The sequence below is a fragment of the uncultured Algibacter sp. genome (assembly GCF_947490405.1).
Classification (GTDB): Bacteria; Bacteroidota; Bacteroidia; order Flavobacteriales; family Flavobacteriaceae; genus Algibacter_B.
This window is the reverse complement of record NZ_CANLGU010000007.1, coordinates 57,672-115,342: the sequence shown is the minus strand read 5'-3', so window position 1 is coordinate 115,342 and position 57,671 is coordinate 57,672. Positions and strand designations below refer to the sequence as shown.

At 31.5% G+C, this 57,671-nt stretch carries 60 protein-coding genes and 1 tRNA gene (1 of these 61 only partly in view); 44 read left to right on the top strand and 17 right to left on the bottom strand.

The window, feature by feature from the left end; translation table 11 throughout:
• The first annotated feature begins 209 nt into the window (after positions 1-209).
• Positions 210-854 (top strand): orotate phosphoribosyltransferase, encoded by a 645-nt coding sequence (pyrE, locus tag Q0772_RS14515; protein ID WP_298346281.1) that lies wholly within the window; start codon positions 210-212, stop codon positions 852-854.
• Positions 855-879: 25 nt separating this feature from the next.
• Positions 880-1,275: an SRPBCC family protein gene (locus tag Q0772_RS14510; RefSeq protein WP_298346278.1), complete on the top strand. Its 396-nt coding sequence runs from the start codon at positions 880-882 to the stop codon at positions 1,273-1,275.
• Here Q0772_RS14510 and Q0772_RS14505 read toward each other — a convergent pair.
• On the bottom strand, positions 1,272-2,003 hold the full coding sequence (locus Q0772_RS14505; RefSeq protein WP_298346276.1) for a biotin--[acetyl-CoA-carboxylase] ligase: 732 nt from the start codon (positions 2,001-2,003) through the stop codon (positions 1,272-1,274). The genes Q0772_RS14510 and Q0772_RS14505 overlap by 4 nt on opposite strands.
• 94 nt (positions 2,004-2,097) lie before the next feature.
• Between Q0772_RS14505 and rsfS the strand changes: the two genes are divergently transcribed.
• The 6 genes from rsfS (at position 2,098) to Q0772_RS14475 (ending at position 6,901) form a co-directional block, all read left to right on the top strand.
• Entirely contained in the window at positions 2,098-2,469 is a 372-nt protein-coding gene (gene rsfS / locus Q0772_RS14500; protein WP_298346274.1) for a ribosome silencing factor, read from the top strand.
• Between the two features lie 8 nt (positions 2,470-2,477).
• Positions 2,478-4,442: an ATP-dependent zinc metalloprotease FtsH gene (gene ftsH / locus Q0772_RS14495; protein ID WP_298346272.1), complete on the top strand. Its 1,965-nt coding sequence runs from the start codon at positions 2,478-2,480 to the stop codon at positions 4,440-4,442.
• Positions 4,443-4,563: 121 nt separating this feature from the next.
• Positions 4,564-5,172, top strand: coding sequence for an LUD domain-containing protein (locus Q0772_RS14490; protein WP_298346270.1), 609 nt, complete (start codon positions 4,564-4,566; stop codon positions 5,170-5,172).
• Position 5,173: 1 nt separating this feature from the next.
• Positions 5,174-5,995, top strand: a complete 822-nt coding sequence (locus Q0772_RS14485) for a phosphatidate cytidylyltransferase (RefSeq protein ID WP_298346268.1) — start codon at positions 5,174-5,176, stop codon at positions 5,993-5,995.
• Positions 5,985-6,635, top strand: a complete 651-nt coding sequence (locus Q0772_RS14480) for a phosphatidylserine decarboxylase family protein (RefSeq protein ID WP_298346266.1) — start codon at positions 5,985-5,987, stop codon at positions 6,633-6,635. Before Q0772_RS14485 ends, Q0772_RS14480 begins: the two co-directional genes overlap by 11 nt.
• Positions 6,635-6,901, top strand: coding sequence for an acyl-CoA-binding protein (locus Q0772_RS14475; RefSeq protein ID WP_298346264.1), 267 nt, complete (start codon positions 6,635-6,637; stop codon positions 6,899-6,901). The genes Q0772_RS14480 and Q0772_RS14475 overlap by 1 nt, the downstream gene beginning before the upstream one ends.
• A gap of 13 nt (positions 6,902-6,914) precedes the next feature.
• On the opposite strand, the gene Q0772_RS14470 is transcribed toward Q0772_RS14475, so the two are convergent.
• Entirely contained in the window at positions 6,915-9,548 is a 2,634-nt protein-coding gene (locus Q0772_RS14470) for a valine--tRNA ligase (RefSeq protein ID WP_298346262.1), read from the bottom strand.
• A 305-nt stretch (positions 9,549-9,853) separates the two neighbouring features.
• On the opposite strand from Q0772_RS14470, the gene Q0772_RS14465 reads away from it, so the two are divergent.
• Positions 9,854-10,270 carry a DUF1573 domain-containing protein gene (locus Q0772_RS14465; protein WP_298346260.1) on the top strand — a complete coding sequence of 139 codons (417 nt, stop codon included), beginning with the start codon at positions 9,854-9,856 and terminating at the stop codon, positions 10,268-10,270.
• A 54-nt stretch (positions 10,271-10,324) separates the two neighbouring features.
• On the opposite strand, the gene Q0772_RS14460 is transcribed toward Q0772_RS14465, so the two are convergent.
• The gene (locus Q0772_RS14460) at positions 10,325-11,611 is read right to left on the bottom strand and encodes an aspartyl protease family protein (protein ID WP_298346258.1); all 1,287 of its coding nucleotides are present in this window, start codon (positions 11,609-11,611) and stop codon (positions 10,325-10,327) included.
• A 162-nt stretch (positions 11,612-11,773) separates the two neighbouring features.
• On the opposite strand from Q0772_RS14460, the gene Q0772_RS14455 reads away from it, so the two are divergent.
• The 4 genes from Q0772_RS14455 to Q0772_RS14440 all read left to right on the top strand — a co-directional run bounded on the left by Q0772_RS14455 (position 11,774) and on the right by Q0772_RS14440 (position 15,375).
• Positions 11,774-12,964: a pyridoxal phosphate-dependent aminotransferase gene (locus Q0772_RS14455; protein WP_298346256.1), complete on the top strand. Its 1,191-nt coding sequence runs from the start codon at positions 11,774-11,776 to the stop codon at positions 12,962-12,964.
• Positions 12,964-13,977 (top strand): UDP-N-acetylmuramate dehydrogenase, encoded by a 1,014-nt coding sequence (murB, locus tag Q0772_RS14450; protein WP_298346254.1) that lies wholly within the window; start codon positions 12,964-12,966, stop codon positions 13,975-13,977. Before Q0772_RS14455 ends, murB begins: the two co-directional genes overlap by 1 nt.
• A 67-nt stretch (positions 13,978-14,044) precedes the next feature.
• Positions 14,045-14,578, top strand: a complete 534-nt coding sequence (locus Q0772_RS14445; RefSeq protein WP_298346252.1) for an RNA polymerase sigma factor — start codon at positions 14,045-14,047, stop codon at positions 14,576-14,578.
• 8 nt (positions 14,579-14,586) lie between these two features.
• Positions 14,587-15,375, top strand: coding sequence for an anti-sigma factor (locus Q0772_RS14440; RefSeq protein ID WP_298346251.1), 789 nt, complete (start codon positions 14,587-14,589; stop codon positions 15,373-15,375).
• A 74-nt stretch (positions 15,376-15,449) separates the two neighbouring features.
• Here Q0772_RS14440 and aqpZ read toward each other — a convergent pair whose 3' ends face one another.
• Positions 15,450-16,136 (bottom strand): aquaporin Z, encoded by a 687-nt coding sequence (gene aqpZ, locus Q0772_RS14435; RefSeq protein ID WP_298346248.1) that lies wholly within the window; start codon positions 16,134-16,136, stop codon positions 15,450-15,452.
• A 143-nt stretch (positions 16,137-16,279) separates the two neighbouring features.
• On the opposite strand from aqpZ, the gene Q0772_RS14430 reads away from it, so the two are divergent.
• The 7 genes from Q0772_RS14430 to Q0772_RS14400 all read left to right on the top strand — a co-directional run bounded on the left by Q0772_RS14430 (position 16,280) and on the right by Q0772_RS14400 (position 23,739).
• The gene (locus Q0772_RS14430; protein WP_298346246.1) at positions 16,280-16,483 is read left to right on the top strand and encodes a membrane or secreted protein; all 204 of its coding nucleotides are present in this window, start codon (positions 16,280-16,282) and stop codon (positions 16,481-16,483) included.
• Between the two features lie 7 nt (positions 16,484-16,490).
• Positions 16,491-17,603, top strand: a complete 1,113-nt coding sequence (locus Q0772_RS14425) for a glycosyltransferase (protein ID WP_298346244.1) — start codon at positions 16,491-16,493, stop codon at positions 17,601-17,603.
• Positions 17,594-18,139: a sigma-70 family RNA polymerase sigma factor gene (locus Q0772_RS14420; RefSeq protein WP_298346242.1), complete on the top strand. Its 546-nt coding sequence runs from the start codon at positions 17,594-17,596 to the stop codon at positions 18,137-18,139. The genes Q0772_RS14425 and Q0772_RS14420 overlap by 10 nt, the downstream gene beginning before the upstream one ends.
• A complete protein-coding gene (locus Q0772_RS14415; RefSeq protein ID WP_298346240.1) occupies positions 18,140-19,354 on the top strand; it encodes a divalent metal cation transporter in 1,215 nt (404 codons plus the stop codon). It abuts the gene before it with no gap.
• 219 nt (positions 19,355-19,573) lie between these two features.
• Positions 19,574-20,452 carry a lipoyl synthase gene (gene lipA, locus Q0772_RS14410; RefSeq protein WP_298346238.1) on the top strand — a complete coding sequence of 293 codons (879 nt, stop codon included), beginning with the start codon at positions 19,574-19,576 and terminating at the stop codon, positions 20,450-20,452.
• Between the two features lies 1 nt (position 20,453).
• Entirely contained in the window at positions 20,454-21,470 is a 1,017-nt protein-coding gene (gap, locus tag Q0772_RS14405; protein WP_298346236.1) for a type I glyceraldehyde-3-phosphate dehydrogenase, read from the top strand.
• A gap of 28 nt (positions 21,471-21,498) precedes the next feature.
• Entirely contained in the window at positions 21,499-23,739 is a 2,241-nt protein-coding gene (locus Q0772_RS14400) for an ATP-binding protein (RefSeq protein ID WP_298346234.1), read from the top strand.
• Here the strand turns inward: Q0772_RS14400 and lpxK are convergent.
• Positions 23,729-24,727: a tetraacyldisaccharide 4'-kinase gene (gene lpxK, locus Q0772_RS14395; protein WP_298346232.1), complete on the bottom strand. Its 999-nt coding sequence runs from the start codon at positions 24,725-24,727 to the stop codon at positions 23,729-23,731. The two genes, Q0772_RS14400 and lpxK, sit on opposite strands and share 11 nt — an antisense overlap.
• A gap of 147 nt (positions 24,728-24,874) precedes the next feature.
• On the opposite strand from lpxK, the gene Q0772_RS14390 reads away from it, so the two are divergent.
• The 11 genes from Q0772_RS14390 (at position 24,875) to Q0772_RS14340 (ending at position 35,571) form a co-directional block, all read left to right on the top strand.
• Positions 24,875-25,969: a Nif3-like dinuclear metal center hexameric protein gene (locus Q0772_RS14390; RefSeq protein WP_298346230.1), complete on the top strand. Its 1,095-nt coding sequence runs from the start codon at positions 24,875-24,877 to the stop codon at positions 25,967-25,969.
• 3 nt (positions 25,970-25,972) lie between these two features.
• Complete coding sequence (locus Q0772_RS14385; RefSeq protein ID WP_298346228.1) at positions 25,973-26,752, top strand: C4-type zinc ribbon domain-containing protein; 780 nt, start codon at positions 25,973-25,975, stop codon at positions 26,750-26,752.
• Positions 26,753-26,993: 241 nt separating this feature from the next.
• Positions 26,994-27,656, top strand: coding sequence for a peptide-methionine (S)-S-oxide reductase MsrA (msrA, locus tag Q0772_RS14380; RefSeq protein WP_298346226.1), 663 nt, complete (start codon positions 26,994-26,996; stop codon positions 27,654-27,656).
• A gap of 272 nt (positions 27,657-27,928) precedes the next feature.
• Complete coding sequence (locus Q0772_RS14375; RefSeq protein ID WP_298346224.1) at positions 27,929-28,216, top strand: hypothetical protein; 288 nt, start codon at positions 27,929-27,931, stop codon at positions 28,214-28,216.
• Between the two features lie 341 nt (positions 28,217-28,557).
• Positions 28,558-29,136 carry a hypothetical protein gene (locus tag Q0772_RS14370; protein WP_298346223.1) on the top strand — a complete coding sequence of 193 codons (579 nt, stop codon included), beginning with the start codon at positions 28,558-28,560 and terminating at the stop codon, positions 29,134-29,136.
• 394 nt (positions 29,137-29,530) lie between these two features.
• On the top strand, positions 29,531-30,166 hold the full coding sequence (locus Q0772_RS14365) for a hypothetical protein (protein WP_298346222.1): 636 nt from the start codon (positions 29,531-29,533) through the stop codon (positions 30,164-30,166).
• Between the two features lie 189 nt (positions 30,167-30,355).
• Positions 30,356-31,390 (top strand): helix-turn-helix domain-containing protein, encoded by a 1,035-nt coding sequence (locus Q0772_RS14360; RefSeq protein WP_298346221.1) that lies wholly within the window; start codon positions 30,356-30,358, stop codon positions 31,388-31,390.
• Positions 31,391-31,488: 98 nt separating this feature from the next.
• A complete protein-coding gene (locus Q0772_RS14355; RefSeq protein WP_298346220.1) occupies positions 31,489-33,627 on the top strand; it encodes a serine hydrolase in 2,139 nt (712 codons plus the stop codon).
• Between the two features lie 48 nt (positions 33,628-33,675).
• Positions 33,676-34,092, top strand: coding sequence for a nuclear transport factor 2 family protein (locus Q0772_RS14350; protein WP_298346219.1), 417 nt, complete (start codon positions 33,676-33,678; stop codon positions 34,090-34,092).
• On the top strand, positions 34,092-35,120 hold the full coding sequence (locus Q0772_RS14345) for a serine hydrolase domain-containing protein (protein WP_298346218.1): 1,029 nt from the start codon (positions 34,092-34,094) through the stop codon (positions 35,118-35,120). Before Q0772_RS14350 ends, Q0772_RS14345 begins: the two co-directional genes overlap by 1 nt.
• Before the next feature lie 4 nt (positions 35,121-35,124).
• Complete coding sequence (locus Q0772_RS14340) at positions 35,125-35,571, top strand: nuclear transport factor 2 family protein (RefSeq protein ID WP_298346217.1); 447 nt, start codon at positions 35,125-35,127, stop codon at positions 35,569-35,571.
• A gap of 422 nt (positions 35,572-35,993) precedes the next feature.
• On the opposite strand, the gene Q0772_RS14335 is transcribed toward Q0772_RS14340, so the two are convergent.
• Entirely contained in the window at positions 35,994-36,794 is an 801-nt protein-coding gene (locus Q0772_RS14335) for a class I SAM-dependent methyltransferase (RefSeq protein WP_298346216.1), read from the bottom strand.
• 33 nt (positions 36,795-36,827) lie between these two features.
• Here Q0772_RS14335 and Q0772_RS14330 point away from each other — a divergent pair, with 33 nt between their 5' ends.
• A complete protein-coding gene (locus Q0772_RS14330) occupies positions 36,828-37,475 on the top strand; it encodes a hypothetical protein (RefSeq protein ID WP_298346215.1) in 648 nt (215 codons plus the stop codon).
• 153 nt (positions 37,476-37,628) lie between these two features.
• Here Q0772_RS14330 and Q0772_RS14325 read toward each other — a convergent pair whose 3' ends face one another.
• Positions 37,629-38,048, bottom strand: coding sequence for a (4Fe-4S)-binding protein (locus Q0772_RS14325; protein ID WP_298346214.1), 420 nt, complete (start codon positions 38,046-38,048; stop codon positions 37,629-37,631).
• Between the two features lie 117 nt (positions 38,049-38,165).
• On the opposite strand from Q0772_RS14325, the gene kynU reads away from it, so the two are divergent.
• From kynU to Q0772_RS14285, 8 genes are all read left to right on the top strand, one after another.
• The gene (gene kynU, locus Q0772_RS14320) at positions 38,166-39,437 is read left to right on the top strand and encodes a kynureninase (RefSeq protein WP_298346213.1); all 1,272 of its coding nucleotides are present in this window, start codon (positions 38,166-38,168) and stop codon (positions 39,435-39,437) included.
• A complete protein-coding gene (locus Q0772_RS14315) occupies positions 39,430-39,780 on the top strand; it encodes a hypothetical protein (protein WP_298346212.1) in 351 nt (116 codons plus the stop codon). The genes kynU and Q0772_RS14315 overlap by 8 nt, the downstream gene beginning before the upstream one ends.
• Positions 39,781-39,815: 35 nt before the next feature.
• On the top strand, positions 39,816-41,216 hold the full coding sequence (locus tag Q0772_RS14310) for an NAD(P)/FAD-dependent oxidoreductase (protein ID WP_298346211.1): 1,401 nt from the start codon (positions 39,816-39,818) through the stop codon (positions 41,214-41,216).
• Between the two features lie 24 nt (positions 41,217-41,240).
• Positions 41,241-42,023 (top strand): SDR family oxidoreductase, encoded by a 783-nt coding sequence (locus Q0772_RS14305; RefSeq protein ID WP_298346209.1) that lies wholly within the window; start codon positions 41,241-41,243, stop codon positions 42,021-42,023.
• A gap of 158 nt (positions 42,024-42,181) precedes the next feature.
• Positions 42,182-42,718 carry a 3-hydroxyanthranilate 3,4-dioxygenase gene (locus Q0772_RS14300; RefSeq protein ID WP_298346207.1) on the top strand — a complete coding sequence of 179 codons (537 nt, stop codon included), beginning with the start codon at positions 42,182-42,184 and terminating at the stop codon, positions 42,716-42,718.
• Between the two features lie 67 nt (positions 42,719-42,785).
• Positions 42,786-43,868 (top strand): amidohydrolase family protein, encoded by a 1,083-nt coding sequence (locus Q0772_RS14295; RefSeq protein WP_298346205.1) that lies wholly within the window; start codon positions 42,786-42,788, stop codon positions 43,866-43,868.
• 55 nt (positions 43,869-43,923) lie between these two features.
• Positions 43,924-44,148, top strand: coding sequence for a hypothetical protein (locus Q0772_RS14290; RefSeq protein WP_298346203.1), 225 nt, complete (start codon positions 43,924-43,926; stop codon positions 44,146-44,148).
• A gap of 19 nt (positions 44,149-44,167) precedes the next feature.
• Positions 44,168-44,815 (top strand): O-methyltransferase, encoded by a 648-nt coding sequence (locus Q0772_RS14285; protein ID WP_298346201.1) that lies wholly within the window; start codon positions 44,168-44,170, stop codon positions 44,813-44,815.
• 13 nt (positions 44,816-44,828) lie between these two features.
• Here Q0772_RS14285 and Q0772_RS14280 read toward each other — a convergent pair whose 3' ends face one another.
• From Q0772_RS14280 to Q0772_RS14250, 7 genes are all read right to left on the bottom strand, one after another.
• Positions 44,829-47,093, bottom strand: a complete 2,265-nt coding sequence (locus Q0772_RS14280) for a response regulator (RefSeq protein ID WP_298346199.1) — start codon at positions 47,091-47,093, stop codon at positions 44,829-44,831.
• 128 nt (positions 47,094-47,221) lie between these two features.
• Complete coding sequence (locus Q0772_RS14275) at positions 47,222-47,509, bottom strand: twin-arginine translocase TatA/TatE family subunit (RefSeq protein ID WP_298346197.1); 288 nt, start codon at positions 47,507-47,509, stop codon at positions 47,222-47,224.
• Between the two features lie 96 nt (positions 47,510-47,605).
• Positions 47,606-49,864, bottom strand: a complete 2,259-nt coding sequence (locus tag Q0772_RS14270) for a M1 family metallopeptidase (protein ID WP_298346195.1) — start codon at positions 49,862-49,864, stop codon at positions 47,606-47,608.
• A 108-nt stretch (positions 49,865-49,972) separates the two neighbouring features.
• Positions 49,973-50,482: a DUF6702 family protein gene (locus tag Q0772_RS14265; RefSeq protein WP_298346193.1), complete on the bottom strand. Its 510-nt coding sequence runs from the start codon at positions 50,480-50,482 to the stop codon at positions 49,973-49,975.
• A 57-nt stretch (positions 50,483-50,539) separates the two neighbouring features.
• Positions 50,540-51,340: a hypothetical protein gene (locus tag Q0772_RS14260; protein ID WP_298346191.1), complete on the bottom strand. Its 801-nt coding sequence runs from the start codon at positions 51,338-51,340 to the stop codon at positions 50,540-50,542.
• A complete protein-coding gene (locus tag Q0772_RS14255; protein WP_298346189.1) occupies positions 51,327-52,139 on the bottom strand; it encodes a carboxypeptidase-like regulatory domain-containing protein in 813 nt (270 codons plus the stop codon). The genes Q0772_RS14260 and Q0772_RS14255 overlap by 14 nt, the downstream gene beginning before the upstream one ends.
• Positions 52,140-52,236: 97 nt before the next feature.
• Positions 52,237-53,031 carry a carboxypeptidase-like regulatory domain-containing protein gene (locus tag Q0772_RS14250; RefSeq protein WP_298346187.1) on the bottom strand — a complete coding sequence of 265 codons (795 nt, stop codon included), beginning with the start codon at positions 53,029-53,031 and terminating at the stop codon, positions 52,237-52,239.
• A gap of 102 nt (positions 53,032-53,133) precedes the next feature.
• Between Q0772_RS14250 and pepE the strand changes: the two genes are divergently transcribed.
• Positions 53,134-53,841 (top strand): dipeptidase PepE, encoded by a 708-nt coding sequence (gene pepE, locus Q0772_RS14245; RefSeq protein WP_298346185.1) that lies wholly within the window; start codon positions 53,134-53,136, stop codon positions 53,839-53,841.
• Positions 53,842-54,016: 175 nt separating this feature from the next.
• On the opposite strand, the gene Q0772_RS14240 is transcribed toward pepE, so the two are convergent.
• Both Q0772_RS14240 and Q0772_RS14235 read right to left on the bottom strand, forming a co-directional pair.
• A tRNA-Gly gene (locus Q0772_RS14240) sits at positions 54,017-54,089 on the bottom strand.
• Positions 54,090-54,140: 51 nt separating this feature from the next.
• Positions 54,141-54,566 carry a GNAT family N-acetyltransferase gene (locus Q0772_RS14235; RefSeq protein ID WP_298346183.1) on the bottom strand — a complete coding sequence of 142 codons (426 nt, stop codon included), beginning with the start codon at positions 54,564-54,566 and terminating at the stop codon, positions 54,141-54,143.
• A 47-nt stretch (positions 54,567-54,613) separates the two neighbouring features.
• On the opposite strand from Q0772_RS14235, the gene Q0772_RS14230 reads away from it, so the two are divergent.
• Complete coding sequence (locus Q0772_RS14230) at positions 54,614-55,090, top strand: GNAT family N-acetyltransferase (protein ID WP_298346181.1); 477 nt, start codon at positions 54,614-54,616, stop codon at positions 55,088-55,090.
• A gap of 93 nt (positions 55,091-55,183) precedes the next feature.
• Positions 55,184-55,951, top strand: a complete 768-nt coding sequence (locus Q0772_RS14225) for a M48 family metalloprotease (RefSeq protein WP_298346179.1) — start codon at positions 55,184-55,186, stop codon at positions 55,949-55,951.
• 54 nt (positions 55,952-56,005) lie between these two features.
• Here the strand turns inward: Q0772_RS14225 and Q0772_RS14220 are convergent, their stop codons facing one another.
• Entirely contained in the window at positions 56,006-56,413 is a 408-nt protein-coding gene (locus tag Q0772_RS14220) for an ankyrin repeat domain-containing protein (protein ID WP_298346177.1), read from the bottom strand.
• Between the two features lie 250 nt (positions 56,414-56,663).
• On the opposite strand from Q0772_RS14220, the gene gpmI reads away from it, so the two are divergent.
• A protein-coding gene (gene gpmI / locus Q0772_RS14215) for a 2,3-bisphosphoglycerate-independent phosphoglycerate mutase (RefSeq protein ID WP_298346175.1) crosses the window boundary here: on the top strand, positions 56,664-57,671 show its 5' portion. The gene runs 507 nt beyond the window's last position; the window shows 1,008 of its 1,515 coding nt (coding positions 1-1,008); it begins with the start codon at positions 56,664-56,666; its stop codon lies off the right edge, out of view.

The following is a 57,671-nucleotide window of genomic DNA, read 5'->3' as shown; positions in this document are numbered from 1 at the left end:
CACTTTTGTTTAAATTATTTTCATCAAAGTTAAACAAAAAAATATTCATTTTAACGAAAAACACATACAAAAATGTAGCTTGTTTCCTTACAAATTAAGGGGTAACGAACTATCGTTGAATTTTTTAAAAAAAATACAATTGTTAAAAAAAAAATTATTAAAGTCATTAAACAATTACTTTAAAATAAATTTATGTGTAATTTTACACCATGATTTTTGATAAAAACACTGCAAAGAAAACAGCTGAAGTTTTATTACAAATAAATGCAATAAAACTCAAACCAAATGACCCCTTTACTTGGGCATCAGGATGGAAATCTCCAATTTATTGTGATAATAGAATTATCCTATCTTTCCCTCTAATCAGAAACTACATTCGCGAGGCAATGGGTAAACATATTGAAAAACAGTATGGAAAACCTGATGTAATTGCTGGAGTTGCTACAGGTGCTATAGGTATTGGCATGTTGGTTGCTGAATATTTAGGTCTCCCTTTTATTTATGTAAGACCAGATGCCAAGGGGCATGGTCGAAAAAATCAAATTGAGGGTTTTATTGAAAGTGGTCAAAATGTGGTAGTGGTTGAAGATTTAATTAGCACCGGAAAAAGCAGTTTAAATGCAGTTAAAGCTTTAAAAGAAGCTGACATTAACGTTAAAGGTATGGTAGCTATTTTTACTTATGGTTTTGACGTTGCTGCTGAAAATTTTAAAAAGGAAAATATACATCTAAACACCTTAAGTAATTACGAAAACTTACTTGAAGAAGCCTTAGAAACTAATTATATATCTGAAAAAGAATTGCAAACATTGTCAGAATGGAACACCAATCCTAGTAAATGGAACGCTAATTGATATATCTTATACAAAATCACAATTTATGAATTTAGAATCTCCAAAAATTAACGTTGATAAATCTTCTCAAGATGTTTTCAATTTCTTAACAGATATAAAAAACTTTAAAACTTTGATGCCAGAAAATATTAGCAAGTTTGAAGTTTTAGATGAGGATAAGTTTCTTTTTGCTTTAAAGGGTATGCCAGAAATTGTTCTAAAAAAGAAAGAAGTTATTCCACCGAGTAAAATTGTTTTAGGAGCAGCTGGGGGAAAAATTGATTTTTCTTTAATTGCTACTATCAGAGAAACTAGTGATGCATCCAGTGAAGTGAAATTAGACTTTACAGGCGACTTTAATCCCATGATGGCAATGATGATTAAAAGTCCTATTAGTAAATTTATTGAAACACTTGCAACCAATATTCCGCATGCGATTTAATAAAGTAATCTTATTTGTTTTAAATCATAAGCTTTTAGAATATTATCTTCTAAAAGAACTTTAAGCATTCCTACTTCAGAAACACCTTTGATAATACCAGAAAACATAACACCTTCAGCATCCATAAATGTTGAAGGTTTGTTCTTTCTAAAGAGATGCAATTCATACGCTGCTTTCAATTCTTCATAATTTCTATCCTTAAGTAACAAAAAATAATCTTTCAGATTTTTAATAATCATAATGATTAATTCATCTAAATCATAGTGCTGTCCTGAAATCAATTTTAGCGACGAAGCTTTGGGGAGATTATCAAACAGAGTTTGATTTACATTTAAACCAACTCCTATTATTGTGCCATATATCTTCCCTTGTTTCATGACATTTTCAATTAAAACACCGCATATTTTTTTATCTGCTGACAAAATGTCGTTCGGCCATTTAATACTTATTTTTGGTATTGATAAGTTACTTAGAGTCTTAATAAGTGCCAAACTAATTACCATACTTATGTAAAACGGTTCTTCCAATTCAAAATCTACAACGCCTTTAAACACACTAAACGTTAGGTTTTTAGATGTTTCAGATTCCCAAACAGTTCCCATTTGCCCACGACCATTTGTTTGGCTATTGGTAGATATAGCAGTGTAATCAGCAATTGATTCTGTAGAATAAAGCCTTTTTAAATAGCTATTTGTTGAATCGGTGGCATCAAGTTTGATTATACGCATAGAACGGTTATTATCTTACTCTAAAATCTTATGAATAATTTAAAGTATAAAGAACTAAAAAAATAATAACTTTGCAATAAATTAAATTCAATTAATGGCGAAACAAAAAATAAGCGCAGACCAATTAATATCAGTTATAATCAGTGGGATTGAAGATGTTAAAGGTAAAGAAATAAACATTTTAGATTTAAGAGATATTGATAACACCGTTTGTGATTACTTTATTATTTGTGAAGGAACTTCAAATACACAAGTAAACGCCATTGTAAATTCTGTTCAGAAAAAAGTAAGTAAAGAACTTAAGGACAACCCTTGGCACACCGAAGGGGCAGATAATGCCGAATGGGTATTGATTGATTATGTAAATGTTGTTGTACATGTATTTCAAAAGCATATCAGAGAGTATTATGATATCGAAAGCCTTTGGGGTGATGCAAAAACAACTGTAATAGAAACGAGTTACTAAAAAAACAAATGGCAAACGAAAAGAAAAATATAAAAGACAAAAAACCAAAATTCAGCCCATATTGGATTTATGGTATATTAATAGCTTTATTTCTAGGCTATCAATTGTTTAGCGGTGAAAGCTATCAAAATGCTAACAAAACAACACCATCTGATTTTTTTAAGTATCTAGAAGCAGGGGATATAGCACGTGTTGATATCGTAAAAAACACACGCGTAGCCAAAGTATATTTGACTAAAGATGCTGAAGCTAAAGAGATTCATAAAGGATCAAAACCACAAACATTTATCCCATCAGCTACTGCTTTACCTAATTATAGGTTTGAATTTGGTGATCTTCAGAATTTTGAAAATCAACTTAATGAGATGACTGAAGGTTTATCAACAAAACCAATTATAACTTTTGACACAGAAACCAATGATTGGGGAAATTTATTGATGGGTATCTTACCATTTATCCTTTTGATTGGTGTTTGGATATTTATCATGCGAAGAATGTCTGGTGGTGCTGGCGGTGGAGCTGGAGGCCAGATTTTTAACATAGGAAAGTCCAAAGCAAAACTCTTTGATCAGAATACTGAAGTTAAAACAAGTTTTAAAGATGTTGCTGGTCTTGAAGGCGCTAAAGAAGAAGTTCAAGAAATTGTAGATTTCCTGAAATTTCCAGAAAAATACACAACACTTGGTGGTAAGATTCCAAAAGGCGCTTTACTCGTAGGACCTCCTGGGACAGGAAAAACATTATTAGCAAAAGCTGTTGCTGGTGAAGCTAAAGTACCTTTCTTTTCTCTATCTGGTTCGGATTTTGTTGAAATGTTTGTTGGAGTTGGAGCTTCCCGTGTTAGAGATTTATTTAAGCAAGCTAAAGAAAAATCACCATCAATTATATTTATTGATGAGATTGATGCTATTGGTCGAGCTAGAGGTAAAAACGCCATGTCTGGAAGTAATGATGAACGGGAAAATACTCTAAACCAGTTATTAACAGAAATGGATGGTTTTGGTACAAACACTAACGTTATCGTTATAGCAGCCACCAATAGAGCCGATATTTTAGACAAAGCCTTAATGCGTGCTGGACGATTTGACAGACAAATTTTTGTAGACTTACCCGATGTAAGAGAACGCAAAGAGATTTTTGAAGTACACCTAAGACCACTTAAAAAAGCAAAAGATTTAGATTTAGATTTCTTATCAAAACAAACTCCTGGTTTTTCGGGAGCAGACATTGCTAATGTTTGTAATGAAGCAGCTTTAATTGCTGCCAGAAATGGCAAGAAAGCTGTTGACAAACAAGATTTCTTAGACGCCGTAGATAGAATTATTGGTGGTCTAGAAAAGAAAAATAAAATTATTACTCCTAGTGAAAAACGTGCTGTTGCATTTCATGAGGCTGGACACGCGGTTACAAGCTGGATGTTAGAACATGCTGCACCATTAATCAAAGTTACTATTGTGCCTCGTGGACGTTCATTAGGAGCAGCTTGGTATTTACCCGAAGAACGTTTAATAGTTAGACCTGAACAAATGTTAGATGAAATGTGCGCCGCTTTAGGTGGAAGGGCTGCAGAAAAAGTAATATTTGACAAAATATCAACAGGTGCACTAAGCGATCTAGAGAAGGTCACCAAACAAGCTCGTGCAATGGTTACTGTTTATGGTTTGAGTGATAAAATAGGGAATCTTACTTATTATGATTCTTCAGGACAAAGTGAATACGGATTCACAAAACCTTATAGCGAGGAAACTGCAGAACTTATAGACAAAGAAATATCTAGTATTATTGAAGAACAATACCAACGTGCTATAAAATTACTAGAAGCCAATAAAGATAAGCTAACAGAATTAGCAGAAGTTTTACTAGAAAAAGAGGTGATTTTTAAAGACAATCTTGAGAAAATATTCGGGAAGCGTCCATTTGAAAAAGAACAATCTGAAAACAAAGAAACTGACACAAAAGAGGAAGAAGAATAATCTGAAACTCACATGTTTTGTTAACCAAATGGTAAAAATCTTAAATTAATTGTAAGGTTAATTTAAGATTTTTTATATTTGATGAACATCGGAGGGAAATCGGTTAATAGCTTTACAATAAATGAGTCTTTTTAGGAAAATTTTTGGTTCGAAATCTGATCGTTCAGGTGAAGAATTAAAATCTCATGACCGTGGCAAGTACATGCCAGAAGTCAAGCTACCAATAGATGAAAGGTTTACCATAAACTTTAAAGCTAATGGTGGTAAGTTCTTATATTGTGAAAATTTAAATGAAATTTATAATAATTTAGGACACATTCTTGCCGAAAATGATTGGGAAGAAGAACAAGTTTTATTGTTAGATTCCGAATTGGAAGACAAGTTTAAAAACTCAAACCTACTCCCTACAAAAAAAATAAGTAAAGCCACTTACTTCCTAACTACTTGTGAAAATCTAATTGCTAACGATGGCTCGCTTTTAATCTCATCAAAACAAATTTTTGAAAAAAAACTACCAGAATTACCTTTTAACTTCATTGTTTTTGCCACAACAAGCCAAATAGTTGATAATATTGGTGAAGGTTTACGTGGTATAAAATCTAAAAACAGACAAAGAATACCTACAAATATCACGACCATAAAGCACTTTAAATCTGGAGATGAAAAGGATTTTTTAAGTTATGGTAGTAGTGCAAAAAACCTATATCTTTTACTGTTAGAAGACTTATAGAATGAAAGAAACACTCATCCGATCACTTTCTGGTTTAATCTATGTTTCTTTATTACTTATTTGTGTTTATATCGAACAGGCACTTATAGCACTTTTCTTTATATTTGGGTTAATCTGCATTGGAGAATTCAAAAAACTAATTCAGCTTAAGAGTAACATTCCGTATTTCATATTTATAATACTGTATGCTATTTTTGGATATTGGCAAGCTGTTTTAAACACCAATAAAGGTCTAAGCGAAGCAACTCAAATACTTATGGTGCTCTCCATTTTTGTGAATTTATTTCTAATAAAAGACTTGTTTTCTGGAAAAACCATTCCTCTTTTTAGTACTAAACGATTTTTACTAACTACATTTTATTTATCAAGTTCGTTTGTTTTTTTAATTTTAATTGCGAATTATTATCATAACTATAATCCAAATATTTTATTGGGCGCTTTTATTTTGGTTTGGGTTAATGATTCTTTTGCATACCTAGTGGGTAAAAACTTAGGCAAACAAAAACTTTTCGAAATTATTTCCCCAAAAAAAACAGTTGAAGGCTTTCTAGGTGGTTTATTCTTTTCATGCGTAGCAAGTTATTTTATAGCTACCTTTACAGCAACTTTAACTTTTACAAGTTGGCTTATTCTAAGTATCATAGTTAGTGTTTTTGGCACTTTAGGAGACTTAATAGAGTCTAAGTTTAAAAGACAAGCAAAAGTTAAAGATAGTGGTGTTATTATGCCAGGTCATGGTGGATTAATGGATCGACTGGATAGTATTATATTCGCTGCACCATTTATATATTTATTTTTAAGAATTTTAAATTATGTTTCATAAAGAAGGTCATAAAATTATAATTATAACACTAGTTATAATTGTTGGTTGTTTTCTATTAGTGGATAGCTTTATCGATATCACGTGGTTAAGAACCATCGTTATGGTAACTTTATTAGTTTTTCTAATTTTAATATTACAATTTTTTAGAAATCCAAAACGTAATACACACCTCAATAACAAACAAGTTATTTCTCCTGTAGACGGAAAAGTAGTTGTTATTGAAGAGGTTTTTGAAAAAGAATATTTTAATGAAAAACGACTCCAAGTTAGTGTTTTCATGTCGCCATTAAATGTGCATGTTACTCGCTACCCAATTGGTGGTAAAGTTGTATTTAGTAAATATCATCCAGGAAAATACCTTGTTGCGTGGCACCCAAAAGCGAGTGAAGAAAACGAGCGTACTACGGTAGTCGTCGAAAATAAAACTTATGGTAAAGTACTACACAGACAAATTGCTGGTGCTTTGGCGAAGCGTATTGTAAATTATGCTAAAATTGATGACAAAGCGATTCAAGGTGGTGAATCTGGATTCATCAAATTTGGTTCTAGAGTAGATTTATTTTTACCTATAGATACTAAGATTAAAGTAAAATTAAACCAAAAAGTTCGTGGTGGCGAAAGCGTTATTGCTGAAAACTAATGAGTAATAAAGAGTTGGATATAGAGTTTCAAGAAGCTGTTAATCGCGTAAGTGAGCATACTGAGCCTTTTCCGGCAGACACACTTTTAAAACTCTACGCTTACTACAAAAAAGCTACAAATAACTACAACCGCCCTAAAAGCAAAAAAGCCATTATAAACGCCTTTAAAACCAATGCTTTATTTCAAATAAAAGATATTAGCGAAGATGAAGCTAAACGCGAATACATTAACTTGGTTAATAATTATTTTTTGTATAGAGAATAATAAAAGTATTTGTTTAACTCAAACTAGCTAAACTAGCTTTTAATGTATCAATTTTAGCCAAAGCATCTGCTTCTTTTTTCTTCTCACTAGCTACAACTTGTTCTGGAGCATTATTTACAAAACGTTCGTTAGATAGTTTTTTCTGAACTGATTTTAAAAAACCCTCTGTATAATTTAATTCTTCTGTAAGTTTTTGGATTTCAGCTTCTACATCAATCGCTCCAACCATAGGAATAAAATACTCATTTGATTTTACTCTAAAAGTTAATGCACCTTCAATAGCTTCAGATGTATTTTCGATATTTTCTAAGTTTCCTAATTTAGAAATAACTCCATCAAAAGTAGTATTCGTATTTTCATTATTTATCATTGAAAACCTTATAGCATCTTTAAAAGCTATATTCTTTTGTTTTCTAATGTTTCTGATTCCTGAAATAACTTCTGATGCGAAATCAAACTCAGCAATTATAGTCTCATTTATAGTCTTAAATTCTGGCCATTTAGCAACAATTAATGCCTCTTCTGGAGTTCTTTCTGAAATATATTGCCAAATTTCTTCTGTTAAAAACGGCATAAACGGATGCAATACTTTAAGATTATTTTCGAAAGCTTTAATTACATCTTTATACGTTTTAGCATCTATTGGTTTTTGATAGGCTGGCTTAATAATTTCCAATAACCATGATGAAAAATCATCCATGATTAATTTATATATCGCCATGAGAGCATCACTTAATCGATATTTGCTAAAATGATCTTCAATTTCAATCAAAGCTTTTTGAAATTTTGTTTCGTACCATTCTAAACCTACTTTGGCTGTTTCTGGTTGAGGAATTGCTTCATCTATTTCCCAACCTTGAATTAATCGAAAGGCATTCCATATTTTGTTTCCAAACCCTTTTCCTTGTTGACAAAGCGCTTCATCAAACATTAAATCGTTTCCTGCGGCAGAACTCAATAACAAACCAACACGAACACCATCAGCACCGTATTCTTCAATAAGTTTTAATGCATCAGGAGAATTACCTAACGATTTACTCATTTTTCGACGTTGCTTATCACGTACTAAACCTGTTAAGTAAACATTTTCAAAAGGTTTTTCGTCTTTATATTCATACCCTGCAATAATCATACGTGCCACCCAAAAGAATAAAATATCAGGCCCTGTAACTAAATCGTTTGTTGGGTAATAGTATTTAATTTCTTCATTTTCTGGGTTACGTATACCATCAAAAACACTCATAGGCCATAACCAAGATGAGAACCACGTATCAAGAGCATCCTTATCTTGAGTTAAATCTGATAATTGAAGTTTCTCATTTGAAGCAGCAACCCTAGCTTTATCTAGAGCTTTTTCAATAGTTTCTGCTACTACAAAATCTTCTTTTCCATCACCATAATAATATGCCGGTATTTGTTGACCCCACATCAATTGACGTGAAATATTCCAATCTCGAATATTTTCCATCCAATGGCGATACGTATTTTCAAACTTTTTTGGAAATAACTTAATATCATCATCTTCCAAAACGGCTTTAATGGCAGGTTTTACCAAATCTTCCATTTTAAGAAACCACTGATCGCTTAAACGAGGTTCGATAACCGCTTTGGTTCTTTCTGAAGTTCCTACCTTATTGATGTGCGTTTCAGTTTTAACCAAAACACCATCTCCTTCTAGCTCTTTTACTATGTCTTTTCTAACTACAAAACGGTCTTTACCCTCGTAATGTAACCCGAAACTATTTAAAGACGCATCTTCATTGAAGATATCGATAACTTCTAACTTATGTTTATCTCCAAGATTCTTATCGTTTTCATCATGGGCTGGTGTAACTTTTAAACAACCTGTACCAAACTCAACATCAACATAATCATCTTCAATAATAGGAATTACGCGATTACAAATAGGTACAATAGCTTTCTTTCCACTTAAATGAGAAAAACGTTCATCATTGGGGTTTATGCAAATTGCGGTATCTCCAAAAATGGTCTCAGGGCGAGTTGTTGCAATAGTTAAAGTATCATTACTTCCTTCAATTTTATATTCTAAATAATATAAGTTTCCTTGGCGTTCTTCATGAATAACTTCTTCATCTGAAAGCGTTGTTTTTGCTTCAGGATCCCAGTTTACCATGCGATAACCACGATAAATCAAACCTTTTTCATATAAATCAATAAAAACCTTGATTACAGCTTCACTCATATCATCATCCATCGTGAATTTGGTTCTATCCCAATCACAAGAACAACCCAATTTTTTCAGCTGTTCTAGAATAACGCCTCCATATTCTTCAGTCCAATCCCAGGCATGTTTTAAAAATTCATCACGAGATAAATCATTTTTATCTAAACCCTGTTCTTTTAACTTAGCAACCACTTTAGCTTCAGTAGCAATAGATGCGTGATCTGTACCAGGTACCCAGCATGCATTCTTACCCAATAAACGCGCACGACGAATTAAAACATCCTGAATGGTATTGTTAAGCATGTGCCCCATATGGAGTACTCCAGTTACATTTGGAGGCGGAATAACAACGGTATAAGGTTCTCTTTCATCTGGCTCTGAATGAAAATAATTGTGTTTCATCCAGTAATCGTACCACTTACTTTCTACCTGACTTGCATCATATTTTGATGGAATTTGCATGCTTTGGAATAGTTTTTGAATAATGATGTGCAAAAGTACTTATATTTCTTTTTCTATAAAAACTATAAAAGGTTTATAAAACTTAAGAAAATAAGAGTTCTTTATAGTTTTTGAAGAAAATCAAAGAAAACTGTACGTACTTTTATCTAGGTTAAATATGTTAATATCTCTGCATTACGTCTATTATTTTTGCAGGTTGTAGAAAAAGTGACTATGTTTGACTTAGTTATAAAGCTAAAAATAATATTAACTCCTGAATTACAAGGGGTTTAGAAAACGAAGAAAGAATAACAAAAAATAGAATCATGAAACAATTAATTACTATTTTATTTATTGGTTTAGTTAGTTTTTCAATAAACGCACAAGCTAAAATTGAATTTAAGTCTGAAGTTATAGATTATGGAACTATAGAAAAAGGCGCCGACGGTGTTCGTGTATTTGAATTTACCAATACAGGAGACGAACCATTAATAATATCTAAAGTATCTTCTAGCTGTGGATGTACTATACCCAAAAAACCTAAAGACCCTATAATGCCAGGTGAAACGGGTGAGATTGAGGTAAAATATGATACTAAAAGAGTAAACCCAATTAGAAAAACAATTACAGTTATGTCTAATGCGGAAACACCTACAGTTGCTTTAAAGATTAAAGGTTTAGTTATAGATCCAAGTAAAGTAAGTGTGTTAGATAAAAAAGAAAAAAGTGTGATGCAACAATAAGCTTTACTAAAATATAAAATAAAAGGCTTGAATATTTATTCGAGCCTTTGTTGTTTAAAAAAGTTTCTGCAAAATAAATTTGTAATACATCACTACTCCATTTCTATCAATCTGCATTTTTATTTTCTTACCATCATAGTCATAAAAAATTCTCATAATCTCTTGTAAAGTAAATTCATGAGTTTGCTTACTGTTTATTGCCAAAATAATATCTCCTATTTTTAACCCTGCTTGTTCTGCTGGAGACCCCTTTCTCAACTCCACTATAGCTATTGCAGGCTTTAATATTAACTTATATTGTGGATTAAAAATTATTGTATTATTTCTATTCGTACTACTACTTTTTTTAACGTTATATGTGTTTTTGATTTGTTTTACAATACGCACTCCATTATGTGCCAACTCAATACCACTTTTATTATAGCTAAACTTTTCTTTAAAACTCCTATTTCTCCTCAAAATCATTGTAGCGCTTTGGTAATCGAATATAATATTAAATCGCTTTAAAATATTTCCTGAAATACTGCCGTTCCTTTCTTTAATTTGTGTGGCAAAAAAAATATTTTCTTTATTTGGGAATGCCACATTGGCATCCTTTATAACAAAAGTCTTTAGCCCTAAAGTTTGTACCCTAGACCTTTTACCATAAACGCTTCCATTTAATCCATGACCAAGGAAATCGTTAAAAAAATTTTTACTTGATTTAATGTCTAAAGAGTCATTTTCAAATAGCCACAAAGCATCACTACCTCCCGAATCAATTAATAATTTAACAGGTATGGTTTTGTTATTTAACTCTACTCTTGCATTCAAATAAGGTTTTCCGTTGTAAAATTCCAAATTAATTCTTTCACATTTTTTACACACCCTATTTTTATAAACTTCTCTTTCTGTTAACTTTAGCCATCTTGCCGAATAATTAATTTCAACAATCAAATCCTTAAAAACATCTAAACCAATAATACCATGAATGGGAATACCTAACCTGGGCGCAAAATTTAAATCATTATTGAATACTGCATACAACTCTTGGTTCAATTTTATGGCATCTCCAATTTTAAAAATATTATTCGTTGATTTTAAAGCTTCAACAGATTCACCTCCTCCTAAACCTCTTAAAAATATAGTTTCAGTATTTTTTATTTGTAAGGTATCAGATACATTCAAAAAGTTAAAAATAATAGCTTTACTTACGCCTGTATCTAATAAAAATGATAAATTCACACCATTAATATCAACAGGAATAACAATTAAATTATTAATAAGTTTGAATTTAATTTTATCAGATTGCTTTTTATTTTGAATAACAAACTTATTTTGAGTAAAACAAGTATTACCCATACAGAGGAGAAATAATATTATTAAAAACCTACAGTTCATTTACAATTAAACATTAATCACATAATCAATTTACAAATCTTTATGTATGCAGAATCATTTAGCTTTATATTTTAAAAAAACTTTAAGATAATTTTCTCAACTTTGCCAACTAAACAGTTTTAAATGCCAACTATATCAAAAAAAGGGCATGATATGCCAGCTTCTCCTATTAGAAAACTTGTCCCTTATGCGGAACAAGCCACTAAAGAAGGAAAAAGCATATATTATTTAAATATTGGTCAACCGGATATAAAAACTCCAAATGTTGCTTTAGAGGCGGTTAAAAACAATAATGTAGAAATTTTATCTTATTCTAGATCCGAAGGTTCTGATACTTATAGAAAAAAACTGGCTAAATATTATAATAGTCATAATATAAAAGTTACTCATAAAGACATTATTGTAACTTCAGGTGCCAGTGAAGCTTTGTTATTTTTGTTTAGTAGTATTATGGATCCAGGTGATGAAGTCATCATATCCGAACCCTTCTATGCAAACTATATTGCTTTTTCGACGGCTTCTGGTGTTAATGTAATTCCAGCAATTTGTGATATAGACGATAATTTTGCGTTACCTTCTATTGAAGCCTTTGAGAAATTAATCACTCCAAAAACCAAAGCTATATTAATTTGCAACCCAGGTAATCCTACAGGTTACTTGTACTCAAAACAAGAAATTGAAAAACTTGCTTCAATTGTCATTAAACATGACTTGTTTTTAGTAGCAGATGAAGTTTATCGAGAATTTGTTTACGATGGACATAAACATTACTCTATTATGGGAGTTGATGGTATTGACCAAAATGCCGTAATTATAGATTCCGTTTCAAAACGCTACAGTATGTGTGGTGCACGAGTGGGATGCTTAGTCTCAAAAAACATAAAAGTCATGCAAACGGTACTTAAATTTGCTCAAGCTAGATTAAGTCCACCAACTTATGCTCAAATAGCTAGTGAAGCTGCATTAGACACACCGCAAAGTTATTTTGATGATGTTATAAAAGAATATGTAGATAGAAGAGACACATTAATAGCAGAATTACAAAAAATTGATGGTATAAAAGTTGCTAAACCAAAAGGTGCTTTTTATTGTATTGTAGAATTACCAATTAAAAACTCTGATGATTTTGCCCAATGGCTTTTAGAAGATTTTGAAGTTAACAACGAAACTATTATGGTTGCTCCTGCTGGCGGATTTTATTCTACACCAGGCATTGGTTTGAACCAAATTAGAATTGCATACGTACTTAATAAAGAAAGTTTAATTAAAGCTGTTCGGATTTTAAAAGAAGCCTTAAAAGTTTATAAAGACTAGTGCACATTCAAAACAACATATCTTTAAAACCATACAACACATTTGGTATTGATGTTAATGCAAAACATTTTGTTTCGGTAAGTAATGTTGATGATTTAAAGCAAATTTTATCCTCAAAAAACTATCCAAATAAACTTGTATTAGGTGGCGGCAGTAATATGCTACTCACAAAAGATTTTGACGGCCTCGTTATACATATCAACCTTAAAGGGATTTCTATAATTTCTGAAAATGACAACACCGTAATAGTTAAGGCTAATGCAGGTGAAAATTGGCACAACTTTGTACTTTGGTGTATTGAAAATGATTATGGCGGAATTGAGAATTTATCTTTAATACCAGGCAATGTTGGTACGGCTCCAATTCAAAATATTGGTGCTTATGGAGTAGAATTAAAAGATGTTTTTGAGTCTTGCGAAGCTATATCTCTAGAAACAAAATCGCTACAATCGTTCTCTAAATCTGATTGTAGTTTTGGATATAGAAATTCCATTTTCAAGCAAAAAGCAAAAGGCAAGTATATAATAACTAGTGTTTATTTTAAACTTTCAAAACAGAATCATAATTTAAATATAAATTATGGTGCTATTTCATCTGAGTTGAATATGATGAAAGTAAGTCATCCAACTATCCAAGATGTTTCAAAAGCTGTTATAAGTATACGAGAAAGCAAACTACCTAACCCAAAAGAAATCGGAAACAGTGGAAGCTTTTTTAAAAATCCTGTTATTTCAAAAACACTATTTAATACTCTCTTAGAAAATTTTGAAGATATCCCTAGCTACCCAGTATCAAAACAAGAAGTAAAAGTTCCTGCAGGTTGGCTTATAGAAAAAGCTGGTTTTAAAGGTAAACGCTTTAGAAATTATGGAGTGCATAAAAACCAAGCTTTAGTGCTTGTAAATTATGATGATGCTAAAGGAATTGATATTCTCAATCTTTCAAAATTAATTCAAAAAACTGTTCATCGTCTTTTTGGGATTTCTATTGAAGCTGAAGTAAACATCTTATAATCTAAAAGAAATTTCTAACTTTGATAAAAAGAATTATCATCCAAACACAGAAAAAAACTAATCCAATTTGATTTCACCAATAGAAAAGCAAATAGTTACTTTATTGCAAAATAGCGACAAAAAAGCTATTAGTTTACTTTATGCAAACTATGCTGATGCTTTATTTGGAGTTATCAAAAAGGTGATTTCTGATGATGATACAGCAGAAGATGTTCTACAAGAAACTTTTGTGAAAATTTGGCGCTATGCTAAAAAATACGATGCTAGTAAAGCAAAATTATTCACTTGGCTATACAGAATTGCTTACAACACTGCTATTGATAAAGTAAGGTCTCAAAAAAATAAAAGCAACAAAGAAGTCCAAATGGAGACTTCAGCCGTATATAAAGTAACATCTAACGAATTAAATCAGGATGTTTTAGATATAAAAAAACATCTAAGAAGCTTAGATGAGAAATATCAAATAGTGATTAATGCACTCTTTTTTGAGGGCATGACGCAGCAAGAAGCTAGCGATGAATTAGATATTCCGTTAGGAACAATAAAATCAAGATTAAAAATTGGATTACGTGAATTGAAAAAGATTTACGACCCTCAATAAACACTGTCATGAATGAGAAAATAACTACTTTTTTAAATTCTGGCCTATTAGAAAAATATCTTTTAGGTGACACCACTACTGCTGAAAATGAAATGGTGGAGTCTCATATTGCAAGATATCCAGAAGTCGAAAACGCCTACAACACCATGCAACACAACCTAGAGGTAGTTGCAAAAACTAATGCGACTGAAGCTCCTACACATATTTTAAATAATATTTTAAATGAGCTTGATGATGCACCGGTTTTAAAATTAAACACCTCTGTAAAGCACAAAAAATGGTATAAGTTTAGTGTTGCCGCTAGTATTGCAGCATTAATTTTTGCAGGAACATCGTACTTTTATTACAGTCATAATCAAAAACTTGCAAACGAAAATCAAGTTGTAGTTGATGAATTATTTGACTTACGTAGCGATATAGAGCAGAACAACAAAATGCTTGATAACGTTATGAGACAACTCTTGAAGCTCAACAACCCTGAGACTCAAAAGTATATCATTAAAGGAAATGAGCGTGCAAAAGATTTAAAAACAGTGGCGTATATTAATCCTAAAGAGAAAACATCGATGATTGATGTCGTTTCTCTTCCAGAATTACCAGAAGAACAGTGTTATCAAATCTGGGCAGAATTACAAGGTAAAATGGTTAATTTAGGAATTTTAGATAAAGCAGATAGAAAACTTAGAAACATTCCTTACACGGAAAATGCTCTTGCATTAAGCATTACAATAGAACCTAAAGGCGGAAATAACATTGCTTCTACAGAGAACGCTGTAGCCCAAATAAGTTTACAATAAGGGTTTACACAAATAAAAAAGTCTCATTTTACATGTAAAATGAGACTTTTTTATACAATCTTATTTATTTAATACTACTCTTTATCAAAAAGGGCTTTATGAATAAATCCAGCCACTATAGCACCAGCTATTGGAGCAACCCAAAATAACCAAAGTTGAGCGGTGAACTCGCCTCCTGCAAATAATGCTTGACTTGTAGAGCGCGCTGGATTAACAGAAGTATTAGTAATAGGAATACTTATTAAATGTATTAAAGTTAACCCTAATCCTATTGCTATTGGAGCAAACCCTTTAGGTGCTCTAGAATTTGTACTACCAAGAATAATTAACAAGAAAAACATAGTTAGTAAAAACTCTGCAATTAAAGCTGCTGTCATTGAGTAACCGTCTGGCGACAAATCACCATAACCGTTAGCAGCAAAACCACCAATTGAAACAAAATCAGTTTTATTCGTCAAGATTAAATAGAGTGCTGCAGCTGCAGCAAAAGCACCCAATAATTGAGAAATAATGTATCCTATTAAGTCTTTAGCTTCAAACTTTCCACCAGCCCATAAACCTAAAGAAACAGCTGGATTAAAATGTCCTCCAGAAATATGTCCAACGGCATAAGCCATTGTTAAAACTGTTAAACCAAAGGCCAATGATACGCCTACAAAGCCAATACCTAATTCTGGGTAACCCGCTGCGAAAACAGCACTACCACAACCTCCAAAGACAAGCCAAAAGGTTCCAAAAAATTCTGCAAATAATTTTTTCATAATAAATAGTTTTAATCGGTTAGTATTTAAATGTATAAATAATTAGACCCCGAAACAGAAAATTAGTCACAAGTTTACACAGTTTTGCTTTTAATAATTATGAACTAAAACCCTATCTTTGTAGAAATAATTATTTACTCTCCATGAAACTTTTATTAATAACCATAGTGCTTTTAGGAATAGGTATTGCAGGAATTGCTATTAAAATATGGGCGAAAAAAGACGGTAAATTTGCTGGCACTTGCGCTAGCCAAAACCCTATGCTAAATAAAGAAGGTGAAGCTTGTGGTTTTTGTGGAAAAACCCCTGATCAATTTAGTAATTGCAACGAACCTCAACACTCTTAGTTTTTGCATGGTTTTTCTTGATCTTGTATTCTACGGGTATGTTGCTGTAGTTATTATTCAAGTTGTTTATTATACTCTTTTCTTTGGAAAATTTGCATTTACAAAGCCCAAAAATGTAGTTTCAAAAAATATTGCGGTTTCGGTTATTATTTGTGCTAAAAATGAAGCTGAAAACTTAAAATCTTTCCTACCATCAGTAATAAATCAAGAGTATCCTGAATTTGAAATTGTTTTAATAAATGATGCTTCAAAAGATGGTACCTTAAATATTATTCAAGAATATTCTAAACTACACAATAATATAAAGGTTGTTAATGTAAAACCTATTGAAGCTTTTTGGGGTAATAAAAAATACGCATTAACATTAGGTATAAAAGCTGCTAAACATGATTTTTTACTGTTTACTGACGCAGATTGTAAACCTGTTTCAAAACATTGGATAAAAGAAATGAGCGCGCATTTTAGTAATAAAAAAACTATCGTTTTAGGTTACGGTGCTTACTCAAAAGTTAAAAAATCGTTATTGAACAAACTCATTCGTTTTGAAACGCTTATAACTGCTATCAATTACTTTTCATTCGCTAAATTTGGCTTACCATATATGGGTGTTGGTCGAAATTTAGCATATACCAGAAAAGAATTTTTTGATGCTAATGGCTTTATTAATCACATAAAAGTACGCTCTGGTGATGATGATTTATTTATAAATCAAATAGCAACTCCTAAAAATACAGCAGTTTGTTTTTTAAAAGATAGTTTTACAGAATCTACTCCTAAAAAAACTTTTAAAGACTGGTTTAAGCAAAAAAGGCGCCATGTTTCAACAGCAAAACACTATAAAGTTAAGCATAAAGCTCTGCTTACGCTATTATACGTATCAAACTTTTTATTTTGGTTTCTAGGAACTATACTTCTAGCCTATTTATTTAAATGGAAAATTGTTCTTGGACTATTTATTCTAAGGCTTATTTTTCAATATACCATTATAGGAGTATCATCAAAAAAGCTAAATGAGACCGATTTGATTTTTTTTATTCCATTTTTGGAAGTTTTTCTCATTATTGCACAATTAACTATCTTTATAAATAATCTTATTTCAAAACCTAGCCATTGGAAATAGAGGAAGCCATTAAACGTGCTAAAGAAAACGACCAAAAAGCATTTAATTATTTATTAGATATTTATTGGGATGATGTTTATGGTTTTCAATTGAAACGCACTCATAATGAAAATGATGCTGAAGATATTACCATTCAAACATTCTCTAAAGCTTTTGATAAGATTAAAACTTATAAAGAATCGTATACTTTTAAAACATGGTTAATTACCATTTCTAAAAATATCCATGTCGATTTATTACGAAAGGAAAAAAATTCGATTACCCAAGTTCTTTCAAAGGATGATCGCAAAGCTTTTGAAGTCTTAGACGAGTCACCATCTGCTGAAGATAAGCTAATAACAGAACAACATTTAGCTAAATTACTTCGAGACATTAAAAAGTTAAAACCGCATTACCAAGAAGTTATAAACTTAAGGTACTTTCAAGAATTAAGCTATAAGGAAATTTCTAAAGAGCTTGATGAACCCATGAATAATATCAAAGTAAAATTACTTCGAGCTAAAAAATTGTTGGCTGAAATTATTATGAAAAAATAAATGATTGCTAAACTCAAAAATCTAGGTCCAGGACTTTTATTTGCAGGTGCAGCTATAGGTGTTTCGCATTTGGTACAATCTACTCGTGCTGGTGCAGATTTTGGTTTAGGCTTAATTTGGGCATTGCTTTTAGTTAACCTTTTTAAATATCCGTTTTTCCAGTTTGGTCCGCGTTATGCAACGGCCAGTGGAGAAAGCTTATTGGACGGCTACCTTAAGTTAGGAAAGGGTGTTTTATTGGTATATTTTATAATAAGTTTTGCTACTATTTTTACTATTCAAACTGCGGTAACCATAGTTACAGCGGGTTTAGCCTCTTCACTATTTGGAGATTTTATAAGTATTGAAGTTTGGACGGTTGTAATTCTTGCTATATGCTTAAGTCTATTAATTTTTGGTAAATACAAACTTTTAGATAGGATGATAAAAATTATAATTATCATCCTTACAATTAGTACTCTTGTAGCTGTTAGTATAGCGCTTTTTAATAATACAAATGCAGTCTCTTTAAAGCAAATTTTACCTAAAAACAGTATAGAGATAGCCTTTTTAATAGCCTTTATGGGTTGGATGCCTGCACCACTAGATATTGCAGTGTGGCAATCGTTATGGTCTGTTGAAAAACAAAAAGACACTAAAAATTATAATACAAAATCGGCTTTATTTGATTTTAACGTGGGATACATTGGAACGATTGCTCTAGGTATTGGCTTTGTACTTTTAGGGACTTTAGTTATGTTTAATAGTGGAGAAACATTTAGCAATAAGGCTACTGTATTTTCTAGTCAATTAATAAGCATGTATACCTCTAGTCTTGGAAACTGGGCTTATATTATTATTGGGATTGCAGCTTTTACTACCATGTTTAGCACTACTTTAACAACTTTAGATGCTTCTCCTAGAGCCATGGCCAAAACCACACAGCTTCTTTTTAAAAAGGCCACAAAATTTAATTATGGGTTTTGGGTTGGCTTGCTTACTCTTGGAACTATTAGTATATTTTTCTTTTTAGCCTCGGAAATGGGTTTATTAATTAAGATTGCTACTATTTTATCGTTTATAACTGCTCCTTTTTATGCGATTATTAACTACCTCTTAATTTCTAGTAAGCATACACCAGAATATTGGCGACCATCGAAAACAATGCATATTTTAAGTGTTTCTGGTATTATTTTTTTAATGGGGTTTAGTATTTGGTTTTTAACAACACTATAGTTTTTACTGTGTTTTTTAGCTTACCTAACGGTTGATTAATTTATTGTAATTATGAATTGAAATTCTGCATTGCGTTAGGGATTGAGGCGTTTGTTGAAGCTCTTTTTGTGTTGTTGCACCTATGCAACACAAAAAAGCGACTGCCGAAAGCCCGACCCTTGTGGTAACGCCCAAATTTTTTTAAATAATGCGTATCTTTGCACTCAATATTTTAGAGATATGAACAGCGAAACAGCTTCGAATATATTACCAGAGCGACAAGCGAAACCAAAGTGGCTTCGTGTTAAGCTTCCTACGGGAAAAAAATACACTGAACTTAGAGGTTTAGTGGATAAATACAAGTTGAATACCATTTGTACGTCTGGGAGTTGCCCAAATATGGGTGAATGCTGGGGTGAGGGTACTGCAACGTTTATGATTTTGGGTAATATTTGTACACGTTCTTGCGGGTTTTGTGGTGTAAAAACTGGACGACCTGAAACTGTGGATTGGGATGAACCTGAGAAAGTGGCACGCTCGATAAAAATTATGAAAATTAAGCATGCGGTTTTAACTAGTGTAGATAGAGATGACCTGAAGGATATGGGAAGTATTATGTGGGCAGAAACGGTTAAAGCTGTTAGACGAATGAATCCTGAGACTACCTTGGAAACCTTGATTCCCGATTTCCAGGGAATTGAAAAACATATTGATAGAATTATTGATGTAGCTCCAGAGGTTGTATCGCATAACATTGAAACGGTACGACGATTAACTCGTGAAGTTAGAATACAGGCACAATACGACCGAAGTATGGGTGTTTTGAAATATTTGAAACAACAAGGGCAACGACGTACTAAATCTGGTATTATGCTTGGTTTAGGCGAAACCCGTGAAGAAGTTATTACTACGCTTCATGACTTAAAAGAAAATGATGTTGATGTTGTTACTATTGGGCAATATTTACAACCTAGTAAAAAGCACTTACCTGTAAAACAGTTTATAAATCCTGACCAATTTAAAGAATACGAAGACATTGGATTAGAGTTAGGATTCCGTCATGTAGAAAGTAGCGCACTGGTTAGATCTTCTTATAAAGCACAAAAACATATAAACTAATATGATTCGTATTGCTATCAATGGTTTTGGTAGAATAGGCAGACGTGTTTTTAGACTCCTTCAAAGCTATGAAAACATGCAGGTTGTTGCTATTAACGATTTATCTGATGCTAAAACATTAAGCCACTTACTAAAATATGATAGCATACATGGCATTTTTGATGGTGATGTATCGCATAGCAACCAAACCATTATTGCCAATAAAATTAGTATCCCGCTTTTAAACAAAAACCACCCAAAAGACATTGATTGGACCCCTTTTGAAGTTGATTATGTGATTGAGTCTACTGGAAAGTTTAAAATGGGCTTAGAATTGCAGCATCATATAAACCATGGAGCTAAATGTGTAATTTTAAGTGTTCCGCCAATAGAAGACGATATTAAAACCATTGTTTTAGGTATTAATGATGCGAGTATAGATGGTACAGAAACTATTATCTCTAATGCATCGTGCACCACAAACAATGCGGCACCTATGATTGATATTATAAATAAACTTTGTGGTATTAATCAAGCTTATATTACAACGGTACACTCATACACTACAGACCAAAGTTTACACGACCAGCCACATCGAGATTTACGCAGATCAAGAGCCGCAAGCCAATCCATAGTTCCTACTACTACTGGTGCAGCAAAGGCACTAACAAAAATTTTCCCAGAACTTTCTGAGGTTATTGGTGGTTGTGGTATTCGAGTTCCTGTGATAAACGGGTCTTTAACCGATATTACATTTAATGTTAAGAATACGGTTTCTATTGATGATATAAATAAAGCATTTAAAGTCGCTTCTGAAACTAATTACAAAGGTATTTTAGAATATACTGAAGACCCTATTGTTTCCATTGATATTGTTGGAAACTCACATTCTTGTATTTTCGATTCGCAAATGACTTCTGTTATAGGAAACATGGTAAAAATAATTGGTTGGTATGACAATGAAACGGGATATTCTACACGAATAATTGACTTATTATGTAATTTATCGGAAAAAAAGTGTCTTTTGTCGATAAAATAATTATATTTGTCCGCAACATTATTTTAAAATGTCCCAAATTAAAAACTATATATTGATTGTTTTTATGCTAATCAGCATCACTGCTTTTTCTCAAAAGGCTATGGATGAAGACCCTGAATTGGTACAAAACAATATTAATTACCGTATAACACAGTCGCAAACTGAGTTAGAGAATTATAACTATTATAAAGCTAAAAAGAATCTTGATGAGGCTTTAGAATTAGCTGAAAATGCTGGCAAGAAAAAAAGTCTTGGAATTATTTATGCTGTAAAAGGTAGATTAGAACTCATTCTAGAAGAAGAAGACAAGGCTATTAAATCGTTAAACAAAGCTATTGAAATTCAACGTATTATAAATGATAATGCTAATTTAGGTAGCTCTTACAAAACGTTTGGCGACGTTTATTTAGCAAAAAAGGATTATTACTCTGCATTAGATTCTTATACGGCTGCCAAATCTAAATTTGAAGAAGAAGATTTAAATGAAGAATTAGCTGAAACCTTATTACAGGAAGGGAAAACATACAGTGAACTAAAAAATTACAAAAAGGCTAGAGATGTTGTAGAACAGTCTTTGGCTATTTCTAAAAAGTATGATTATTTAAAAACGCAAAGCGAAGCACTAATTAATCACGCTAAAATTTACAACAAACTGGGTAATGACGAAAAAGCACTTGAAGTTGCTTTGGCAGGCTTACAAATTGCTAAAACGAATAGATTTACAAACACGCTTAATGAAGGTTATGCTGTAATCAGTGATCTATATCATAACTTAGAAGAATACAAACTTTCTAGAGATTACTTACAAACGCATTTAAACCTTTCTGATTCTATAAGGAGTTTAACTCGAATTAACTCGTCAAGAAATCAAGAAACTCAATTTCGTTTAAATGAAGAAATTGAGAAAAACAAAGAAGTAGTTCAGAAATTAGAAAAAGCTGAGGATGATAAAAATCTAGGTACTTTAATTTCTATTTTAAGTGTGGCGTTAATTACTATTTTATCACTTTTAACATTATCACTTTATAAGAATAATAATATTAGATTAAAGACCAATAATATGCTCCACAAAAAGAATGGAGAACTTATTATTGCTAAAGAAAAGGCTGAATTAGCTTCTAAAACAAAGGCCAATTTTTTATCTACTGTAACACACGAGTTACGTACACCGCTTTATGCTGTAACTGGCTTAAGTAATATGCTTTTGGATGAAAACCCAAGACCAGAACAAGTACAGCATTTAAAATCGCTTAAATTCTCTGGAGATTATCTATTAACTTTTATTAACGACATCCTTCAAATTAATAAAATTGAAGCTAATAAGGTTGATGTTGAGCCTGAATCTTTCAATCTAAAAAAGAAAATTAATAATATCATTCTTGCTCTTAATAATCAAGCCTTAGACAATAACGTTAAAATTCATTTTGAATACGACCAAGACTTACCTGAAAACTTTATTGCCGACCAGTTAAAGATTTCTCAAATTTTAATCAATCTCGTTGGTAACTCCATCAAGTTTACCAAAGATGGTGACATTTGGATTCGTGTTTATAAAATTGAAGAAGAAGGTAAAACCTATACATTACGTTTCGAGGTAGAAGATAATGGTATTGGTATTAGCCAAGAAAAACAAGATCACATGTTTGAGAGTTTCTCTCAAGGATCCATTCAAATTAATCGTAAATACGGCGGTACAGGTTTAGGACTTTCAATTGTTAAAGGTTTAATTGATATTTTAAAAGGTAAAATTTACGTTAAAAGTGAATTAGAAAAAGGAACAACTTTCTATTTTGAAATACCTCTTGAACATACAACTATAGAAGAAGCTAAAGAAAATAAAGTTGCTTACTTTGAAGGTAATAAAGAAGATATAGACTTAAGTAAAGTTAAAATATTGGTAGTTGAGGATAACAAAATTAACCAAATGATTACCAAAAAGATTTTAACTAAAATGGAACTTCATTGTGATATTGTTGATAATGGCGAAGCTGCAGTTGAAAGCATCAAAGCCAATGATTACAACATTATATTAATGGATATACATATGCCAGGAATAAGTGGTATTGAAGCAACAAAAAGAGTAAGATCTTTTGATAAAGAGCTTACCATATTTGCCCTTACTGCAGTTACTATTGAAGACAAAATGCATGAATTTGAAGAAGCCGGATTTACAGATATTATTCCTAAGCCTTTTAAACAAGAAGAGTTTGAGAAAAAACTTTACAACGCTCTAGCTGGTAAAAACAAAGCGTCATCAACTAGTGCTTAACAAAATCTGTTATAATTTTATTTAACTTCTCAGGATTATCAATGTTTACGGTAATGGGTAAGTAAAAAAGTTTCTCGCTTAATGCATCATGCTGCTTCAATCGCATAAAATCCTTTTCAGTCGTTACAATTAAGTCTTCTTTCTCTAAGGCAGCTACATCCTCTTTTGTAAAATCATAGTGATCTTTAAAATTTAAATGATTAAAGCTTAATTGCTTTTCATTTAAAAAATTAACTAGAGGCTTAGCATTTGCTATACCAGTGACTAAGGTAAAATGTTTTAAACTCTCCAAAGACTTAGTTTTCACAGCAGAAAATAATGTATCCGAATAAGCAATAGAACTAAAAAATACCTGCTGATGTGGTTTTGCAGCTATCTGCTTTATTATGCCTGCTTTTTCAATAACGTTTATAGTTTTTGGGCATTTGGTTACTACAATAATATCTGCACGTTTTGCGCCTTCTTGTGGCTCACGCAAATTACCAGTTGGCAAAACCATATCCTTAAAATATGGATTATCATAAGTAGTTAGCAAAATATTCAAACCTGCTTTTACTTTTCTATGTTGAAAAGCATCATCTAATAAAATGATATGAGGCTGTTTTTCATTTAATTTTTTAATACCATTTCGCCTATCAGAATCTACCGCTACCAGAACATCATTTTTAAATTTTGAATAGAATTGAAATGGCTCATCTCCAATACTTTTAGCAGAAGCATTTACATCGGCTAATTGAAACCCTTCTGTTTTTCGCTTATAGCCTCGACTTAATATGGCTATTTTGTTATCATCTTTTAAAAGCCTTATTAAATACTCTATCATTGGGGTTTTTCCTGTACCACCAACACTTAAGTTTCCAACACAAATTACAGGCAAACTAAAAGAAGTCGATTTTTTAATATCCCAATCGTATAATTTATTTCGCAACCATGTCACAAAAAAATAGATAGGAACAACAGGAAATAATATTTTTCTTAAAAGCTTCACAGCAACGAAATCATTATGATTTAATATTTACAAACGCCCAATATAATAATTATAAAATCATAACAATTACACAAGACAACTTTATGAGTAATAAATAATTTACTTGTGAAAGTAATTATTTTATCTTTGAATTTAAACAGAATACATATGATTGTACAAGACGTTATAAATCATTTAGAAGAACTCGCTCCTTTAGCTTACGCTGAAGATTTTGATAATGTAGGTCTTTTAGTTGGTAGCAAAACTCAAGAAGTTACAGGGGTTTTAGTTACACTAGACACGCTTGAAGCGGTTGTAGATGAAGCCATTGATGCTAATTGTAATCTTATAGTAAGCTTCCACCCTATTATTTTTAAAGGTTTAAAAAAATTAACAGGAAAAAATTATGTAGAGCGTGTTGTAATGAAAGCCATTAAACATGATATTGCCATTTTTAGCATACATACTGCACTTGATAACGCACTACAGGGCGTAAATGACATGATTTGTAATCAGTTAGAATTAACCAACAAACGTATTTTAATTCCACAAAGTGAAACTATTAAAAAACTAACTACTTATGTCCCAAAAGATGAAGCAGAACAATTACGATCTGCTTTATTTAAAATTGGGGCAGGACATATTGGTAATTATTCCCATTGCAGTTTTAATGTAGAAGGTTATGGCACATTTAAAGGAAATAATAATTCCAACCCAACTAAAGGGCAAAAAGGCAAAACCCACACTGAGGCAGAAACTAAAATCACTGTTACTTACACCAAACATTTAGAATCGCAAGTTCTAAAAACACTTTTCAAAACACACTCATACGAGGAAGTTGCTTACGAAACCATTACACTAGAAAACAAAAACCAAAATATTGGTATGGGCATGATAGGGGAATTTAAAAATCCAATAGACGAATCTAGTTTTTTAAACTATCTAAAAACAAAAATGAAAACAGGTGGTATTAGACATTCCCCATTTTTAGATAAAAAAATAAAAAAGGTAGCCGTTTTAGGTGGCTCTGGTAGTTTTGCCATTCAAGCAGCCATAGCCAATGGTGCCGATGCTTTTGTAACTGCCGATTTAAAATATCATGACTTTTTTACGGCCGAAAATCGTATCCTTTTAACAGATATTGGGCACTACGAAAGCGAGCAATTCACAAAAAACCTTTTAGTAGCTTATCTTACAAAAAAAATTACTAATTTTGCAATCATTTTATCAAAGACAAATACCAATCCTGTTAAGTATTTTTAAAGTATGGCTAAAAAGAAAGAAGTAACTGTTGAAGAGCGTTTAAGAGCTTTATACGATTTACAACTCATCGATTCTCGTATAGATGAAATTAGAAATGTTCGTGGAGAACTTCCTTTAGAAGTTCGTGATTTAGAAGATGAAGTTGCTGGATTAAACATCAGATTAGAAAAACTTGTTGCTAATTTAGAAGTTATTGATAACGATATTGCTGGAAAGAAAAACTTAATTGAAGAATCTAAAGCTTTAATTAAAAAATACAGCGAGCAACAAAAAAATGTTAGAAATAACAGAGAGTTTAACTCGTTAACTAAAGAAGTAGAGTTTCAGGAACTAGAAATTGAATTAGCTGAAAAGCATATTAAAGAATTTAAAGCTCAAATCGAGCAGAAAAAAGAAGTGATTTCTGAAACTAAAGAACGTTTAAAAGAGCGTGAAAATCACTTAAAACATAAAAAAGGCGAGCTTGATGCTATTTTAGCAGAAACTGAAAAAGAAGAGCAAGCTTTAATCGAAAAATCTGAAGCTTACAAACAGCAAATTGAAGAGCGTTTAGTCGCAGCTTACACCAGAATTAGAACTAATGTAAAAAATGGCTTAGCAGTTGTACCTATTGAAAGAGGAGCTTCTGGAGGATCGTTTTTTACCATCCCGCCACAAGTACAAGTAGAAATTGCATCACGTAAAAAAGTAATTACAGATGAGCACAGTGGTCGTATTTTGGTAGATGCAGCCTTAGCCGAAGAGCAAAAAACAAAAATGGAAAAAATGTTTGCAAAACTATAACCCATTTTCAATTATACAAAAAAAGCCTTCAGAAATCTGGAGGCTTTTTTTATGCAAAACGTTTGCACAAAAAAGGATGCCACTGCTCCCGATAGCTATCGGTACTAACGCAAAAACCCACCCCTAACCCCTCCAAGGAGGGGAATCTAATTCTTACTATTAAGAATTTAAAAAAACTTTCACATAAAACCATTTAAGGTTTTGTATTTTTAAACGTCTATTAGAAAAAGAAAAATAAGTTATGAAGCAAATCATTCCAATTTTAGCAATTATCATATTATTCAGTTGCCAAAACAACGCACAATCAAGTAAAAAACAACAAGCCGTAATTAATGCAGATCCAATAGAAGTCTCCATAAAAAACGGAAAAGCCAGAGCTTATTTTGCAAGCGGATGCTTTTGGTGTGTAGAAGCCATTTATGAAAGTGTAAAAGGTGTAGAAGAATCCATTTCAGGATATTCTGGCGGCCACACAAAAAGCCCAACGTACGGCTCAAGCAATACAGGAAGAACAGGACACGCTGAGGCTGTAGAAATTATTTACGACCCCAAAATTGTTAGTTTTGAAACTTTAGTAGATGTATATTTCGCATCACAAAACGTTACCCAAGTAAACGGACAAGGTAACGATAGAGGCTCACAATACCGCTCTATTATTTTCTATCAAAATGAGGAACAGAAACAAATCATTTTAAAAAAGAAAGCAGCATTAGCAAAACAATTAGATGTTGAAATCGCTGCAGAAGTGTATCCGTTTCAAAAGTTTTGGGTAGCCGAAGATTACCATCAAGATTATGAAAAATTGCACCCAAACCATCCTTATATTCAAAATGTATCTATCCCAAGATTAAACAGATTTAAGGCAAACTTCCCTAAGGAATTTTTGAAGAAAGCTGCGCATTAAAAAATATTAAAATTACATATCCACACCCTTCAAGTTTTAAAAACCTGAAGGTTTTTTTTAGCCAAATAACTTTAAAAAATAAGGCTAATTCTTAATCATACATTAGTACTACAAATAGAGTAAGCTTATAGTATATATCTCATGACACTTTTGTTTTTCTTATAAAAAAATATTTATATTTATAGGATAACAACGACAAAAAACTTACCATATCCTGATATATTTTCGGGATATGAAACATAAAAGTTATTTTATAACGAGTTGTAAACAATATGAGACAAACGATATTCTTAATACTATCATTATTGATTTTTCAAGTTGGAATTTCTCAAAACTTAACTGAATCCGATTTAATTGGAGAATGGGAATTTATTGAATTGCAAGATGAGAATGGAGAAAAGCAAACTAAAATTCCTCTGATAAGATTCGGTAGAGATATGGGAATTGAAAATGTGAATAGAGATAGTTATGTTTTCAATAATGGCGGAACATATAAAAGTTTTAATCCATTGAATGTGTCATATGGAACTTGGTATCTTGACAAAAAACTCAAGAAATAAATTTGGAACTACAAATTGCACCGGACAGTCCATATTTGCCATCTCTGAAAAAAGCAAAAATTGTAAAAAAAAGAAAAGACGGATTTTATTATCAAAAACCTGTGAAGAAAAAAATACTGATTTATTCAAAAGACGGAATGACAATAGCGGATAGAGAAGAATACGTGTTAATTTACAAACGGAAATAAATACTGTTTACAACAATGTGTAAAATAATCGCTCAATTTCGGGCTTAATCAAAGGTCATTGCAAGTTTACTAGGTCTGATTTTCCTTCGGAAAATCCTCGCACACAAACACGCAACATTTCATATACATAAAACGTTGGAAACAATAAACGAAATGAGAATACCAAAACTGATTTTACTATATTTCATCATATTTTCTTGTAAAGAGAATAAAGTAAAAACTAAAGTTGAGCTTCCTGTCGAGATACAAAAAACTGAAGTCATCGATGCGGAATCTGACTCTGACTCTGACTCTATCTATGAAAGATATAAATTAGGACAAGTAGAAACTTATGATTGGAATTTGATTTCTGACCGTGCCGTAAAATATGGTTCTGTTTCTAAACAATTTTCTGATAAAGACAGTATACCAAAAGATTTTCTTGAGTTTTCTAAAAAGTTTATATCTAACGTTTCGTTTCAAGAAAAACATATTGATTTTGACAATTTAATTGCTGTTGACAATGGTTGTGACGAAACCTTTGTAATGAGTAAAAAAAATTGGGTTTTTGACAACTGGGATTTTATCAACTTTATAAGAATCGACGATGAAGTTGAAAACACGTTTAACTTTTCTGATTCAATATTTTATTGTGAATATGTAATCAAAGAAGTTGGAACATTTAGAATTTTAGGTTTTGAAAAAAAAGATGATGAATGGTACCTGACTTTATATCACGTGAATGATTGTTAAAATTACTGTTGCCAACAAAATGTATAATTAATTGCTTTGGTAAGTGCCTACTTGGAAAATTCCTTCGGAATTTTCTCTGGCTTGTGAATGTTTACTAAATTAGTTACTTAAACACGCAACTAACCATACATCAAACGTTGGTATGTAATTGCCTGCGGCACGTAGAATCGCGTTTTGCAAACGCTCCCTTTCTACTAATTACATACCGACGTTCACTGTTTGTAGCACCTCGCCAATTTTGTGTATATTTAGTCGAGCCTATGAGAACTCCTCACGAAACTACACACAACAGCGCGTATAGCGAATGAGGCGCAACAATGGCTACCCGTGAGGCGCGCCTCACTATGCCATACACAGTGGACGAGTGTAAGCTGACAAAATACAGTTTCGATTAATGATTGACATTAATAAATTAGAAGGTTTATTTTTTGAAAAATTAGGAGATGGTTATATAAAACATACATCTCTCTACACTTCAAATAACCAAAACAACTATTTTGAAATATGTAAAGACAAGTTAATTGAGGGGGTAGAATACATTATTTACAGAGAATGGTTTGTAAGACCTATTCTAACCTTTGATTTTGATAAAATGGTCGGAGAACAAATAAGTGTTGAAGAATTCCTTGGTTCTCATTTTGACATAAACAATAATAGTTTAATATTATCTGGTCAAAAACAATGGACTTCGGAATATTTCTCATATCCATATGATGAGAATTTTAAAAAAAGACTTTCAAAAAGTGAGCGGAATTATAATACTCCTTATGGATTGTCTTCTTGTTTTGATTTAGAAAAAAACTTAAATATTGGAGGAAATTTTAGAGGCTCAAATTTTGACTTAAACGAAATATTTTTGAACATAAAAAGTGAGCTTCTGGACAAAGAACAACCTCTAATCTTTAAATGGAACAATCAATGGATAAATGTTTACGGATTTGAATTTGACGAAAACGACGAAGCCATTTGGACTTTATTTTATCCAAGATCTGAATTAACAATTATAATATTTCCGATAATGCAAATATAAAAGCCTACACACAACACAGGTTATAGTTCATTGCTTCTGACTTTCCTCACGGAAAGTCAGAAGCAAATTTGCTATCTTCGGTTTTTTGCGGAAAATACTAGCGGATTTTCCGCAAAAAACCATAGCCAAAACCGTTAACAGATATTAGAACGAGCAATTGAAATCTTTAAAAAACATGAAATTATATAAATGAATTTTGAAAAGCAATTTATTTTTTTTTTCAGTGCACTAGGTGCTTTCAATGGATTTTTGTTAGCATTCTACTTTGCTTATATCGCAAATAAGAAAAAGTTCTCAAATTACTTTTTGGCTTTTTTATTACTCTCGTTGAGCATTAGAATTGCCAAATCTGTTTTTTTTCATTTTAATCCTAAATTATCTGGAATCTTCATTCAAATCGGTCTTTCTGCCTGCACATTAATAGGCCCTTTTTTGTACCTGTATCTTAAATCTTATATCAAAAAAGAAACAAGTAACTGGAAACTTCATGTTTTTCCCATTCTAGTAGGAATAATTGTTTTAGGAATTACGTATCCTTACATAGAGCATAAAACTATTTGGAGCACTTATATTGTAAAAACTATTTATCTACAATGGTTAGTCTACATAGTATTATCCTTTAAATTTGTTAAAGCACTTTTCAAAAGGCTTTTAAATAAAACAGAAAATTTATCGAGTATAGATATCTGGTTAATAAGTATTTTTTCTGGGACTACCATAATTTGCGTTTCTTACATCATTGGTTCATACACCTCTTCTATTGTTGGAGCATTATCGTTTTCTTTTATACTTTACCTAATTATCTTACTTTTTATTTTTAGAAATAAAAAAAGCATTTCATTTTTTGAGGAAAAAGAAAAATATGAAAACAAAAAAATTAATAATGAAACTGTTAAACAAATTTCTAAAAGAATAAATGTAGTAAAGAATAAAAAGCTATACCTAAATCCAAATTTAACCATCAATAATGTTGCAAAAGAACTGAATGTTTCACAGCATACCTTATCCCAAATTCTAAATAATAATTTTGATAAATCTTTTTCATTATTTATTAACGAATTAAGGGTTGAAAAAGCTAAAGAACTACTTACTCTTCAAAATCAATATACAATTGAAGCCATAGGCTATGAAAGTGGTTTCAACTCTAAATCAACTTTCTTTACCACTTTTAAAAAAATAACAGGTTATACGCCTTCAGAATATCAAAAATCACAAAAAAAATAAGTTCGATATTATAAATTTAAACTTCTACTCTATAAACTAAGACTCATAGAACAGGTTCATTTTGCATATTTGCTACGAATAACTAAAAATTCGAAAATATGTATAAACCAATTCTCAAAATTATATTTCTCTTCGTTTTGTTTGGTTTTTCACCTAAGCAGAAAAAAATACTTTTCGTAGTCTCAAATCAACATACTTACGGTGATACAAATTTAAATGCCTCTAATCATTTTTCGGAAATTACTTTGCCTTATGATGTATTTAAAAAAAAAGGATATAAAATAGATTTTGTAAGTCCAACAGGAGGTGCTGTTCCTATTGGATATATCAAAACGTCTGACAGTATTCAAAAAAAGTACTTATATGATGCTGATTTTATGAAGTTATTAAAACATACGCTGAGTCCTAAAAATATTAATCCATTAGATTACAAAGCCGTTTACTATGTAGGAGGTGGGGCAGCTATGTTTGGTGTACCAGAAAATAAAGAAATTCAACATATTTCAAGAGCTATTTACGAAAATAAAGGAGTTATATCAGCAGTATGTCATGGCACAGCAGGAATCGCTAATTTACAATTATCTGATGGAAAGTTTTTATATGAAGGAAAACAAGTAAATGGTTTTCCTGATGTTTTCGAAAATAAAACAGCTACTTATTTTAAAACATTTCCTTTTTCTATAGAAGAAGTAATAAAAGGAAATGGAGGGGAATTTATCTATTCAAAAAAAGGATGGGACAATCATTATGTTGTTGATGGTAGGTTAGTTACTGGTCAAGACCCTTCTGCTTCAAGAACAGTAGCGGAAAAGGTTATTGAATTATTGGAAAAGCAGGATAAACTGTTTATTGCTATAAGAGAAAATATTGACTTAAAATTGGAAGTCGATACTTATATCAATAACATAATTGAAGAATTTGGCATCAAAGGCGCAGCAGTAGCCATTTTAAAAGACAATGAAATAATACATAAAGAATATTATGGAAAAGCTAATATTGACTATGATATTCCTGTAAATAATACATCCATTTTTAAAACACACTCATTAACAAAACTTTTTGTTTCTGTTGCTATATTTAAGCTCATACAAGATAAAAAAATTAGCCTTGAAGATCCTATTGGAAAATTTTTAACAGATTTACCTCTAAACTGGAAATCCATTAAAATAAAACACCTACTCTCTCACTCATCTGGGTTACCAACCATGCCAGTCTCAAGGAATTTAACAGAATTGAAGGCTAAGGAAATTATTTTTAACACGGAAATTAAAACTTCTCCTGGTAAAGAATACCACTATAACCGAACCAATTTATGGTTATTGAAACAGGTTATTGAAAACGTAAGTAAGCGAAAATTTCAAGAATTCATTATTGAAAATCAATTTAATGGAAAGGATACAGGTATTTCTTTTTCTGGTGATATTTTAGATATTGTTCCTAATAGAGTTACCGAGTATTACCCTAATAAAAATCATGAACCAAAAATTTTTGATTTTTACTTACCAGACTATTTATTATCCGTAGGTGGGCTTAATATAACGTTAGATGCTTATATAAAATGGGATCAACAATTTGATGCTGGTAATTTTTTAAATCAAAAAAACAAAACTATAATGACCACTCCATTTCCTTATGAAAACGGAAGTTCATTCTTCTCGTATGGCTGGAGATTAGAGTATTTAAATACGATTAAAACTATTGGTTTTAGTGGCGGAGGTATATCAGTATTTAAAAAAATACCTAGTAAAAATATGACCATCATAATTTTATCGAATGGCTATAGATACGACCCTTATATAGAGCGAGTTAGCAATAATTTATTAGGTATTGTAGATAAAACACTAAGTAATAAGGAAAACTTAGTAAGTGAGAAATTGGAAATATCAATAAATAAAAAGAATTACAAAAATGTTCAGACACTTTTAAACCAGCTTAAGAATGATAAAGTATATAAAACAATTGATTTTGAAATGATTATTAACGATATAGGATATAGCTTTCTAAACGCTATTCAGCCTAGATTAATTGAAGCTATAGAAGTCTTTAAATTAAATACCCAAAACTACCCAAAATCTTGGAACTCTTTCGACTCCTTGGCCGAGGCATATAAAATAAGCGGAGATATTAAAAATGCCATAACGAACTATGAAAAAGCTATTGAACTTATTCCAAAAGATAATGATTCAAATATAAAAAGGATCACTAATTATATTAAAAAACTCAAAACAAAAAATTAAAAAAATCTCATCTTAAAATTTGACATAAAATCTTAAAACAACATAAATATGAAAACAAAAATCATCACATTATTACTTTGCATAAGTATATCAGCAACAATTTGTGCTCAAGATTCAGATTATAAATTAATTGAAAAAACCGTGTCTTACTATTTAGATGGTGGCACAAATAACGATTTTGAAACGCTAAAAAAAGCCTTTCACAAAACAGCTACAATGAAATTTATTCGCAATGGTAAATACATTGAAGTTAATGCTATAGAATTTTTTAAAAAAGCTATTAAGCCTGGACCTAAACAGAACAGGAAAACATATGTTTCTTACATCAATATATCAGGAAACGCAGCAAATGCTAAACTTCAAATAGATTATGAAACCTTTAGTTTTACCGATTATATGAATCTTATTAAGATTGATGGGGAATGGAAAGTGGTTAGTAAAATATTTTATAGAAATCAGAACTAATGAAGAACAAAATATCACAATGCTACATCGTAATTATATTATTTGCTTTTTCTAGCTGTAAAAGTTACAAAAGTGTAGATGCTTATGTCGATGAAATAAATCAAAAAGGAGAACTCAATGGTAATGTTCTTGTTGTAAAAAGTAAGAAAGTTTTATATGAAAATTCTTTTGGCGTTGCCCATCCTAAAACAAAAGAACCTTTAACAGCGTATCATCGTTTCGCTATTGGTTCTATTTCTAAAGAATTCCCAGGAGTGGCTGTAATGCAACTCTACGAACGTGGAAAGCTAAAGCTTGAAGACAAGGTGAGTAAATATCTTAAAGATTTACCAGCTTGGGCATCTACAATAAGTATTCAGCAGTTATTTAAATACACAAGTGGTTTACCAAGAGTAGCGTGGGAACGTTATGGAGAAAACAAAATGACTGTTACTCACGAATTGTTGCTAAATGATTTAAAAAAAATAAAAGAACTTGCTTTTGAGCCTGGTACAGACTATCTCTATTCAAACTATAACCCTATATTACTCATTCATATTGTAGAAAAGGTTTCTGGTCAATCTTTCGAGGATTATGTGACTCAGAATATATTTAAACCTGCAAAAATGACCAATAGCTATTTTGCAAAAGCTGCACCTTGGAAAAACGAAATACTACCTGCATATCCTTTTAACAAAGAAAACAAACTAGATGCTTTTAAGATGGATGGGATTAAGTTTTTAATGTTATTTACAGCGCAAGATATATACCAATATCTCCAGCACTTGCATAGTTATCATTTGCTATCAAAAGAATCCGTAAAGCTCCTTTCCGAAAGAGAAGGTTCTCAGTCGCCTTTAGGCGTTTTAGAATGGGACGATGATAAATTAGAGGTTCACCATCATCATGGTGAACAAGGAAGCTATGAAGCTGTAATTAGATATTTTCCTGAAGAAGAATTATATATCATCATCTTAAAGAATCAAAAGGTTTTTAATGTAATGGATATGGCAGATGAGATACACCATATAATAATCACTAATAAATAGCAAAATGAAATTTATAACTAAAATAATTTTAGGACTTACAATATTTAGTCAATTACAAGCACAAACCTTTAACGGTAACGAAAAAGACATTAAAACTATACTAAAAAACACAGAAGACTTTTCAAAATATGTTATGTCCTCTAACTATGAAATGATAGCTGCATCTTATACAGAAGATGCTAAAATATTTCCTAACAATATGAAAATTTTAGAAGGTAAAGACATTATCAAATATTGGATTTTACCAGAAGGAATAAGTACATCATATCACAAGATTACACAAAGTGAAATAACCATTACTAAAGATACAGCTTACGATTATGGTTATTATGAAGCTAAAACTAAAAATACTAAAGGAGAAGAAAAAACTTGGGGAGGTAAATATGTTATTGTTTGGAAAAAAGTAAATGGAGACTGGAAAATGTATTTGGATATTTGGAATAACATTTAATAAAAAAACCAAATATAAAATGACTAAAATTATAAGCGAAATCTTCTTTTTTAAACGTGTTTGTATGCCTTTTTGTATACCAAAATAATGAGAATATAGACAGACATTTACTTTAATAAACTTTACAAAAAGGAGATAACATTAAATCGTTTATTGGATATACTTAATGTATAAATGATAAAATTGTCGAGTATTCTCATCACATTCCTACTGCTTTTTATGAATGTATGACATGAATACTTAAGGAAGATGGAAGTACTATTGTAATTTAAACAAACCAGAAATAAGGTAATGTTTATGAAATATCCAAAGAGATTAATAAAATTGTAAAATCGGATATTTCAATATAATCGAGGACTTAACATTTACTAACATATGGATATAACTAATAAAAAGAAATAAACTTTTTTAAAAACTCAATTCTAAATCTTCGTCGCTTTCAAAGTAAAAATCAAAGGATACAACTTATCTTCAGTAACAAACATCCCAGAATCTGTTTTTATTAAATTAGGTAATACATTATAAGGGCTTTCATCAAATTCTTTTAGGTATTCAATATGTAATCCAGCTTCGGCTAAGGCATTAATCACTTCGCTTAAACCATGATTCCAAGCATATTCTTTACTAATCATTTTTGAGTTTTCATTGGCATAAGTACCTTCATATTCTTCATAAATCACTTCATCTTGCATATAGCCATATTTCATAATAGGTTTGTCTTCTAAATAATCAAACATCCAAACTATCGGGTGAAATTCGGCCATAAAAAATGCACCACCTTTTATCAATCGTTCAGCAATCATTTTACCCCAAGGTTTTAAATCGGGCAACCAACCAATCACACCATAACTGGTAAAAACAATATCAAATTTGTCTTTTACATATTCGGAAGTCTCTAAAACATTACAACACACAAATTCAGCATCAAGCTTCAATTCTTTGTTTAAATCTTTAGCTAGTTTAATGCCTGCATCGCTTAAATCAACCCCCGTACATTTAGCTCCTAGCCTACTCCAACTCAATGTGTCTTGTCCAAAATGACATTGTAAATGCAATAACGATTTCCCTGAAACATCACCTAAAGCTTCTAATTCATAATGCATTAAAGAAGAACTCCCATTTTTAAACCCCTCTAAATTATACATATCACTTTTGGCATGGACTTTTACTTTGTTATTCCACGTTGCTTTGTTAGTCTCAAAATATTTGCTCTTATTAGTCATCTTCAAATGATATCTTTGTAAAAAATCTAAATTATGAAAAATTTACTAGTCATTATTTGTTTGCTATTGCTTAGCAATTCTTGTAAACAAAAAGAAAACAATGTATTGAGTAAATCTGAATTGAGTATTGCTGAAAAAATAGCCAACGCACACGGTTTTGAAAACTGGAAAAACGTATCCGAAATTCAATTTACGTTCAACAAAAAAAGGAATTGGAAATGGCATCCAAAAACTGATGATGTTACATTAACTACAGAAAATGACACGATAAACTACAACCGAAAATCAATAGACAGCATATCTAAAAAAGCAGACCGTGCCTTTATTAACGATAAATTTTGGTTGTTAATTCCGTTTCAATTGGTTTGGGATGCTGGAATAACTATTTCAGGATCTAAAAAAGAAATAGCGCCAATTAGTAAAATTGAAATGAATAAAATTACACTTTTATATGGTTCTGAAGGCGGCTATACCCCTGGCGACGCATATGATATTTATTTTGAAGATGATTATATTATTAAAGAATGGGCCTTTAGAAAAGGAAACAAACCTAAAGCTGGATTAATAAATACTTTTGAAAACTACCAAGATTTTAACGGCATAAAAATTGCACAAGAACATAAAAGAAGTAAAGGCGATTGGAATTTGACACTTACTGATATTAGTTTGAAAATAAATTAATATTTTTTCTTTTAAGTGTAAGTAAAACATCTAAACCCCGACCAAATAGCGTATATAAAGTATAGTATTATTTTTCCGCATCATGCGCCTATATATATCAAAGCTCTTAAACCACTGGTTTAAGAGCTTTTTCATTTAAACCATTTAAATTTTTTAACCTAAAAATCCCTGCTCAACATGCGCCCCATCGCAATAAGGCTTATTTTTAGATGCACCACACCTGCAAAACGCTGTGGTTTTATTCTTAATTACAGAAGAACCATCTTTAGCCACAACATTTAAAGTACCATAAACTAATAACGGACCATTTTCCATAACCTCAACTTTGGTTTCTAAAACCTCTGTAGAGTTATCGCTTTCATCATTCATATAATAACGCAAAGCTCCAGATGGACATTGCTTTACTTGATTTATAATAGCTTCAGTTTTTGCTTCGTCTAATTTAATCCAAGGTCTTAATCTGGGTCTGAATACTTTTGGTAATCCCTTGGCACAAATAGCAGAATGAATGCATTTTTCTGCTTCCCAAACCACCGTTGTTTCTCCGTTAGAATACTCTTTTATTTTTGCCATAGATTTAAGTTTTTACTAAAGATACGAAAAAATCAAAGCGCTTATAAGAGCTTTTTTTAGTCTTTATTTCTAAATTTATATTGCTTATTTTTGTTAGAAACCGAAAACAATCTCACATTGTCTAACTATAAATTAGGTCTTGATTATGCTTTAGAGCAAGACCAGAATGACGAACTATACGTTTATCGAAATCAATTTCATATTCCAAAAGACAAATCTGGAAATGAACTGATTTACATGACGGGAAACTCCTTAGGTTTACAGCCAAAACAAACCAAATCTTACGTAAACCAAGAGCTTGAAGATTGGGCAAATTTAGGTGTTGAAGGGCATTTTGAAGCTAAAAATCCTTGGCTACCATACCACGAGTTTTTAACGAAAAATATGGCGAAAGTGGTTGGTGCAAAACCTATTGAAGTTATTGTAATGAATACGCTCACCGCAAACCTTCATTTTATGATGGCGTCATTCTATCAACCTACAAAAAAACGTTATAAAATATTAATTGAAAGTGATGCATTCCCATCAGATAAATATGCTGTAGAATCGCAATTGCGACATCATGGATTTGATCATAAAGAAGGATTAATTCTTTGGAAACCACGAAAGGGTGAAGAATTATTGGATTATGAAGATTTGGAATCCATTTTGAAATCTCAAGGTGACGAGATTGCGCTCATCATCATTGGTGGTGTTAATTATTATACAGGGCAATTTTTCGATTTAAAACGTATTACAGACTTAGGACACAAACATGGATGCACTGTTGGTTTTGATTGTGCTCATGGTGCTGGAAATGTACAACTAAATTTACATGATTCAGGAGCAGATTTTGCTGCATGGTGTACTTACAAATATTTAAATTCTGGCCCTGGAAGTTTAGCTGGCTGTTTTGTTCATGAACGTCATGCATATCGTAAAGACCTCAACCGTTTTGCAGGTTGGTGGAGCCACAATAAACAAACACGTTTTAATATGCGTGGTGAATTTGATCAGTTACCAGGTGCAGAAGGTTGGCAATTAAGCAATCCTCCAATTTTATCCATGGCAGCAATAAAATCGTCTTTAGATTTATTTGCTGAAGTTGGCATAGAAAAGCTTACCAAAAAATCTAAAAAGTTAACAGGTTATTTTGAGTTTTTATTAAAACAATTAGGCGAAGACACTATAAAGATAATAACTCCCAGCAATCCCGCTGAACGTGGCTGCCAATTATCAATACAAGTAAAAAACGCAGACAAATCTTTACATGAAAAATTAACTAAAGCAGGTGTTATAAGTGATTGGAGAGAGCCCGATGTAATTCGATGCGCACCAGTGCCTCTTTATAATTCTTTTGAGGATGTGTATCAATTGGTTGAGAAGTTGAAAGCTATAATGAATGAATAGTTCAAGATATGTTAAATCAATTCTTAAAACAGAGGAAGATATATTCCTTATTAGAAAAAAATCCGAACCAGGTTTTTGGAATAATATCATTTTTGGTTTATTAAGTTTAATTCTCAATAGAGATAAAGACTATTTTTTAATCACAAACGAGAGAATTGTTTTATTAGTTAAGAATAAACTAATTATAAATTCAAATTATGAAGAGTTTTCAAAAATTCAATTTAATTCTAATAATGATACAATCTCGTTTAAAAACTATAATAGCAATGAACGCCAAAGGAGTCTCAAAAGCCTTAGATTATCTTATGAAGAAATACAAAAAATAAAAAAAGTTTTAAACTAAAATCATGAGATTCCTGCCTTCGCAGGAATGACAATATGAAAGAAACAAAACAAAACATACTAATTATAGGCGCAGGACTATGCGGCTCCCTACTAGCATTAAGATTAGGACAAAGAGGCTACAAAGTTTCTGTTTATGAAATGCGCCCTGATTTGCGGAAAACCGATATTAGTGCAGGACGTTCTATAAACTTAGCTTTTTCAGACCGTGGTAACAAAGCGATGAAACTTGTTGGTTTAGAGGAGAAAGTTAAAGCATTTTGTATTCCTATGCATGGAAGAATGATTCATGACGTACATGGCAACACATTCCAGTCAAATTACAGCGGAAGAGACCATGAATACATCAACTCAATATCCCGAGGCGGTTTAAATGCTTTACTTTTAGATGAAGCCGAAAAACACGAGAATGTTAATATTTATTTCAATAAAAAATGCAAATCGGTTGATTTTGAAAAAACCACAGCACTTTTTAAAGATTACCACACTAAAGATGAGTTTATTGAAGACGCTGATATTATTATCGCAACAGACGGTGCGGGTTCTGCAATGCGAAAAAGTTATTACTTAGGTAAAAAATTCTTATTTAGTTTTTCACAGGCTTACCTGACTCACGGTTACAAAGAGCTTAGTATTCTTCCAAAGCCCAATGGTGATTATAAAGTTCATAAAAATGCGCTTCATATATGGCCTCGAGGAAATTTTATGCTTATTGCCTTACCAAATTTAGACGGCAGTTTTACAGTTACGCTTTTTCTTAGCTATAACGAAGGTGCTTACAATTTCAATAATTTAACAACTAAAGCCATGGTCTTGGAGTTTTTCAAGAAAGAATTCCCAGATGCTTTAGCCATTATGCCTAATTTATTAGACGATTTCTTTACAAATCCAACAGCAGCTTTAGGCACCATTAAATGTTCGCCTTGGCATTATAAAGGCAATACACTTTTAATGGGAGATGCAGCTCATGCGATTGTACCTTTTTATGGGCAAGGAATGAATGCTTCTTTTGAAGATGTTGTTGAGTTTGATGCCATTTTAGATAAAAATTTAGATGATTGGGAAGCTACTTTTAAAGCTTATGAAAACACCCGTAAAAAGGATACTGATGCCATTGCTGATTTAGCTATTGACAACTTTCATGAAATGAAAGGTCATGTAAATCAGCTTGTTTTCCAAGAAAAGCGTAAATTAGAAATGGCTTTAGAAAAGGAATTTCCTAATGCGTATTCATCTAAATATTCATTAGTAACTTTTAATGAAGATATAGGTTATAGAGAAGCGATGTTAAGAGGACGCGCTCAAGATAAAGCCATTTTAAATCTATTGACTGATGGTGTTTTAAACTTAGATGACGACTTAAAACTTACATTAGAAAAAGTAAAAAAAGAAACCGAAGCTATTTTAGAAGATGATAAAATTGCTGGATTACAATAACCCTTTAAGCTCACCTTTACTAAAATGAATCTAAACTTAAATAACAAAAACGCCTTAGTTTGCGGCAGTACTCAAGGCATTGGAAAAGCCACAGCTATAGCACTAGCGCAAGAAGGTGTTAATGTAACCCTAGTTGCTAGAAACAGAGAAAAACTAAAAGCAGTACTCGCAGAGTTACCTGAACACAGAAACCACAACTATATTGTTGCGGATTTTTCTAACCCTAGAGAATTGCAAGAACAGATTATAAAGTTTATTGAGAAGGAACATGGTTTTCATATTGTGGTAAATAACACTGGCGGCCCTAGAAGTGGAAATATTTTAACCGCTAGTTTAGAAGCTTTTGAAAATGCGTTTACCATGCATTTAAAATGCAACCACCTTTTAGCTCAAGCTACTATTCCCTTTATGAAACAACAGGGTTTTGGAAGGATTATTAATGTGATTTCAACATCAGTAAAAGAACCCATTCCGGGACTTGGTGTGAGTAACACCATTAGAGGTGCTGTTGGAAATTGGAGCAAAACATTATCTATTGAAGTTGCAGAGTTTGGCATTACAGTAAATAATGTATTACCTGGTTTTACAGATACGGAACGCTTAACTGAAATTATTAAGATTAAAGCAAATATTGAAGAGCGTTCCATTGAAGAAATGACTGAAATCATGAAAAACTACACGCCTGCAAAACGCTTTGCTAAACCTGAAGAAACTGCCAACGCTATTACATTTTTAGCTAGTGAAGCCGCCAGTTATATAAATGGTATTAATATTCCTGTTGATGGCGGACGCACCAAATCGTTATAATTTTTAACTACGATAACTTTAATAGAATTTAAGGTGTTTGTATATTAGTAAGGAATTTGCGTTAAGGATAGAAGCGGCATCCTTTTTTGCTTTTTCTGCAAAAAAGATATAGCGGATAGCCTGACCCCTTTTTAGGGTAACGCCCAAAACATGAAACAATGAGTACATTATTTCCTCCGATGAATTTTAAAGCTTGGATTGAAGAGAATAGGCATCTTTTAAAGCCACCTGTTGGTAATAAAGTGGTTTGGAAAGATGGTGATTTTATTGTTATGGTTGTTGGTGGACCTAATAGCAGAAAGGATTATCATTACAATGAGACACCTGAATTTTTCTATCAGGTTGAGGGTGATATTGTTTTGAAGGTTATTGATAAAGGAACTCCAAAAGATATTCATATAAGAGAAGGTGAAATATTTTTATTACCGCCAAAAGTGCCACATTCGCCTCAACGAGGTGCCAATACCGTAGGATTGGTTATTGAATACCCCAGAGAGAAAGGTGTTAAAGATGCGTTACTTTGGTTTTGTGATAATTGTGTAACAAAACTTTACGAAGAGGATTTTACTTTAGACAATATTGAGACCGATATGCCTAAGATTTTTGATAAGTACTATGGTGACAAAAACAAACGTAGTTGCCCAAATTGTGGCGAAGTTATGGAACCTCCAAAAAAAGTAAAACTAGAACACTAATACAACTGCCCTAAATGAATTTTGGGTAATAATAACTTAAAGATTCCTGACCTCTCAGGACGTAAAAATGAAACGCAAACTTAGAATTAATGGTCATTCTCACTTATTACCATACCCTGAAGAAATACCTGAATTCATGCGTGAAAAAGGTATTTTTTGGGTAGACAAGGATAGAAAATTCATGCTACAAAAAGGGTGGAAACGCCCCGTTACAGACTCTAGTTTTTTCTTAAATGAAAAATTGGAATGGATGGAACGCAACAAATTAGACCATGCTGTTGTGCTTAATTTATCACAATTATATGGTAATGGTTTGCGTGTTGAGGAAATGAAAAAAGCATTACGTTTTCAAAATGATTTTAACGCGCGTATACAGCATGAACACCCAAGCAAATTTACTTGTGGGTTTGTTGTACATCCTGCTTTTATAAGAAGTGCTTGTTGGGAAATTGAACGTTGTGTTGAAAACCATGGTTTACAACTTCTTTGTTTACCTACACATTATATGGACACTATTGGTACATGGCGGTGTATTTTTGATGAGGAAAACGAACCGCTTTTTGAACTGGCTGACAAATACAACCTTGCTGTTGAAATACATCCTTATGATGGTGAGAAATTTATTAAACTTGAAAATACCTCATGGCGTTTTCATTTAATTTGGATGTTGGCGCAATGTGCTGACGCCTATCATTTTTTAACATTAAATGGATATCAGGATAAGTTCCCGAATATGCGAACCTGTTTTGCTCATGGTGGGCAATTAGCACAAATTAATTTAGGCCGTCGTATTCAAGGTTTTGATGGCAGACCTGATTTATTTGAAGGCAAACACCACCCCAGAAAAGCTGTAGGCCATAGAAATATCTTTTTTGACACTTTGGTTCATGATACTGGTGGACTAGAACTATTGATTCGCAATCATGGTGCTAAGCAAGTTCTAATGGGGCTAGACGATCCGTATCCATTAGGAGAAATGGAAAGTGAACCTCAATCATCTTACCCAGGAAAGTTACTTGATTTGGCTATTGAACGCAATATCATAAACGAAACCGAATATGATGCGATATGGGAAGACAATGTTATTCAGTGGCTGTGTGGTGATGATGATTTGGCTAAACAAAAGTTTATAGATAGAATTATTAAATAGGTATAATCATATAGTTTTTATTGTTATATTTAATCACTAATCAAACTATAAAATTATGAGAAAAATAGGTTCTTACATGGCAATTTTTGGAATTTTAGCCATTGTTTTAAACTTCTTTGATAGAGTACCAACGTTACTTATGTGGATATACTCTTGGGGAGATACAGCTGCATGGGCTATTAAAATTGGACTTGTGGTAGTTGGAGCTATTTTATTTTTTATAGGAAATAAAGCTGAAGCTGACACTTCAGTTAAACCAACAGATTCCACAGAAAGTTAATATTTTAGACGATTATATTTTGCATTTCATACCAGAAGAATTAGACGATTATGTGGTATCTCACTCTGAGGATGAGCCAGAATTGCTAAAATTACTTAACCGAGAAACTTACCAGAAAATATTACAACCTAGAATGCTTAGTGGGCATTATCAAGGGAGGCTTTTAAGTATGATTTCGAAATTAGTGAACCCAAAAAACATATTAGAAATTGGGACTTATACAGGTTATTCTGCATTGTGCTTAATGGAAGGCATAAAATGTGATGGTATGCTTCATACTATAGACATTAATGAAGAACTTGTTGATTTTCAAAGGAAATATTTTGACAAATCTGGTTACGGTAAACAAATTCATCAACATCTGGGAAATGCCTTAGATATTATTCCTAAACTAGATACGACTTTCGATTTAGTTTTTATTGATGCCGATAAGGAAAACTACTCAAACTATTTCAATATTATTATTGATAAATTAAACCCCGGCGGAATCATTTTATCTGATAATGTTTTATGGAGCGGAAAAGTACTAGAAATATCCTTTAAAAAGGATGATACTTCTACGCCAGCTTTGATTGCATATAATGCGCTTTTAAAGAGCGACAAACGTATTGAAACTGTCGTTTTACCTATTAGAGATGGATTGACTATTAGCAGAAAACGCAATTAACTAAATGTATACACTAAGACGCTTTAACTAGACTCAAATTATTTACTGCTCTATAGTTCTGTATATTTTGATTAATTACTTGAAAAAACTCATAGTTATCAAAGGGTTTGATTACTATATCATTATATCCAATATCCATACAACACTGCCTTATTTCATCAATATCTGATGCCGTTAATGCAACTATTGGAAGTGCATCATTAAATTCTCTAATAGCAACCGTAGCCTCATTACCATCCATTATTGGCATATTAATATCCATTAAAACAAGATCATATTCATTAGTTTTCGCTTGCTCTAGAGCTTCTTTTCCATTTTGCACTATGGTACACAAATAACCGTTTTTCTTTAACAAGTTTTTAGTTACTACTTGATTTATCTTATTATCTTCAGCTACTAGAATCCTATACTTACTTTCAGAATTCTCAAGTTCTTTTACTTTAGGCTTAGAATCTGAAGCTAATTTAGGCGTGTTCTTATCCAACTCAAAATCAACTTCAAAACTAACCTTAGTTCCAACATTCAAGGTACTTTCTAATTTAATTTCACTTTCAAATAGCTCGATTAAATTTTTAGTAATTGAAAGTCCTAAACCAGTACCTTGATAGTTTATATTACTATTCTCTAACTGTGAAAAATTATCAAATATCATATCAAACTTTTCTTTTGGTATTCCTACCCCATTATCCTCAACTTCAAAACATAAACCAACGTTTTTAGCATCTAAGCTCAAAAGTTTAACTCTTAAATTGATTACTCCGCTAGATGTGAATTTTACACTATTTCCTATTAAATTAATTAAAATTTGAGACAGTCTTACCTTATCGCATTTAATGTATTCTGGTACATGGTTATCTATTAATATATTAATTTTATTATTTGTTTCTACCAGCCTATAACTAAACGAATTCGCTATATCATCCAACATCTCTTTCAAATTAACAGAAACATTTTTCAATTCTATTTTATTAGCTTCTATTTTTCCTACTTGAAGAATATCATTAACTAAATTCAAAAGATAATCTCCCGAATATTTTAAAGACTTTAAATGTTTTTTATCTCTATTATTTAAATTATTATTTTCAAGTAATAAAGATGTAATTCCAACAACGCCATAAAGCGGAGTTCTTAATTCATGAGATACATTAGAAATAAATTCACTTTTTAATTCTGATGTTTTTAAAGCTTCATCTTTGGCAATTTCTAATTCCTTATTTTTTGCTTCTAAAATTTTACTTAATTTTTCTTTGGCATAATAACTCTTATATATTACGATAATTGAGACTACCAATAATAACAATGTAATGATTATAGCAATATTTATTTTTTTGAATTTATTTGCTATTTCTAATTGATGAAGTCTTTCTGTATTAGCTGTTTGTGCTTCATTCTTATAATCTTCAATTAAAAATTTAGATTTAACTATTAAATCTTGTCTGTTTTTTTCTTCATTAGAAAGCTCATTCTTATAATTATTATGCTGAAGTAAAGTAATATAAGCTTCTGTACTTTTTCCAGATTTAGCAAGAGAAATAGACAATTGCATATATATATTGCTTATTAATGCCAAATCAATGTCTTCTTTGTTACCCTCTAGTAGAAAAATAGCCTCTCTAAACTTTGTATTTGCACTATTAAAAAGCTCTTTTTTTGTATAATATAATCCATAAATATAATTGTAGTAAACTTGTAAATTCAAATTTACTGAGTGTGTTTTTAAATAATCTCCTATTTTTAAAAGATTCATTAAGGCTTTTTCAAGATTGTTATTTTTAATATACAACTCACTCAAATTAATTCTGGCATCAAAGTAAATATCTTGAATTTGCTCTTTTTCAGAAATACTTATCCCCCCTTTAGTTGAAGAAGCTCCAAGTGCTTTCTCAAAATATTTAATACTTTTAGTATAGTCGTTTTGGTCTCTATATATCTTAGCCAGGTTCAAATAAGAACCAGAAATTAAATATCTATCATTTATTTCTTTGATAACATTTAATGTTAATTGATAATGCTTTTGGGCAGAATCATAATTTTCCATTAAGTAATAGATGTTTCCTAAGTTGAAATTTGCTGTAGCACTGCCATAATTGTCTTGAATAGAATCTGCTAACACCTTGGCATTAATAAATTCTTTAAAAGATTTAACGATCTCCTCATTGTTATAAAGAGCTAATGCTGAAGTATTTATATCATCAATTTTCTTAATGATATCTCTATCTGTTTTACCTGAAGTTAACACGGTAAAAGACAGAAAACTTATAAGTAGGATTGTTTTCATATTTCAATAATTATAGATCTGGGACCATAAATATCGCTTAAATGAAAACTACGCATTGGATATTATCGCTGAAAAGTAAGAATAAATTGATAAATAGATGAACTACATATCGACGAATAGATTAAACGCTAAAATTTACGTTTTACGGAACCTGTAAAATCTTCAATATCGTCTTTTACTTTATCAAGTTCTTTTTTAACGTCTTTGGTTATGCTGGTATCAATACCATTATTCTCAGCAGTTTTTGTGATCTCGTGCTTGATATCATTAGTTGCGTCTTTAAGCGTTCGCATACCTTTACCTAATCCACGGGCTATTTCAGGAAGTTTATCAGCTCCAAATACCATAATGGCTATAAATAGAATAAACGCTATTTCTCCGCCACTAATAAATAAAAATGTTGCTAGCTGTATCACACTACAAATATAGTGAGTTGTTTTATTATCAAATGAAATTATTGCAATAAAAAAGCCGATTTTAAAAATCGGCTTTTTTATTTAAGTTTAAAGTTTTTAACCTTTTACTTTTTCTTTAAATTTATCAAACTCGTTGGCTTCAACTTTTCTAGGCCAAGAGTTATTTGACATATCCACGTCGGCCAATTCTAAATCTGGGTCTACAACAAAACTAGTTATAGCCTTATCTGTTCTAAAAACTTTTTTAACCTCGCGCTCATTATATCTCCATATTTGAGCAGGGTACGTTTTTCTTTCTTTAGTACCATCTTCATACTCAATTTCTAAAATAATAGGCATTACTAATCCTCCTGGTTTTTCAAAAGTGACTTCGTAGAAATATTTAGGCGCCTCTTTTAATCGTGCTTTATCTTCTACTGAAAGGTTATTAATATGCTCTTCTAAGAATTTAAAGTCTGAAACGTTTTTAGCATCATCTGGTATTTTTCCGTCTTTAGCCTCTGCATAGTATACTAATTTGTCTTTATAATCTTCAAGATTCATTCTATACTTTTCCGCTGTTTCTTTAGCCAATTCAGTTGGCTTATCTGTTAAGTAATATTGCTTAACACCTTTAACTCCAATATCTGTATAATCTGTTGTATAAAACCATCCTCTCCAAAACCAATCTAAATCCATAGCCGATGCATCTTCCATAGTTCTGAAAAAATCAGCTGGTGTTGGGTGTTTAAACATCCAACGTTGTGAGTATGTTCTAAACGCATAATCAAACAACTCTGGCCCCATAATGGTTTGTCTTAGCATATATAAACCTGCAGCAGGTTTAGTGTATGCATTTGGTCCAAATTTATGAACATAGTCTCCTTGAGACATAATTGGTGAAAGATAATTTTGATCTCCTCCCATGTAAGGCACGATATCCTTTGGAAGGTTTCCTGTTATAAAGTTGGGATCATAATCTAATTCAGCTAAGGTTTCAACAAACGAATTAATACCCTCGTCCATCCATGTCCATTGGCGCTCATCACTATTTACAATCATTGGGAAGAAGTTATGACCCACTTCATGAGTTATAACACCAATCATACCTCGTTTTAATCTTTCAGAATAGGTACCATCTGGTTTTGGACGCCCGTAGTTAAAACATATCATTGGATATTCCATACCCATTTGTGCATGCACCGAGATAGCTTTACTGTAAGGATAATCAAATGTTAATTTTGAATACTCTTCAAGTGTGTTTGCTACAACTCTTGTTGAGTGCTCTTCCCATAATGGGTTACCTTCTTTTGAATATAAAGAAATTGCCATTACTGAACGTCCATCAATATCAACTGCCATAGCATCATAAATAAACTTTCTAGATGTAGCAAAAGCATAATCTCTTACATTTTTTGCTTTGAAATGCCAAGTTTTTTCTTTTGTGCTTTTTTGTGTTTCCGCTTTTTCAGCTTCTTCTTGAGTTACAACAAAAACTGGATTATCAAACGTCTTTGCTGCTTTATTGTAACGTTTTAACTGCTCTTTTGTAAAACATTCTTTTCTGTTCTGCAATTCTCCAGTAGCTTCTAACATATGGTCTGCCGGCACAGTAATTTTTACATCAAAATCTCCAAACTCTAAAGCAAATTCGCTTCTGCCCCAAAACTGCATATTTTGCCATCCTTCAACATTGTCATACACACACAATCGTGGATAAAACTGTGCTATTACATAAGTATTATTCCCATCAGGAAAAGCTTCGAAACCAGACCTTCCTCCTTCTAATATATGGTTATTAACATTATACCACCATTTAATTTGAAATTTAAAAACTTCACCTGGTGCAAGAGGCTTAGCTAAGTTTATGCGCATCATGGTTTGATTTATCATAAAGGGTAAATCTGAACCATCTTCATTCTTTACATATTCTATATTGAAACCTCCATCAAAGCGTTCTTTCATATTTGCTTTAGTAAAAGAATTAGGCCCATTAAAAGCAGCATTGAAACTTTCAGAATTAATATCTGGAGTTTTTGAGTCTTTTGCTCTCATATTTTGGTCTAACTGAACCCACAAATATTCTAAATAATCCTTGGAGTTATTATGATATGTTATTTTTTCGTCACCAAAAATCTGGCTCTTATTCTCATCCAAACGAAGATTCATAACATAATCAACCTGCTGTTGCGTATATGCATAACCAGGAGCACCTGAAGCTGTTCTAGTTTCATTAGGCGTTGCCAGAACATCTTTCATTTGTCTAAATTTGTTCTGGTCTGTATGTCCTTGTTGTCTTTCTTTGGTTTGCTCTTGAGCAAAAGCTCCAGAAAAAAGAAATACAAATGATAAGAACAGATAAGCGTGTTTTTTCATAGTTGTTTTTTTTGATTTTATAAAAAAATGTGTTTTTTGCAAATTTCTTTAGAAGATTGTTACAAAAAGTTATCGAAAATACTAAATTACGTAATAAATTTAATGGCTTTAATTAAATTTTAACAAAGCATTAGGATTTTCATAAGTCAAGATAACACTTTTACTTTTTGAGTTTATTTTAGTTTTAACAATATTTTGCTGGTCCTTTTGTAAATCGAATAAAATACGATTTGTAATCTCGAAAGACGCTATACTTTGTATATCTTCAACTTCCAGATAACATTTTACTATATCACCCTCATATTGTTTACCAATAAAATTAAATGTAACTACTTTATCGTTAATAACTAACTCCATGTTCTTTTTTAGATATCTGTCAATATAAGAATCAATTATTTCGGGATTCTCCTCATCAACAAGCACAATATTTTCATCATAATTTTGCTTAAGTATATTTTCAAAATCATCAATAAATAATCTAGACGTGATTTGAACAGATTGCTTTTCCTGTATATAATTAATTTGAGTAACACTGATGTAGTATTTATGCATTGTAGTAAATGCAAAAAGTGGCAACACTAGTATTATTAATAGAAAAACTCTTAAAGACTTCATCATAGGATTTAAAGATTACTAAAATACTTCTTTTGGTTTTCAAAAAGCATTCCAAAATGATTATTTTTTTTCATAACCGAGGTTATCTAGGTATTGCTCATACTTCATTCTAAGAAAAATTAAAACCTTAAAATCAGTTTGATTTTTACAATGCTTAATAAAATCTGTATCGTCTGCACAGAAATAAAAAAAGTCCATCTTTAAGTCATCTTTCAAGGGGTTTGAAACAAAAAAATCTTCAGATAGTCTTGCTTTTATACTTCTCATTAACTTTTCTCTCTCCTCAAGTTCAACTCTCTTTTTCAACATTTTTGTTCTGCCACTAATACCATTAAGAATAGGGTTTAATGGAATACCTCCTGTTAAAGTTCCCAGCAGCATTTTGGGCTTAAATTCTCCCGCTTCACTTAAACGACGCTCACTTTGTGTGGCAGGTTTACCTGTATAACCAGGGATACCTACATCATAAAAATTTATTGGTGGGTCTCCTTCAACATTTTTAATATCTGATAACAAATCACCTGTTAAAACCTTACCAACAACAACCTCTTCTAGTGTATTAATTTGCTCTTCCAGTTTTACTAAAATCGCTTCACTAGAGATATGCTCTTTTAACACGACAACTTCTTTTTCCTTATGTTGTATCGACGAAAATGTTAGGGTATCATTTAGTTTAGCAATAATTCTAAAACGACCTGCACGATCTGTTATGGTAAAAACTTTAGCGCTTTTATTAATAACGTGGATGTTTTCTGAATTTGTTTTACTTTCTATCTTTCCAGATAATTCTATAGATTGCCCATAAACGCTATTAAAGCCAATCAAAACAAACAATATAAAAAGGCTTTTACTTTTTTTCATCTTGAAGTTCTAAAAACAACTTACTTTGCTTTACTAAAAATTCTATCAGGTATATTTTATTTTCAGGCTCTAAAAGCTCCTGCGACACACCTTTATTTTTTACAAATGCTATAAATTGAGATAATGCTTCCTCTGGGACATTAAACTGTTCTTCAATATCATTTAAAGCATAAACATCTAACAAACCTTTTGGTCTCTCATAGTTAGACTCTACAAAAATGTTTTTTTGGAGTTTTAGCCTTTTTTTCGATTTTAAAAGCAAACCAACAATTTTCAATAAATCGGGCATGTATTTTCGGGCATTAGGATTTGTGATAGAGGTATAATGATCTAAAACAACCGAATTATCAAAGGCTTTATCATCATTATACTCAAAATCAACATCCATATTACCCATATCAATAATCATGGGTTTTACTGTTTTTACATTTGTAATGTCAGTTTCAATATTACCTGTTAACCCAGAAGAAAGTGTAACAGCATCAAGTTGATTTACTTTTTCAATTAAATGAATTTTTAATGTTTTAGACGCTATAATTTCAGTATCAATAGTAATACTAACCGTTTGAAATTGTAATGCAGAAATTTCTATAACATCATTTAAGGCTATCCTCAATTTAAATGCCCCACCAATATCTGTAATAGTTCCTTTATTTGATGATTTATTAAAGATTGTAACCGCTTCAACATCATTATTACTAGAAAGCAATATGCCTTTAACCTCAATTCTGTTAACGGATTGACAGTGTATATACAAAGGCAATAAAAACAATCCTGCAAATAAAAATACGCTCCTCAAATTGGTTTAATTAGAGTATAAAGAACGTATTTCAAATCTTAAATAAAATGTAAATAACCTGTAATGTTTTGTTAAAGGGCGTTTTAGAAATTAAATTTTAACTTTGAAGAAACTCAACACTCTTTTTATTTAAAAGCTCTAGAAATTCCATTTCCTTGCCATAATTAAGTAACGAGAAGTCAAAATCGTCACTTTCAACAAATCTTATAAATTCTTCAACTCTATGCTCTGGAATATTAAAATTGTCAACTAAGAATTCAGAACCAAAATAATATTTAATCGATTCAATAGGCACATCAGGCACACCAACTTTCTTTTTATCTTTTACTTCAGACCTAAATAAAGGCAGTAATAATTGGTCCACTACATTTACAATATTTAGCCCATTTACCATAGGTTGATGTTGCCTATCAATAGTAACATTTTCTACCTCAGTCTTATAATCTTTTTCAAAACCATATTCCTTACTATTCTTAACACCAAAATATAAAGCATCTAATTTTGGCTTAAACGGTGTAGTGTCTTCCAAATCGGTACCTAAATTTCCTGTTAACCCTTTTGTAAATACAATAACCTCATCCAATTTATTAATTTCCTCAATCAAAAAAAGCTTCATTTTTTTTGATTTAAGAATATCCTTGTTAACCTTAAAACTAATATTCTGATATTGTAAAGCACTAACTTCAATATTATCATTTAAAGTCACTTTCAATTTAAACTCACCATTATCGTCTGTAATCGTTCCTTGGCTAGACGAAGTATTAAAGATAGTTATCCCAGAGATATCACTACCTTCCACAATAATTTTTCCAGAGACCTCCACTCTAGTTACAGATTGCGATACCGCGTTAACTGAATAAACGAACAATAAAAGAAGAATAAATTTTTTCATAATTTTTATTTTCAAATTACTACTTTAATTTCTCAATTTAAAGTAAAAGCTATCAATTTTTTTAATGCCAGTAATTAATTAGTTTTATGCAAACTTAAATTCATGAAAAATATAATTATTGCCAGTACATCAACAGTACACGGAAGCGGATATCTAGAATATATTTTAACCGAATTAAAAGTATTTTTCAAAAACACAAAAACCATACTTTTTATTCCCTACGCAAGACCCAGCGGTATCTCTCATAATGATTATACAGCCATTGCAAAAAAGGCATTTAATAAAATTGATATAAACGTAAAAGGCATCCACGAATTTAAAAATCCAAAAGAAGCCATAAAAAACGCAGAAGGTATTTTTACCGGTGGTGGTAATACTTTTGTATTAATCTCTCAACTCTATAAAAATAACCTTATTACTACACTAAAAGAAACAGTACAAAATGGCACGCCCTATTTAGGCACTAGCGCTGGCAGCAACATCTGCGGTTTAACCATAAAAAATACTAATGATATGCCCATTGTTTATCCACCTAGTTTCAATGCGCTTGGTCTAGTCCCTTTTAATATAAACCCACATTATTTAGATCCCGATACTAACAGCACACACATGGGCGAAACCCGAGACACAAGAATAAAAGAGTTCCATTACTACAACACCCAACCCGTTATTGGTCTCAGAGAAGGTAGCTGGTTACACGTTAATAATAATTCCATAACCTTAAAAGGTAAACTAAGCGCACGTGTTTTTGAATATAACAAACCGCCATACGAAATCGATTCTGGAACACAACTAAACCAACTCAACTAAAATACTTTGGGCGTGCCCCTAAAGGGTCGGGCTATCCGTTACAAGTCCTCGCTCGTACCTCGCTGTGGGCTTTCCACTACTATCCCTCACGCGGGCATACTTGCTAACAACAAGCATATTACAAAGTCAAAACTTATCTGCATAAAAAAAGCCTCATATTTCTATGAAGCTTTAGAGCGGGAGACCAGGTTCGAACTGGCGACATTCAGCTTGGAAGGCTGACGCTCTACCAACTGAGCTACTCCCGCCTTTAATTCCGTTGCAAATATATAAACAGTTTCTGCTTATGCAAGAAAAAATTATAGCTTTTTTAAAAAATGATAACCTAGAATATTAAAGCCTTCGTTATAATAAAATTTATGCGAAGGATGGTTACTCACATAAGTATTTAGTTCTATGGTCTCTACGCCTTTTTTAGAGACATAATTATAAATCCAATCAAAAAACTTTTTACCCAAACCTTGCCCTCTATAATCATCATCAATAAAAACATGGTCCGCCTCAACACTCCGTCCAGAATAGTGTCTGGTGCAATACCACAAGCCACAAACACCAATCAATTTACTTTCATCGTAAATAACAGCACATTCATAGTTTTGAGTTATCATTTCTGCAAAACGCCCCTTCAGTATAGCTGCAGTCAATTCAAAACCATTTAACTTTTGTACCAAAGGGATTACTAAATCAATATGTTCTTTTTCTATGATTTTAAATTCAATCGCCATAAAATAAGTTTTAAGTGAAGGTAATAATTCTTAAAAATATTTTAAGTTTGAAAAGCATAAAATCAAAATTCATTAAAACTTCAAACTACATAGTTAAACTTATATCATCTGAAGAAACACATACTGTAAGACACCCTGTTTTAAGAGCAGAAAAACCTGTAGATTCATGTGTTTTTGATGGAGACAATCTCGAAACCACATTACATCTAGGTATTTTACATGAGCATAAATTAATTGGTGTAAGCTCTTTTTTTAAAAAATCAAATTCTATTATTTCTTCAGAAAAAACACAGTACCAATTAAGAGGAATGGCAGTTTTAGAATCTTTTCAAGGTAAAGGTTTGGGGCATATACTTTTAAAACATGGAGAAAACATGCTCAGAGAAAAACATATTACAGCAATATGGTGCAACGCTAGAGAAGTAGCCATTAATTTCTATAAAAAAAATAACTACCAGGTTATTGGAAAATCGTTCATCATAAAAGATATTGGCTTGCACTACACCATGTATAAAAATCTATAACACCTACTTTATACCTAGTGACCTAATTAAAAAACTAGTGTCAAATTAAGTATTATCTAAATTTTTGTAATTTTAGTTACTAATTTTTTTAAAATGAGAGGAAGAAATCTAAAATTCAGGCTATTAATTGGAGTTGCTATAGCTCTATTTTTTGTATTTAAAAGATGTAGCCAAAGAGAAGAAAATCCATATACAGGCAGGATGCAAACCATATCTATGACTCCAGATAAAGAGATTGCTATAGGCTTACAAAATGCACCGCAAATGGCACAACAGCATGGGGGGCTACATCCAAACAACCAATATCAAGCATTGGTTGATAACGTTGGAAACAAATTAGTAAACAATAGTATTGCTAGACAAACACCTTACAAATATGAGTTTCACTTATTAGCAGATCCACAAACCATTAACGCTTTTGCATTACCTGGAGGTCAAATATTTATTACACACGCGCTTTTCTCTAAACTAGAAAATGAAGACCAGCTAGCAGGTGTATTAGGACATGAAATTGGACATGTTTTGGGTAGGCACAGTGCAGAACGTATAGCTGAGAGTGAATATTGGCAAGGGTTAGCAACAGCAGGCTCTGTTGGTGCAGACATGGGAGGTTTGGTAAGTGGTATTGGCCAACAAACGCTTTTAACCAATGGACGTGACGACGAATTAGAAAGTGATGATTTAGGGGTGTTATTCATGATAAAAGCTGGCTATAATCCAAAAGAGATGATAGGAGTTATGGAAATTCTAAAAGACGCTGCAGGTCCCAATCGTGTGCCTGAATTTAAAAGTACACATCCAGATCCAGATAATAGAATTGAAAAAATAGAAGATGCTATTGAAAAATATAGAAATCAATAAAAATTAAAAAGCCTCGATAAACGAGGCTTTTTTGTGAGTGACTAACTCAAATAATTATTTTTTTCTTTTTTTAGATTTTGCATCTGCCAAAGCTTTTTCTAAGATAGCTTCAGCATCCTTAGCGCCATGTAATTGTGCATATTTTAAAGCCGTCATTTTTTTGTCAGACTTAACTTTTAAGTTAGCGCCATGTACAATTAGAAGTTCTAAAATATCAGTTCTGTTAAACTTTGCAGCATACATTAATGGTGTCATTCCATTAGATTTTGCATTTACATCTGCTCCTCTACTAATTAGTTTTTGTACTGTTTCTAAATCGCCTTTAGCGATAGACACACAGAAAGAATTCACTTTAAAAAAAGCTTCAACTTCATAATTAGTAGTAATGTTTGATGGTGTTGCATTTACTGATACAATTGAAAAGCATAATGCGATTGCGGAAATAATGATTGTTTTTTTCATGATGAAAGATTTTAATTTGATTATTGATTTACGTTTTTTGATATACTAAAGAGACGATATAAATTCCAATCTGTTACACAAATAAATATTTATAACACATTTTTAACATTTATTATACAAATATTAACGAAAACGTTTTCTTTTATAAAAACCAATAAAATCCTTGATAATTAAGGGTTTTCAGAGGGTTTTTTAGCATCATTTTATATAAACTTATGTATCTTTGTTTAGTTTTAAATTTTAACAAAAAATGAACAAAAAAGTAATTTTAATGATACTAGATGGATGGGGAAACTCTCCAGATCCTAAAGTTTCAGCTATCGATCATGCTAATACTTCTTTTATAGATTCCCTTTATAAAAAGTACCCTTTTGCTACCCTTAGAACTGATGGTTTGCATGTTGGATTACCAAAAGGACAAATGGGAAATAGCGAAGTTGGACATATGAATTTAGGTGCTGGTAGAATTGTTTATCAAGATTTAGCTAAAATTAACTTAGCTATTGAGCAAGATACTTTAAAGGATGAAAAAGTATTAATTGACGCTTTAAAATACGCTTCAGATAATAATAAAAGTGTTCATTTCTTAGGATTATTAAGTAATGGTGGAGTTCATGCCCACACCAGTCATTTAAAAGGATTTATAGATGCCGCTAATAAAGCTGGGGTAAATTCTTTTATCCATGCTTTTACTGATGGAAGAGATGTAGACCCAAAATCTGGTAAAGGTTATATAGAAGATTTAGAAGGTTACATAAAAAACACAAACGCAAAAATAGCAACTGTAACAGGTAGATATTATGCCATGGATAGAGATAAACGTTGGGAGCGTGTTAAACTTGCCTATGATGCAATTGTAAGTGGGGTTGGTACAAAAACAACAAATCTTTCATCGTCCATACAAGAGAATTATAATAACGAGGTAACTGATGAGTTTATTAAACCATTAATCGTTACCGATAACAATAATGAACCAGTTTCTAAAATTACAGAAGATGATGTGGTAATCTTTTTTAATTTCAGAACAGACCGAGGTAGAGAGTTAACAGAGATGTTAAATCAAAGAGATTTCCCTGATTACGGCACTAAAAAATTAAATTTATATTATGTAACTATAACTAATTATAGTGATGCATTTGAAGGTATTAAAGTAATATTCAATAAAGATAATATTACAGAAACATTAGGTGAAGTTTTAGCTAAAAATGAAAAAAAGCAAATTAGAATTGCTGAAACTGAGAAATATCCACATGTCACA

What these genes read in the sequence shown, in the direction of transcription:
- Q0772_RS14390 (WP_298346230.1), top strand. Translation starts at nt 24,875, where the DNA reads ATGATTGTACAAGACGTTATAAATCATTTAGAAGAACTCGCTCCTTTA.
- Q0772_RS14475 (WP_298346264.1), top strand. Translation starts at nt 6,635, where the DNA reads ATGAGTAATAAAGAGTTGGATATAGAGTTTCAAGAAGCTGTTAATCGC.
- Q0772_RS14250 (WP_298346187.1), bottom strand. Translation starts at nt 53,031, where the DNA reads ATGAAAAAATTTATTCTTCTTTTATTGTTCGTTTATTCAGTTAACGCG.
- Q0772_RS14360 (WP_298346221.1), top strand. Translation starts at nt 30,356, where the DNA reads ATGAATTTTGAAAAGCAATTTATTTTTTTTTTCAGTGCACTAGGTGCT.
- Q0772_RS14485 (WP_298346268.1), top strand. Translation starts at nt 5,174, where the DNA reads ATGAAAGAAACACTCATCCGATCACTTTCTGGTTTAATCTATGTTTCT.
- Q0772_RS14505 (WP_298346276.1), bottom strand. Translation starts at nt 2,003, where the DNA reads ATGCGTATAATCAAACTTGATGCCACCGATTCAACAAATAGCTATTTA.
- Q0772_RS14280 (WP_298346199.1), bottom strand. Translation starts at nt 47,093, where the DNA reads ATGAAAACAATCCTACTTATAAGTTTTCTGTCTTTTACCGTGTTAACT.
- Q0772_RS14345 (WP_298346218.1), top strand. Translation starts at nt 34,092, where the DNA reads ATGAAGAACAAAATATCACAATGCTACATCGTAATTATATTATTTGCT.
- rsfS (WP_298346274.1), top strand. Translation starts at nt 2,098, where the DNA reads ATGGCGAAACAAAAAATAAGCGCAGACCAATTAATATCAGTTATAATC.
- pepE (WP_298346185.1), top strand. Translation starts at nt 53,134, where the DNA reads ATGAAAAATATAATTATTGCCAGTACATCAACAGTACACGGAAGCGGA.
- Q0772_RS14375 (WP_298346224.1), top strand. Translation starts at nt 27,929, where the DNA reads ATGAGACAAACGATATTCTTAATACTATCATTATTGATTTTTCAAGTT.
- aqpZ (WP_298346248.1), bottom strand. Translation starts at nt 16,136, where the DNA reads ATGAAAAAATTATTTGCAGAATTTTTTGGAACCTTTTGGCTTGTCTTT.
- Q0772_RS14440 (WP_298346251.1), top strand. Translation starts at nt 14,587, where the DNA reads ATGAATGAGAAAATAACTACTTTTTTAAATTCTGGCCTATTAGAAAAA.
- Q0772_RS14350 (WP_298346219.1), top strand. Translation starts at nt 33,676, where the DNA reads ATGAAAACAAAAATCATCACATTATTACTTTGCATAAGTATATCAGCA.
- Q0772_RS14480 (WP_298346266.1), top strand. Translation starts at nt 5,985, where the DNA reads ATGTTTCATAAAGAAGGTCATAAAATTATAATTATAACACTAGTTATA.
- Q0772_RS14340 (WP_298346217.1), top strand. Translation starts at nt 35,125, where the DNA reads ATGAAATTTATAACTAAAATAATTTTAGGACTTACAATATTTAGTCAA.
- msrA (WP_298346226.1), top strand. Translation starts at nt 26,994, where the DNA reads ATGAAGCAAATCATTCCAATTTTAGCAATTATCATATTATTCAGTTGC.
- Q0772_RS14330 (WP_298346215.1), top strand. Translation starts at nt 36,828, where the DNA reads ATGAAAAATTTACTAGTCATTATTTGTTTGCTATTGCTTAGCAATTCT.
- Q0772_RS14370 (WP_298346223.1), top strand. Translation starts at nt 28,558, where the DNA reads ATGAGAATACCAAAACTGATTTTACTATATTTCATCATATTTTCTTGT.
- Q0772_RS14305 (WP_298346209.1), top strand. Translation starts at nt 41,241, where the DNA reads ATGAATCTAAACTTAAATAACAAAAACGCCTTAGTTTGCGGCAGTACT.
- lipA (WP_298346238.1), top strand. Translation starts at nt 19,574, where the DNA reads ATGAACAGCGAAACAGCTTCGAATATATTACCAGAGCGACAAGCGAAA.
- Q0772_RS14260 (WP_298346191.1), bottom strand. Translation starts at nt 51,340, where the DNA reads ATGAAAAAAAGTAAAAGCCTTTTTATATTGTTTGTTTTGATTGGCTTT.
- Q0772_RS14460 (WP_298346258.1), bottom strand. Translation starts at nt 11,611, where the DNA reads ATGGGTAATACTTGTTTTACTCAAAATAAGTTTGTTATTCAAAATAAA.
- Q0772_RS14300 (WP_298346207.1), top strand. Translation starts at nt 42,182, where the DNA reads ATGAGTACATTATTTCCTCCGATGAATTTTAAAGCTTGGATTGAAGAG.
- Q0772_RS14385 (WP_298346228.1), top strand. Translation starts at nt 25,973, where the DNA reads ATGGCTAAAAAGAAAGAAGTAACTGTTGAAGAGCGTTTAAGAGCTTTA.
- Q0772_RS14290 (WP_298346203.1), top strand. Translation starts at nt 43,924, where the DNA reads ATGAGAAAAATAGGTTCTTACATGGCAATTTTTGGAATTTTAGCCATT.
- ftsH (WP_298346272.1), top strand. Translation starts at nt 2,478, where the DNA reads ATGGCAAACGAAAAGAAAAATATAAAAGACAAAAAACCAAAATTCAGC.
- Q0772_RS14220 (WP_298346177.1), bottom strand. Translation starts at nt 56,413, where the DNA reads ATGAAAAAAACAATCATTATTTCCGCAATCGCATTATGCTTTTCAATT.
- Q0772_RS14400 (WP_298346234.1), top strand. Translation starts at nt 21,499, where the DNA reads ATGTCCCAAATTAAAAACTATATATTGATTGTTTTTATGCTAATCAGC.
- Q0772_RS14355 (WP_298346220.1), top strand. Translation starts at nt 31,489, where the DNA reads ATGTATAAACCAATTCTCAAAATTATATTTCTCTTCGTTTTGTTTGGT.
- Q0772_RS14315 (WP_298346212.1), top strand. Translation starts at nt 39,430, where the DNA reads ATGAATAGTTCAAGATATGTTAAATCAATTCTTAAAACAGAGGAAGAT.
- Q0772_RS14490 (WP_298346270.1), top strand. Translation starts at nt 4,564, where the DNA reads ATGAGTCTTTTTAGGAAAATTTTTGGTTCGAAATCTGATCGTTCAGGT.
- Q0772_RS14470 (WP_298346262.1), bottom strand. Translation starts at nt 9,548, where the DNA reads ATGCAAATTCCATCAAAATATGATGCAAGTCAGGTAGAAAGTAAGTGG.
- Q0772_RS14335 (WP_298346216.1), bottom strand. Translation starts at nt 36,794, where the DNA reads ATGACTAATAAGAGCAAATATTTTGAGACTAACAAAGCAACGTGGAAT.
- Q0772_RS14295 (WP_298346205.1), top strand. Translation starts at nt 42,786, where the DNA reads ATGAAACGCAAACTTAGAATTAATGGTCATTCTCACTTATTACCATAC.
- Q0772_RS14325 (WP_298346214.1), bottom strand. Translation starts at nt 38,048, where the DNA reads ATGGCAAAAATAAAAGAGTATTCTAACGGAGAAACAACGGTGGTTTGG.
- Q0772_RS14455 (WP_298346256.1), top strand. Translation starts at nt 11,774, where the DNA reads ATGCCAACTATATCAAAAAAAGGGCATGATATGCCAGCTTCTCCTATT.
- Q0772_RS14415 (WP_298346240.1), top strand. Translation starts at nt 18,140, where the DNA reads ATGATTGCTAAACTCAAAAATCTAGGTCCAGGACTTTTATTTGCAGGT.
- Q0772_RS14270 (WP_298346195.1), bottom strand. Translation starts at nt 49,864, where the DNA reads ATGAAAAAACACGCTTATCTGTTCTTATCATTTGTATTTCTTTTTTCT.
- Q0772_RS14430 (WP_298346246.1), top strand. Translation starts at nt 16,280, where the DNA reads ATGAAACTTTTATTAATAACCATAGTGCTTTTAGGAATAGGTATTGCA.
- Q0772_RS14510 (WP_298346278.1), top strand. Translation starts at nt 880, where the DNA reads ATGAATTTAGAATCTCCAAAAATTAACGTTGATAAATCTTCTCAAGAT.
- pyrE (WP_298346281.1), top strand. Translation starts at nt 210, where the DNA reads ATGATTTTTGATAAAAACACTGCAAAGAAAACAGCTGAAGTTTTATTA.
- Q0772_RS14235 (WP_298346183.1), bottom strand. Translation starts at nt 54,566, where the DNA reads ATGGCGATTGAATTTAAAATCATAGAAAAAGAACATATTGATTTAGTA.
- Q0772_RS14310 (WP_298346211.1), top strand. Translation starts at nt 39,816, where the DNA reads ATGAAAGAAACAAAACAAAACATACTAATTATAGGCGCAGGACTATGC.
- Q0772_RS14465 (WP_298346260.1), top strand. Translation starts at nt 9,854, where the DNA reads ATGAAACAATTAATTACTATTTTATTTATTGGTTTAGTTAGTTTTTCA.
- Q0772_RS14425 (WP_298346244.1), top strand. Translation starts at nt 16,491, where the DNA reads ATGGTTTTTCTTGATCTTGTATTCTACGGGTATGTTGCTGTAGTTATT.
- Q0772_RS14225 (WP_298346179.1), top strand. Translation starts at nt 55,184, where the DNA reads ATGAGAGGAAGAAATCTAAAATTCAGGCTATTAATTGGAGTTGCTATA.
- gap (WP_298346236.1), top strand. Translation starts at nt 20,454, where the DNA reads ATGATTCGTATTGCTATCAATGGTTTTGGTAGAATAGGCAGACGTGTT.
- Q0772_RS14365 (WP_298346222.1), top strand. Translation starts at nt 29,531, where the DNA reads ATGATTGACATTAATAAATTAGAAGGTTTATTTTTTGAAAAATTAGGA.
- Q0772_RS14265 (WP_298346193.1), bottom strand. Translation starts at nt 50,482, where the DNA reads ATGATGAAGTCTTTAAGAGTTTTTCTATTAATAATACTAGTGTTGCCA.